This window comes from Corynebacterium sp. HMSC074A01, assembly GCF_001831515.1.
Lineage (GTDB): Bacteria > Actinomycetota > Actinomycetes > Mycobacteriales > Mycobacteriaceae > Corynebacterium.
The window spans coordinates 154586-205710 of sequence record NZ_KV825628.1; the positions used below are offsets into that span (position 1 = coordinate 154586).

A 51125-nucleotide genomic window follows, 5' to 3' on the forward strand; every position below is an offset into this window, starting at 1 on the left:
ACCGGTGCTTGGACGATGTGGCGGTTGTTGACTAACCAGTCGATCGGATCAATCGGTTTGCCGTCTTCGCCGGGGGTCTCAAACGTGGTGACAAGGTCCTGTAAGTCGTTGGTAGGGCCGGTGAGCCGAATGATGAACTTGTCGTGCATCTCGCTGCGCTGGATGCGCACCCCGTCTTGCGGCGGGCGTGGTGGCAGGTAGTCTTTGCGCAGCCGGGTGGCCTTTTTGCTGATGGTGGTGGTATCACCCTCGGTGGCGCATAGCTGCGCGGTGTACTCCCAGCGCTTCGTGGGATTCGTGATCCGTCGTGCGGTGCGCTCAATCAGCTCGAGCGTTTCGATGCAGTGGCGGTTAGCTTCTGCCGCAGTACGTGCTTCGAGTTGGTAGCGCGAGTGGCTGGTAGGCCGGAAAAACCGGCGGGCAAGGCGCACGAGCGTGTCTGCGTAGTCGTCGGCCGCGCCCATGCCGACAAGCGCATCGCTGTCGAGGCCTGCCTCGTAGACAAGCCGGAGTGCGCCGATTCCCCCTGCTTTGAAGGCCAAAAAGGCCCGTAATTGTTGTTGATCCCCCATAAGCCCACAACCTAGCGCAGGCCGGAAACCCCCGCAACCGCTAGGTTCAAATCGACCTCAATCCCGCCGACGCGCCCACGCGAGGTGAACTGCCACAGCTGCGGCCGCGGCATACCCAGCGGAGAAGGCCACACGCCCAGCAGCGCCGGATCGGTGACCGTGTTGTCGCCCCACTGCGCGAGCCACAGTGCTCCGAATTCGGCCGGGTTAGCTAGGCACATGTGGCGTCGCCAGTAGCGGGCATTCGTATACACCCCGGCCACGGGCACGCCGGCGGTGCGGAAGGTGGCGTGGGCGTTGCGGACGTCGGCAAGCGAAAGCCCCGCGGGAGACTCCACATCGAGCCACATCGGCAGCCGGTGCGGCCCGAGGACATCGAGCGCCGCGTCGACCTGCTCGGCGATCGTGGTGCCCTCAGACGGGCTGCGCAAAAAGTGATACGTGGCCAGCGCGCAGCCGGCGGCCGAAGCATCAGCGAGCAGCTGCGCGAAGCACGGGTCCTGGTAGGTGCCGTCGGTGGTGCGCAGGATCGCGAAGTCGAAGCCGGAAAAGTCGAGGCCGGCCTGGTACTCGGAGCAGTCGACGCCGAGCCTCACCGCTTGGAAAGCCCCATCCGCGGCGTAAACGACGCCGGGTGCCTGCGCTGCGCCGCCGCATCGGCAATGACCAGGCGCCACTTCGGGTCGGTGACAGGCATGCGCGAGATCGGGAACCAGCCGACCTCGACCGACTCGTCGTCGCCAACCACCGGCTCCGCGGCCGGATCGGACGGCTCGAGCCGCAGCTGCACCGACATGTAACTGGCCTTGTCGCCGTTCGCGTGCACGACCGGGCCGACCGAGCCAGCCCCCAGGATCGCTGCGGGCGTGGCCTCGATGCCAGTCTCCTCGCGTACCTCGCGCACCGCCGCGTCGTGCGGCTGCTCGCCGGGGTCGGCGATCCCCGTGATCGGCGTCCACTTTCCGTTGTCCGCGCGCCGCACGAGCAGCACCTCGGGCACGGCCCAGGCGGACTGGTCGGCGGAGTCGCGCAGGACAATCGCGGCGACTGCCGGCAGCCACAGCGGGTCGTGGCCGATCTTTTTGCGGATCTCCACGATAAATTCCGGAATTGGCACGGTGACATCCTTTCGCGTCGGTGTGGTCTTCGAGTCTACGTCGACTAGGCTAAGCGGCGATGCAGACCCTGAAGCGAGTACCCAAAGCAGCGTTCATCGCCGGCTACGGCGCGCTGCTCATCGCGCTCGTGGTCATGATCGCGGCGCTGACCAGCTACCGCCAGTCCGCGGAGGCCAACGCGCCCGCCGCGCCAGTGCGCGCATGGAACCCGGCGCCCGCCGATGCGGCGAATGTCACCGCCAGCATCCGTCCCGGGGTGATCGCCGATGCGCGCGTCGCCGCCACCTCAACCGGGGTCGCTGTGCAGGGCACGCTTAGCGACGCCGCGTTTACCGACCCCGACGCCACCGGCCACCTCTCCCGCCTGCTCGAGCAGAACTGCGTCGACACACTCACGCTGCGCACGACCGATAACATGCGCTTCGAGCTGCTCGGCTTCTGCTTTTCCACCGTGCCGCCGCAGACGCTCGACGAGCTGTTGCACTTCGGCGCAGACCACGGCGCGGACTCAGTGACCGTGACCAACAACCTGGAAAAGTCCGGCGGCCGGCTCGCAACACTCACGTGGCTCGACGCCGACGGAGAGGACCTGCGCCCCGCCTGGGAGGAGTTCGGGCTGCGGCCCTACCTCGACCGGGCAACCTTTGAAGCGTTTGGCCCCGAGGAGCTGACCATCATGGAGGCACGCCCCTCGCGCCCGCACACCTTCAAGCACGAGCCAACGGGCGCAGCGTTCCGCGAAAAGTGGGGCCTGTAAGGCACCTACCAGGTCTGGTGCTCCCAGACCGCGTCGGGGACGACGTGGTTGATCACCGTCATGAGCTGCTCGACGTTTGAGTAGGACATGAGCTTCGGGTCCTCCATCCCCTCCCAACAGTCCTCCTCGCTGCGGCCGGCTTCGGTGCCGGAGACGACGCCGATGATCACGGCGCGGCCGTGGATCTCGGTGAAGACGGGCCCGCCGGAGTCGCCGGCTGCCGCGCAGACGCTGGCGATGTCGCCGAAGGTTTCGCGGTCCTCGTCGGCACCCGCGTTGACGATTTGTACCCGCTGCGTGTCCACGAACTCGCCGCAGGTGTAACCGGTGGTCGCGCCCGTTTTGCAGACGCGCTCGACCGGCGGGATGTGCTCGGCAACGCCGGTGGGGATCGGGTCGCCGATGACCTCCATGTAGCGCTCCGGGTCGGTGATCTTGATGATGCCCACGTCGACCCCGTCCGCCGCCGAACCGTCACCGCTGTAGAGCCCGGAGTAGATGAAGTGGCCGACCTCGCGGGCGTAGTCGTAGGCGTGCGTGGCGTTGGTCGGCCACACGAAATCGCCGACGCGCCCGCAGTGGCCGGCGGTCACCGCGTAGTGGTCGCCGGCGGCGTCGGTAAAGCTCAGCGCCGTCGTGCACGACTGGGCGGTAAAGCTCTCCCCCGGCGCGGGCTTGTGGTCGGTGGACTGGATGCGCGTGCCGGGTGCCCATAGGGCAAACGCGGGCACGCGGACCTGGTTTTCGCTGGCGGCCGCGTCCTGCTCGCGCGGGGTCTGCACCGATTCGCGGGCGTCTTGCTCGGCGCTGCTTATCGACGGTGCCTGCGGGGTCTGCAGCCCAGCCCACACCACCGTGGCGACGAGCAGCACAGCGGCAACCACGCACAGCGCCCACGCGGCGTTGTGGCTGCGCTTCACCGGTTGCACGGGCGTGGGGAAGGTCCACTGCTCGCCGTGGGCGGGCTGGTATTTGCGGGCCTCGTTGTCGCCTGGGCCGTAGCCGCCGGCCGGGTAATGCGTCCCGGGTTGTGTGGGGTCAGTCACGCTGCTCCGAGTCGGCGCCCTCCTTGGCTTCTTCCGCCTGGATCTTGATGTCGCGCAAGAACTTCTCTGGGTCGAACTCAGTGAAGTAGTCGGGTCCTGCGAACTGTTCCTGTGACATTGGGCGCTCCTTTACTTCTCAGCGTTGTCTGCGATGTACTGCTTGACCCGCTCCGCATCGTTGGGCAGGTCGGTGACGTGGCGCGCGCCGTCCATGATGTGGGCGAAGCGCTCCGGTACCTCGGGCTCGCGACCGATCGCCTCGACGATCGTGTCGGCGAACTTCACCGGCAGCGCGGTTTCCAGCACGACGATGCGCGTGTCCACCTCGTCGGCCAGGCCGCGGGCGACGTGGACGCCGTCGGCGGTGTGCGGGTCGACCATCACCCCATACTCTTCCCACGTCTGCTTGATGGTGGCGAGACGGTCGGCGTGCGTGGAAGAGCCGGAGGCGAAGCCGAAGTCCTCGCGGATGCGCTCGAGCACCTGCTTACCGCCCATCTCGTCCAGGCCGAAGCCGCCCTCCTTGACCTTGGTGCCGAAGAGGTGGGCGGTGGTGGCGGCGTCGCGCGAGAGGGCGTCGAAAAGCATGCGCTCGAAGTTGGAGGCCTTGGAGATGTCCATCGACGGCGAGGACGTCGCCTGGGTCTCGGCCGCCGAGCGCGGGCGGTAGTTGCCGGTGCGGAAGAACTCGTCGAGCACGTCGTTTTCGTTCGTCGCCACGATCAGACGGTCGATGGGCAGGCCCATCTGCTTGACGACGTGCCCCGCGCACACATCACCGAAGTTGCCCGTCGGCACCGAAAACGAGATGCGCTCCTCGTTCGATGAAGTCACGCGCAGGTAGGTGGAGATGTAGTAGACCGTCTGCGCGAGCAGGCGCGCCCAGTTGATCGAGTTGACCGCGCCGATCGAGTACTTCGCCTTGAAAGCGGCGTCCGCGTTGACCTCTTTCACCACGTCCTGGCAGTCGTCGAAGACGCCGTCGAGGGCGATGTTGAAGATATTCGGGTCGTCCAGGCCGAACATCTGCGCCTGCTGGAAGGGCGTCATGCGGCCGGCCGGGGTGAGCATGAACACGCGGATGCCCTCGCGGCCGCGCATCGCGTACTCGGCGGACGAGCCGGTATCGCCCGAGGTCGCGCCCAGGATGGTGAGCGTTTCGCCGCGGCGGGCAAGCTCGTACTCGAAGAGCTCGCCGAGCAGCTGCATCGCCATGTCCTTAAACGCCGCGGTCGGACCCTCGGACAGGTGCGCGATCGAGAGCTTCTCGTCCAGTTCGGTGACCGGCACGATGTCCGGGTGCGCGAACTTCGGGGTGTGGTAGGCCTTGGCCGTAAGTTCCTCGATCGCGGAGTCCGGGATGTCGTCCACGAAAAGCTTCACTACCTCGGCGGCCAGGGCGGCATACCCCTTGTCGCGCAGGAGGGTCCGCCACTCGTCGAGAAGCGCGGGCGTTAGGCGCGGGTAGGTGGCGGGCATGAACAAGCCGCCGTCGGCGCTTAAGCCCCCGAGCAGGATGTCGGTGAACTTGTGCGGGGTGGCGGTCTGGTCGCGAGTCGAAATGTAATCCACGGCCGTCAAGCTTACGGGACGCACCCCCGCGGCGGGTCGAATGCGTGAATGTTAGTGTGCGGCGCATGAAGAAAACTACGGTGTCGTATCACCCGCGCGAGAAGGTCACACGCACCGCGCTCGCCGTCTGGTGGGGCGCGGTCGCCGTCTATATCGTGGCGATCTTCGGCCGGACCTCCTTTGGAGTGGCCAGCATGGACGCGATGGCGCGCTTCGAGGTCAGCGCCTCCCGCATCGCCGTGTTCACCGCAGTGCAGGTCGGCGTGTACGCCGCGGCCCAGGTGCCGACCGGCCTAGCGATCGACCGGCTCGGTCCGCGCTTCATGCTGGTCACCGGCGCGCTGGTGATGGCCGCAGGCCAGATCACCCTGGGTTTGACCACAAGTTACGGTCTCGCACTCGCCGCCCGCGCGTGCATCGGGCTTGGCGACGCCACCGCGTTCCTCTCCGTCATGCGCATCCTCCCCTACTGGTTCCCGCCGACAAAGACGCCACTGTACACGCAGCTGACCGGCGCGCTCGGCCAGCTCGGGCAGTTCCTCTCCGCAGTGCCCTTCCTCGCGCTGCTCGGTGCGCGCGGCTGGACGGTCGCGTTCGTCTCGCTCGGCGCGCTCGGCGTGCTCGTGGCGCTGGTGGCCGCGGTGGTGGTGTCGGATTCGCCGGAGTGGTCGGCGATGACGCGCGAGCAGCGTCGAGAAGTGCACGCGCAGAAACGGGCCCAGCGTGTGCCGCTCGCGTTTACGTTGCGCACGGTGGTGCGCTCGCCTATCGCGTGGGAGGCCTTTTTCATTCACGGCTGGGGGATCTTCTGGATGTTCTCCTTCTCCCTGCTGTGGGGCGTGCCGCTGATGACCCAGGGGATGGGGCTTTCCGAGGCGCAGGCCGGCACCGCCCTGATCCTGTTTAGCGTGGGCAACGTGATCGCCGCCCCGCTCATGGGCGTGGTCTCGGCGCGCCTCGGGGTGCGCCGCGATCTCGCCGCGCTGTGGATCGGCGCGATCGTGCCAGTGGCGTTCGCGGTGTTCTTCGCGTCTGCCGAACCGCGCGGGTTTACCGCCGCGCTAGTGGTGACGTCGCTGCTCGGCCTGTGTATGCCCGCGGGCAACTTCGGTTTCGACACCCTGCGCGAGTACCTGCCCGCCGAGATGGTGGCCACCGGCACAGGCCTGGCGAACATGGGCGGGTTCATCGCCTGCATGGTCGGCTCGCAGCTCGTCGGGGTGCTACTGGATGGCACAGCGTTTACGTGGGCTGATTTCCGCTTCGCCTGGCTCGCCTTCTTCGGCACGGCAGCGGTGTGCCTGACCGGGCTGCTCGCTTCTCGACGCCGCGCCACACGCATCACCCGCCACGTCCCCATCGTCGCCCGCACATAATTGCGCATAACGCCGCGCCGGGGATTAGCATAGGCTGCCATGGCAAATGTTCACCCTCGCGAGCAGATCACATCCAAGGCGCTTTTTGTGTGGTTTGGGGCGGTCGCGGTGTACGCCGTCGCCATCTTGGGGCGCACGTCGTTTGGCGTGGCCAGCGTGGAGGCGATCGACCGTTTCGGCGTCGACGCTTCCCGCATCGCCGTGTTCACCGCGGTGCAGGTCGGCGTGTACGCCGCGGCGCAGATCCCGACCGGCTTGCTCATCGACAAGCTGGGCCCGCGGTTCATGCTGGTCGTCGGCGCGATCGTGATGGCGGTCGGCCAGATCACGCTCGGCCTGACCACAAGCTACGGGGTCGCGCTCGCCGCGCGCGTGCTCATCGGCGCGGGCGACGCCACCGCGTTCTTATCCGCCATGCGTATTTTGCCTTACTGGTTCCCGCCAAGGAAAACTCCGCTGTTTACCCAGCTGACCGCCGCAGTCGGCCAGGTCGGCCAGTTCCTTTCCGCCGTGCCGTTCTTCGCGCTGCTGTCCGCGAAGGGCTGGACGGTGGCGTTCGTCTCGCTGGGTGCGCTCGGCCTGCTCATTGCCATCCTCGCCGCGATCGCGGTGGCGGACACCCCCGAGTGGGCGGAGATGACGCCCGGCCAGCGCCGCGAGATCAAGCAGCAGAAGCAGGAGTCCTCGACCGCGATGCCGCTGTCTCAGATCCTGGGCACGGTCGTGCGCTCCCCGGTGACGTGGGAGGCGTTCTTCATCCACGGCTGGTGCATCTTCTGGATGTTCAGCTTCACCCTGCTATGGGGTGTACCACTGATGACGCTCGGCATGGGCCTTTCCGAAGCCCAGGCGGGCACCGTGCTCATTGCGTTCACCGTGGTCAACGTGGTCGCCGCCCCGCCGATCGGCGCGCTGTCGGCGCGCATGGGAGCCAACCGCGACCTCGCCGCGCTCATCTTAGGCGCGGTCACGCCAGTGGCCTGGATGGTGTTTTTCGCCTCCGATGCCCCACGCGGTTTCGGCGCGATCCTCGTGGTCGCGGTGCTCATGGGCCTGTGCGTGCCGACATCGAACTTCGGCTTCGACGCGGTGCGCGAGCACCTGCCCGCCAGCATGGTTGCCACCGGCACGGGCCTGGCGAACATGGGTGGGTTCGTCTCCTGCATGATCGCCGCGCAGTCGGTCGGCGTGCTGCTCGACCACTCGGCGCACGGCCAGACCTACCAGTGGGCCGACTTCCAGCACGCGTGGATCGCCTTCTATGTCACGGCGGCGGTGTTGCTGGTGGGTCTGCTCGTGTCGCGTCGAAAAGCGAAGCGGGTCATGCGCCCGGCCGTCAAGATCGTCAGCGTGGAGGCTCCTGACGCCCGGTAAGGATGTCCACGACCGAGCGGATCGCTGCGTCCCCCAGCTGCGGCAGCTGGGTCTCCGTCCGCGTGGTGGCGGCGCGGCGGGTGTCGGGCTCGACCTCGAGCGTAAGCGTGGTGTCCTCGAGCTCGAGCCGGGCATGCTTGTCGACGCCCGCCACACGCGCCCCCTCCACCAGCGCCACCAAGTCCGCAAACGTCGCGTCGTTTAAATCGATTGAAAAGTGCACAGCCATGTCCCCCACTCTAGGCTCAATCGAACTCGCGGGTGGGCGGCTCTCCCCAGAACACCTCCTCGATGACTTGGTGCGCCCGGCGCGTGATGCGCAGGTAGTCCTCTAGGAACTGCTGCTGCTGGTCCGGGTCGTAGCCGGCGGAGCCCGCCACCTGCGCGAGCTGCGGGCCCGGCGCGGGCAGCTGGTCGGTGCGCTTGCCCGAGACCAACACGAGCGCGCTGCGGGCGCGGGTGGCCGTGAGCCACGCGGTGCGCAGGATCTCCGCCTGCTCTGCAGGCAGCACGGCCGGGTCGTCGAGCTCAGCGAGGAAGTCGAGCGCGTCCAGGGTGGAGGTCGTGTGCAGGCCCTGGTGTTTGTGGGCGTGCATCATGGTGAGCAGTTGGACAGTCCACTCGACGTCGGCGAGCGCGCCGCGGCCCAGCTTGGTGTGGGTGGCGCGGTCGGCGCCGCGCGGGAGGCGCTCGTTGTCCACGCGGGCCTTGATGCGGCGGATCTCGCGGATGTCCGCCCGGCTGGCCCCGCCTGCGGGGTAGCGGAACTGGTCGATCATGTGGAGGAAGGCCTCGCCGGTTGCCGTGTGTCCCGCGACCACGGTGGCGCGCTGCAGCGCCTGCTTCTCCCAGACTTCGCCCCACTCGCTGTAGTAGCGCTCGTAGGAAGCGATCGTGCGCGCCACCGCCCCGGAGCGGCCCTCCGGGCGCAGGCCGAGGTCCACCTCGAGCGGCGGGTCGTCGGAAGGCTTGGCCAGGCGTTTGCGCATCTGGTCGACGATGCGGGCGGCCCAGGCGGTGGCGTCGGCTTCCGTCGTCTCCCCCACTGGCTCCGCCACGACCATCACGTCGGCGTCCGAGCCGTAGCCCAGCTCCGCGCCGCCGAGTCGGCCCATGCCAATAAACGCGATGCGGGCGGGTTGCGCGCTCAGGCCCTGTTCCACAAGGTCGGCGTGGATCTCGGACTCGAGCGCAGCCTGCAGCACCGCCTCCCACACGATGGTCAGCTCGGTGCAGACCTGGCGCACGTCCATCATGCCGAGCAGGTCGGCCGAGGCGATGCGCGCCAGCTCCGCGCGGCGCAGCGAGCGCGCCACGGCGACCGCCTTGTCCGGGTTGTCGCGGTGCCTATTGGCCGAGTTGATGATCGCCTTGTGCACCTGGTCGGGCGCGGGCTCGAGCAGGCGCGGACCGCTGGAGCCGTCGCCGAGCAGCTTGACCACATCGGGGGCGGAGATGATCAGGTCGGAGGTGTACGGCGAGTTGCCGAGGATGTGCATGAGGCGCATGCCGACGACGCCCTCGTCGCGAAGCATGCGGAGGAACCAGCTGCGGTCGATGGCGGCGTCGGAGAGCTTGCGGTAGTTGAGCAGGCCCGCGCCGGGGTCCGCGGTACCGGCGAGCCAGTGCATGAGGGTGGGCAGGAGGATCGCTTGCAGCTTCGCTTTGCGCGAGGTGCCCTTGACCAGGGCGTTGAGGTGGTCGTAGGCGCGCGTTGGGTGGCGGTAGCCGAGCGCGGCGAGCTGCGCTTTGACGGCGTCGGCGGAGAAGGTGGCCTCGCCGATCGACAGGTCGACGACGGCCTCGAGCAGCGGGCGGTAGAAGAGGCGCTCGTGCAGGTTCGCCACCACCCGGCGCAGCTGTGAAAGTGCACGCTGCATCTCCTCGACGGCGGTGTGGCGCGCCGTGGCCTGGAAGCCGGCGGTGCGGGCGAGCCAGCGCAGGCGCTTGACGTCGTCGGCGGCGGGCAGCTGGTGGGTGCGCTTGAAGCGCTGCAGCTGGAGGCGGTGCTCGAGCAGGCGGAGGAACTCGTAGGCGCGGATGAGTTTGTCGGTGTCCTCGCGGCCGACGTAGCCGCCAACCATAAGCGAAGTCAGGGCCTCGACCGTGTTCGGCTCGCGCAGACTCTCGTCGATGCGGCCGTGGACGAGCTGCAGCAGTTGCACGGCGAACTCGACGTCGCGCAAGCCGCCCTCGCCGAGTTTGAGCTCGCGCTGGCGCAGCGATTCGGGCACGTTGTCCAGCACGCGCCGGCGCATCGCCTGCACGTCCTCGACGAAGGATTCGCGCTGGGAGGCCTCCCACACCAAAGACGCAAGCTTTTCGACGTAAGCCTCCCCCAGCGAGAGCGCGCCGGTCAGCGGGCGGGCCTTGAGCAGCGCCTGGAACTCCCAGGTCTCCGCCCAGCGCTTGTAGTAGGTCACGTGGCTGTCCAGCGTGCGCACGAGCGCGCCCGCCTTGCCCTCGGGGCGCAGATTCGCGTCCACTTCGAAGAAGCAGGCAGTGCCCAGCTGCATGAACTCGCTGGCGGTACGCGTGGCTTTGGCGGTGGCGTCCTCGGCGACGAAGATGACGTCGACGTCCGAGATGTAGTTCAGCTCGCGAGCGCCGCACTTGCCCAGCGCCAGCACGGCAAGCGCGGTGTCGGGGTCGTCGTCGCCGTAGACCTGGCGGATGGCGACGGCGAGGGCTGCGGTCAGGGCGGCGTCGGCAAGCGCGGTGAGCAGTGCGGTGGTGCGCGAATACCCCAAAGGCGAAGTGCCGCCGTGGCCCTTGAGCGGGGTGAACGTGCCCGCGAGGTCGGCGGCGGCAATGCGCATCATGAGGGTGCGGTAGGTCTCGCGCAGCGCGTCCTTGGCGGCGTGCTTGTCGGAAAAGCGCGCGCCCGCGCGGTAGGTTGCCTCCTCGATGTGCTCGGCCTCCACCGCGCGAAGCATCGCCTCGCGCATCTCCTCCTCGGTCGGCAGCGGGGCGGCGAGCTCGCGCCACAGGTGCGGGTTGGCCACGAGGTGGTCCGAGAGCGCCGTCGAGCCGCCGAGCAGCGCGAAGAAGCGGGTGCAGAACGCCGGGTCGGCCGCGAGCGCCGCGCGGACTTCGCCCCATTCGGACGGCAGCGCGCCGGCAAACCGGTGCGCGGTATTGAGGGCGAGGTCGGGGTCGCCGGCGCCGGCAAGGGTCCAAAGCAGTGCGGCGTCGTCAAGCGAAAGCTCCTCGATGTCTTGCGCGGCGCGCGGCGAAGCGAGCCCGAGTTTGGCCGGGGTGGGAAGCGCCATTTACAGATCCATCCCGCTGTCGAGCTCCCAGGGCGTGACCTGGCTGGTGTAGTCGTGCCACTCGTCCCATTTGGCGCGCAGGAAGTACTCGAAGACCTGCTCGCCGAGCACCTCCGCCATGAACTCGGACTGCTCGAGGTAGCGCAGCGCCTGGTCGAGCGAGTTCGGCAAGTCGCGGTACCCCATCGCGCGGCGCTCGCGGCGGGTGAGCGCAAAGACGTCGTCGCGGGCCGGCTCGTCGAGCTCGTAGCCCTCGGAAATCCCGCGCAGGCCGGCGGCGAGCACGGCGGCATACGCCAGGTACGGGTTGGCGGCCGAGTCGAGGGAGCGGACCTCGATGCGGCGCGACTCCGCCTTGTGCAGCCGGTAGGTGGGCACGCGCACCATCGCGGACCGGTTCGACACGCCCCAGGTCGCGGCGGTGGGCGCCTCGGAGCCGAACTGCAGGCGCTTATACGAGTTGACGTACTGATTGGTCAGCGCGGAGATCTCGTTGGCATGCTCGATGATGCCGGCGATGAACTGGCGGCCGGTGCGAGACAGGCTGATCTCATCGTCCGGGTCGTGGAAGGCGTTTTCGTCGCCTTCGAACAGGGAGAAGTGCGTGTGCATCGCCGAGCCGTCCTTGTGCGGAAACGGCTTGGGCATGAACGTGGCATGTACGCCGTTGGCCTCCGCGACCGTTTTCACGATGTAGCGGAAGGTCAGCACGTTGTCGGCCATGGTCAGCGCGTCGGTGTGCCGGAGGTCGATCTCCTGCTGGCCGGCGCTGGCCTCGTGGTGGGAAAACTCGGTGACAATACCCATGTATTCCAGCGCGGCAATCGCCTGGCGACGCAGCTTCGGAGCCTCGTTGCGCTTGGCCTGGTCGAAGTAGCCGCCCAGGTCGGCGGGCCGGGGGCGCTCGCCGGGTTCGAAGGGTTTGACCACGTAGAACTCGATCTCGGGGCTGGCCACGAACTCAAATCCCATGTCGCGGGCGTTTTCGATCTGGCGCCGCAGCACCTGGCGCGGGTCACTGTAGAGCGGCTCGCCGTCGGGCATTGTAATGTCGCAGAACATGCGCCCGGTCTGCAGCCCGGAATCCTCGTCGAAAGGCAGCGCCTGATACGTCGACGGGTCGGGTTTGAGCAGGGTGTCGGACTCGGAGATGCGGGTAAAGCCCTCGATCGACGAGCCGTCGAAGCCCGCCCCCTCCTCGAAGGCGGATTCCAGCTCGGCGGGCGACATCATCACGGTCTTCAGCGAGCCGAAGATGTCGGTGAACCACAGCCGCAAAAAGGCGATGTCCTGTTGTTCGACCTTGCGCAGCACGTCTTCCTGTTGAGTGTTCATACCCCCACTGTAGCGGCGCTAGGCTTGGAGTTGAGTCGATGTGAGGAGAGGAATTATGCCGCAGGAAGTTTTGGAAGTTGAGGTCAAGTTCGCCGTCGAGGAGGGGGTCAAGCCGCCGGGCCCCCCGCTTGTCGACGCCACGCTGTCCATCACCTCCACCACCACCCACAACCTCTCCGCCACCTACTTCGACACCGAAGACCTGCGGCTCACGCACGCAAAAACCGTGCTGCGTCGCCGCACCGGCGGCACCGACGACGGCTGGCACGTCAAGTTTCCGGGCGAAGGCGGCGCGCGCCGCGAGCTGCAGGTGCCGCTGGCGGATGCTTCCGATGCAGAGGTCCCGGCTGAGCTCCTCGACGCGGTCTCATCGGTGATTGGTGATGCGCCGCTGGTGAAGATCGCGCAGGTGGACAACCGCCGCGTCGAATCGGTGCTGAGCAAGGATGGCATCGCGTATGCCGAGTTCTGCGACGACCACGTCACTTCCGAGTCCTTCCTGCCCGGCGGCCAGAAGCAGTCCTGGCGCGAGTGGGAGCTGGAGCTGACCGAGGCGGTCGCAGGTACCGAGGCCGGAGAGACGCTGCTCAACAACGCCTCCGAGGCGATGCTGGCGGCGGGCGCGCGCCCGGCGGATGCGCCGTCGAAGCTGGTCAAAGCACTCGGAGACAGCCTGCCGGCCGGGCCGGTTGACGCGGCGCTTCGCGAGACACGAGACAGGATCGTCGACTACGCCCCGCGCGTGCGCGCCGACGAGGAGGACGCCGTGCACCAGATGCGCGTGTCCACCCGCACGATGCGCTCGCTGCTGGAGACCTTCGAAGGTGCCTACAGCGGCACCGACGTCGCCCACCTGGAAGCCGAACTCAAGCACGCGGCCGCGGTGCTGGGCGTCGCGCGGGACGCGGAAGTCGTCGAGCAGCGCATCCGCGACCTGGTCGCCACCGACGAGACCGGCACCATCGATGCCGCCACCGCGGCGAACCTCAACCGCGATATGCGCGAGGTCTACGCGGCGGCGCACGCCGAGATTGTGCAGATGTTGGACTCGGAGCGGTTTGGGGGGTTGCTGGTGGACGTCGATAAGCTGCAGCGGGCCGGCGAGCAGACCGACGCTGAGCTCTACGCGCAGCTGCGCGGTGCCTACAAGAAGCTGAAGAAGCGCCACGCGAAGATGGAAAAGTACGCCGACGACGCCTCACTGCCGCTGGCCGAGCGCGAGGCGTACGTGCACGCCGTGCGCAAGGCGGCGAAGAAGCTGCGCTACGCTGCGGTCGCCGCATCCGATTCCGGGCTGAAGACGAAGCCGCTGGTCAAAGCGTGCGTGAACCTGCAGTCGGTGCTTGGGGACTTCCAGGACTCGGTCACCACGCGCGAGCACCTCGTGCGCCTAGCGCATGCCGCGCACGCCCGCGGCGAGGACACCTTTGCCTACGGGGTGCTCTACCAGCGGGAACTCGAGCTCGGCCGGGCCGCGCTCGCCGGCTACCCGAAGGCGATGAAGAAGGTGAAGAAGGCGTTGAAGAAGCTCTAGTCTTCCCAGGCCTCATCCGCCTCGTCGGCGGCTTTGTTGCGTTGGGCTGCGATCTCGAGGGCGTGCGCGGCCTCCTCGCGGGTGTCGTAGGGGCCCATGCGGTTATCCCAGGAGGCGACCTTGCCCTGGGTGACCTCGCCGGTGGTGGGGTTGAAGTAGAACTTGTCGTCAGCCATTGCTGCTCCTTTGCTTCAGGGGTTTTCGCCCCACCCTACCCGCCGCGCGCGGTTGGTAGTCTGGGGTTTCACGCCAACCGACTGGAGAGAACGCCGTATGTCTTTGTGGACCGACCCGACCGCCCAGCACGCCACCCCGGTGGCGGATCGCGCACGTGAAGCGCATAAAAAGCGCACCGGCGGCGCGCCCGAACACGTGGCGAGCGCCCCGGCGACGTGGATTTTGGCCGGCGAGAACGTCGACCACTTCGGCGGCACCACGCTGATCGGCCTGTCCAGCCTGCGCGCGGCGGTGGCGGTCAGCCCGCGCGATGACAACCAGCTCGTCTTCGCCGCATCCGCACCCGCCTCCGAGGACGTCGTGGCCACCGCCCCGCTCGGCGAGCCCGCCGACGCCGACCACCCGCTGGCCAAGCGCTGGGGCGGGCTGGTCCACCAGCTCATCCAGCGCCAGGTGCTCTCCCGCGACACCGCGGGCCTGGACGTCACGGTTGTCTCCGACATTCCACTGGGCGCCGGCCTCGGCGCGCTGTGGGCGGCCGATGCGGCAATGTGCCTCGCGCTTGCAGCCGGCCACGCAGAGATCGACGACGCACCCTTCCGCGCCCGCCTGGCCGACATCGCCTCCCAGGCCGTCGACTCCTACTCCTCGCTCACCGGCCTGCGCTCGCGCCACACCGCGGCCCTGCGCGCAAGCGGCACCGGCATCGCGGTGATCGACTACGCCGACGGCTCGCTCACCGAGGCGCCGCACCCCGGCCGCGAGGGCGTGCGCATCTTCTCGGTGGCGGAGAAGTTCGGCGAGGCAGACGACGGCGAGGTCGCCCGCATCGCCGAGCACCGCGCGTTTATCGACGCCGCGTGCGCCAACTTCGGCGTCACCTCGCTACGCAAGCTTCCCGACGCCATCGAGCGCGTCGTCGAGTGGGTCACCGCGCGCCGCACCGTCGGCGACGAGACCGCGCCGACGCCGGAGAAGGCGCGCGCCTGGGTGCACTTCTGCGAGGCGGAGACGCTGCGCAGCATGGCCGTGGCCAAGGCGCTGCGCTCGCGGCACACGAACGACCTGTTTACCCTGGTCAACTCCCCGACCGAGATGCGCGGCATCGCATTGCCGGACGCGCTGGTGCAGCTGTGTAAGACGCGCGGGGCGCTCGCGGCGCGGCCGGCGGCCACCGGTACCTCGAAGGCAGTGCTCGCCCTGGTATCGGTGCGCGATGCCGACGATTTCGCGCGCACGATGGCGAAGGACTTCGACATCGTGGAGATTACGCCGGGGCGCACCGCCGGTCTCGAGGACTAGTCGGCCGGCCAGGCGAAGGCCACCTCGCGCGCGGCGGCGTCGGCGCGCACGAGCGAGAACTTCGTCTCGGTGCCCTCCCCCGGCGCGCCGTGCGAGGGCGCAAGCACCGGCGGGTCGGCGATGAAGATGCGGGCTTCGTCGGCGTCGTTGACCTGCAGGGTAACCCCGTTGAAGTTGTGGCCGACCCAGGGTGCGAGCACGGTCGCCTCGGTGAGGTTGAGGCAGGCTTTATCCACGGTGTGCGCCAGTTGCGAGGTCCGTCCCATCGTTTTCAGCACCCGCGGGGCGTCTGCGTACACCCACTCGGGTATGTCTGTCCCGGCGCAAATCGCCAGGCAGACCTCGGTGGCGTAGCGGTCGATCAGCCGACGCAGCGGGGCGGTGACGTGGCTGTAGTAGCCGCCGATCCCGGCGTGGACCTCCGCATCCTTCTCCGCCAGGTCGACGTAGCCCGCCCCGCGCAGCAGCTTTTGGGCCTCGCGCATCATGGCCATGCCGCGTGGCGTGTCCGCGTCGATGCCCGCGAGGAACTCGCCGATCTCGCCTGTGACCTCGTAGCCCAAGTTCGCGGCCTCGCGCCGAAACTCCGCCTCCGCCTCACGCGTCGCGGGCCCGAGCGTGCGCAGGAAGCCGACGCCGGCCTCGACCATCATCCGGCCTGCAACCATGCCCGTCAGCAGTGAAACTTCCGAGTTGTAGTCCATCACCGGGTGCCGCGGCTCGATGAACAGCTCAAAGGCGTCCTCATCGCCGCCCACGCGCACGCTAGGCAGCCGCAGGTTGATCGCTTTTCGACGCAACGAACTCCCCTGCCGCAGCCGCCCCACCTCCGGCAACAGCGCAATCGACGGGTGCGGCGTGCCCGCCTCGAAATCGGCGTGGACCCCCTCGTAGTCCAGGCGCGCCACCGAGTGCACCAGTGCACGCTCGACGTGGGCGTGCTCAACTTCGCCGCGCTGGTCGAGTTCGAAGGTCCACAAAACGGCGGGGCGGTCGACGTCGGGAAGCAGCGAAGCGGTGTCTTCACTTAAGCTCGGCGGGTGCAGGCGCGCGGGTTCGTCGGGCAGGTAGATCGTCTGCCCGCGGTTCAGCGACTCGTCCTTGACCGCGCCCGCGGGCTCGACGAAGGCTGCGACATCCGCGATCGCGTAGGTGACGGTGTAACCGGCACCGCGCGCGGCGATGTGTACGGCCTGGTCCAGGTCGCGTGAGCCGGGCGGGTCGATGGTGACAAGGGGGATCGAGCGGGCGTCGATACGCGCGGCGGCAAATTGGTCTTTCAGCTGCGCCGCTTCCTCGAGCACCGGTGGCGCGAAATCGGTGGGGACGGAAAATTCGCGCGCGATGGCGCGAAAGTTCAGCGGCGCGGCATACAGTTTCATACCCCGCCATCGTGCCAGACGCGCACGCAGCGCGCTGTACAAAAGGCGAATGAGCCGGCCTATGAGCCGGATTCTGTACCCTTTAAGGGCGGTGACCATCCATCTGGGCCACCCATCGCTGGGCGCCTCAAGCAGCTACCTTCGGACATGGGCGGGCAGCCTCATCGCGTCCGACGATCCCCGCTTTAAACAGCGCGGATTCTTGCCTTGCTCCCGGTGGGGTTTACCTGGCCGCCGATGTCACCATCAGCGCCGGTGCGCTCTTACCGCACCCTTTCACCCTGACCCGGCGTGCGCCGGGCGGTCTACTTTCTGTTGCACTTTCCCGCGGATCGCTCCGGGTTGCTGTTAGCAACCACCGTGCCCTGTGGAGTCCGGACTTTCCTCGGCCGCCCGCCAGCCCGCATGCGCGGCGGTACGGGCAGCCGCGGTCACCCGGCCGACTCATTCGCAAGGCGTCACTATACCCTACCGGTGGTGCGCAACGTCGTTGACGCAGCGCACGACGCCAAAATCGGCCCAGAAATCCACCACGGAAATGCTGGCCAGGTCGAGGAAGCTGTGCGTGAACACCTCCGCGCCGGAGCCGAGGCCCTGCCGGATCACGGATTTGATCGGCATCATGTGGGTCACCACCAGGATCGTCTGCCCCTCGCGCTGCTCCTGCAGCTTCAGCCGCGCACGGGTCACCCGCCGATGCAGCGCGGTGATCGATTCGCCGTTCGGAGGGGCTTTGCTTATCGACGCCTCCCAGGCCCCAAACGCCTCCCCATCCTTTTCCTGCGCCTCTTTGCGGGTCAGCCCCTCGAAGTCGCCGAAGTTGATCTCGCGGAAACCGTCGACGGTCTCGAAGCTGTCGAAGCCGAGCGCGTCGGCCGCCGCCTGTGCCGTCTGCTGGGCGCGGGTCTGCGGGGAGGCCACGATCGCGTCGATCGGTCCGAAGCTACGCAGTGCTTCGGCGGCCCGGCGCGCCTGCTCGCGTCCCAGCTCGGTCAGCTCCGGGTTGGAGACGCCGGACAGGCGGTGCTCGGCGGAGTGCTCGGTCTGGCCGTGGCGCAGCAGGATGAAGCGGGTGCGCGGGGTGTCGGTTGCGCCGTGGACGAGCGCGGCAGCGTGCGGGGCTTCGGCTTTCTTCGCCGCGGCGGCGCTGCCAGTTTCAACGATGCGCGGGGTGCCGTCCTTTTCGGCGGCGTCCATCGCGAGGTTGGACAGCTCGTCGGCTTTCTTGTTCTTCGCGCGCGGCACCCAGGTGTAGGTGACGCGCTCGAAGGAGCCAGCAAGTTTGCGGGCCTGCATGGCCAGCTTTTGCATGTCGGGGTGCTTGATCTTCCAGCGCCCGTTCATCTGCTCGACGACGAGCTTGGAGTCCATGGACACCGCGACCTCGGTCGCGCCCAGCTCGGCGGCGGCCTCGAGCCCGCGCAGCAGGCCGTGGTACTCGGCGACGTTGTTGGAGGATTTCGCCCCCACAACGTAGACGATTTCGGCGAGGGTTGCGCCGGACTCGTCGTAAAGCACAGCGCCGGAGCCGGCGACGCCGGGGTTGCCGCGCGAGCCGCCGTCGGTAAAGACTGCGACCTTCATCTACGCCTCCGGGTTCGGCTTGACGCGTACGAGCAGGGTGTCGCAGTTCGGGCAGTGCGGCACGGTGTCCGGATCCGCGCTCATCACCTCGGCGCGCTCGGTGGCGGGCAGCTGGATGAAGCAGCCGTTGCAGGTGCGGCCGTTGAAGGCGGCGGCGCCGACCGAGTCGTAGGCCTCGAGGACGTCTGCGGGCAGCTTGGCCCGCAGGGCACCCGTGTCCACCTCTTCGCGCACTGGCAGCGCCTCGACGGCGCGGCGGGCGGCCTCGACCTTGCGGTCGATCTCGTCCAAGCGCGCACCGTGGTTGTCGCGGTTGTTGCGCAGTGCGGCGATCTCGTTGTGGGCCTCTTTAAGCTCGGAAAGCAGGTCGGCGATGCGCGACTTGGCGGCGTAGCGGTCGTGCTCCAAGTCCTTGCGGCGCTCCGGGTTCGTCTCGGCGCTGAGTTGGCGCTTGTCGTCGAGCTCGCGCTTCTTCAGCTTGCGCTCGTCTTCCTGGATGCGCAGGATCTCCAGCTCCATGTCGTCCACGGCCATCTGTGCGGCCGCGGAGGCGGCCTGCAGGTCCTTGCGCTGCTTCAGCAGCTTCTCCAGCTCTTGTTCCTCGGGGCGTGCGGAATCCGGGTGCGCGGCCACGCGGTCGGCCTGCGCCAGCTCCAGTAGCACCGGCTGCTCGGTAGCGGAAAGCTTCACGGTTGCTCCTTACCTCTTTCTAGTTCTTAGCGTTCGGGTGTGCGGACACCGTCCACGGGTCGGTGCGGATATCCAGCACCTGGGTTTCAACGCCTAGCGGCTCAACGATACTCGCCGCCTGCTGCGTCCACGGAAACTCGCTCGCCCAGTGCGCCGTATCGATCACCGCGGGCCCACCCGCGCGCAGGTGCTCGTCGACGGGGTGGTGGCGCAGGTCCGAGGTGACGTACACGTCCACGCCGAGCTTCGCGGCATCGGCAAGGAAGCTATCGCCCGAGCCGGAGGAGACCGCCACCTTCTGCACCATTTGGTCCGGGTCGCCGGCGGCGCGTACGCCCCAGACGGTCTCGGGCAGGGCGTCGGCGACCTGCTGGGTGAACTCGCGCAGCGTCATCGGTGTGTCCAGCTCGCCGACGCGGCCTAGGCCGTAGGCGGTTTCCAGGTCGCGGGTGCCTTCCGGCTCGGCGAGCTGGACGATGTCGAAGGCGGGGTCTTCGTAGGGGGGGGCGGTGCGCAGGGCGTCGATAAGCTTTGCGCGCAGCTTCGTGGGGGCGACGAACTCGACGCGGACCTCGCGCGCGGTGTAGTGCTTGCCCACCTGGCCATCGGTGGGGTCGGCGCCCTCGACGGGGGTGAATTCGCCGGTGCCCTCGTGGCTGAACGCGCACTCGCGGTAGTTGCCGATCGCGCCAGCGCCGGCGTGGAAGAGCTCGCGCTTGAGCCCGTCCGCATCCTTCGGCGGGACGTGCACGCCCCACTTGTCGGTGCCGTTCAAGAAAATCGGCTTGATCGGGCGGCCGGGGCGCACGCCGATGAGCTCGGCGAGCACGTCGGAGACACCCGGGCGGGCGGAGTCGGCGTTCGTGTGCGCGGCGAACAGGGCGCAGCCGCCGGAAATCAGGGTGTGGACGACCTTGCCCTTCGGCGTGTTCGCCGCCACCGAGGTCACCCCGCGCATGAGCAGCGGGTGGTGCACAACCAGCATCTGCGCGCCGGCGGCGACCGCGGCCTCAGCGACCTCCTGGGTGCAATCGAGAGCGAAGGCGACCTTTTCCACCTCGGCGTCCGGGTCGCCGCAGATCAGCCCCACTGCATCCCAGCTCTCGGCAAGCTGCGGCGGGTAGGCGGTCTCGAGTGCGCGAACAACATCAGCTACGACAGTCATGGCAACCAGCCTACAAATTTGCCATGCTGGGGGCCGTGAAGGATACGCAATTAACAGTGCTTCTCGACGTCGACGGCACCATCATCGACTCCTACCCCGGCATCCGCGAGGGCTTCCTCCGAGGCATCGACGCCGTCGGGGCCGAGCGCCCCAGTGAGGAATTCATCCGCCGCATCCCCGGCCCGCCGATGCGCGACTCCATGGCCGCCGCAGGCCTTTCGCCTGCGCAAGTGGATCAGGCGATGGAAGCGTACTCGGCCTACATGTCCGGCGAGGGCTGGCAGCGCTTCGAAGTCTTCGACGGCATGGCCGAGCTGATCGCTCGGTGGAAGGGGCAAGGTGTTGGGGTGTGTACGGCGACGTCGAAAAGCGAGCGCTTTGCGCGACTCGCACTCGAGCGCACCGGCATTTTGAAGCACATCGATTTTCTGGGCGCGGCGAACCACGACGTCGGGCGCAGCACCAAGGTCGAGGTGCTCGATTACGTGATGACGCAGCACGCGCCCGCGCGGGCCGTGATGGTGGGCGATCGCACCCACGATTTTGGTGGCGCCGCCGAGTTCGGGCTGCCGTCGGTGGCCGTGACCTGGGGCTACGGCACGGAAGAGGAATGGGCGCAAGCCACGCACACCGCGCATTCTGCGCGCGAATTGGAGGAGATTGTCAATGAATACCGCTAAACCGCTCCACATCGATTTTGTCTGCACCGGCAACATCTGCCGCTCGCCGATGGCCGAGGTGATCATCCGCGACAAGCTCACAGAAGCCGGGCTGGGCGAGCGCGTGCGCGTGACGTCCTCAGGCATCGGCGGCTGGCACGTCGGCGGCCCGGCCGATTCGCGGGCGCGCGAAGAGCTGGCCGCGCACGGCTACGACGGATCGCAGCACGTCGCCGCCCAATTCGGTGGGGACCGGTACGATGCCGACCTGATCGTCGCGCTGGATACCAACCACGTCTCCGAGCTTGTCGCCCGCGGTGTGGACGAGGATCGTGTGCGGCTCATCCGCTCCTTCGACCCGGCCGCCCCCGCGGGTGCCGGGGTTGCCGACCCGTACTACGGCGGCACGGACGGGTTTACCACCACCCGCGAACAGATCGAGGCGGCCGCCGACGGCATTATCGTCTGGGTGAACGACCAGCTAGACTAGGCAGGCGTGAAGGGCAAACAGGGTAAGACAGGCGGCACCAAGCGCGGGTGGAAGACGTTGCTCAACCCCGGCTGGATTATCGCCGCCATCCTGATCGCCCTGTTTTCCTACTACGCCTTTACCTTCCTTGCGCCCTGGCAGCTGGGCAAGAACGAGGCGCTCGAGCAGCGCAACGAGCACATCACCGAGGCCTTCGACCACGATCCGGTCCCGCTTTCCGAAGTGCTCGACGGCTTCGGGCCGGACGACGAGTGGTCGCGCGTGGTCGCCACCGGGCGCTACGTGGACGAGGACGTGCTGCTGCGCCTGCGGCCAGTCGACCGCAACCCCGCCTTCCAGGTCCTGCGCCCCTTTGAGCTGGAGAGCGGCGAGACCATCCTGGTCAACCGCGGCTGGGTGCCCGCGGAGAACTCCACGGACGTTCCCGAGATCGCGCCTGCGCCGACAGGCGACGTCACCATCACCGCCATGCTGCTGGCCGGCGAGCCGGAGCACACCAAGGCGCCGATGCACGACCAGGGCTACGACATGGTCTACTCCATCAACCCCAGCCAAGTCGGCGAGCTGACCGGCACCGAACTTACGCAGCCTTACCTGCAGCTGCTCTCCGGTGAGCCCGGCGTGCTCACCGCCATCCCGCTGCCCATGCTGGAGACCGGCAACCACCTCTCCTACGGCCTGCAGTGGATCGCCTTTGGCATCATGGCCCCGGCCGGGCTGATCTACTTCATTTTTGCCGAGGCCCGCGAACGCCGCCGCTTCCGCGAAGAGCAGGAAGAACTCGGTACTACTCCTGCCGTCGAGGAGGCCGCCGCCGCACCCCCGCGCGAGCGCTACGGGCAAAGCCGGCGCAACCCGTGGCAACGGGCCTACGATAGGCAGGAGGAACGCTAACTTTTCAGGCGAAGGAAGGATCCCGATGCCACCGCAACTGACCGTCACCGACCGCGACATCCTGGCCGCCCACCTCGACCTCTTCGACCGCGCCGGGCTGCGTTTGAGTCCCGGCATCGAGCCGGCCGATGTGGAAGACGGCGTGTGCGATGACCTCGAGTGCTTCCGCCTCGCGCCCGCGACGACGGTGCTCTCGCTTATCGACGCCGACGCCCACCCCTTCTTCACCAACATCACCTTCCCCGACAACACCGGCATCTACCCCACCACGCACGCGCAGCTGCCCGCCTACATCCGCGCCGTGTGTGCGCCCGCGGGCACGGATCTGCGCGACGTCACGGTGGTTCCCGACCCGGGTGCTTTGCACACCGGGACTGCGCGCCTGCAGTTCGGCGAGTGGGACGTGGTGGACGTCTCCTACGATCTTTCTGCGGGCGGGTGGGAGCCGGATCGTGTCAACGGCTCGCACGGGCTGATCCCCGACCTGATCGCCGCGGCGATCCCCAACGGTGGCGAGGCCGGGATCTTCAGCACCGCCGACGGGGAAACCGCAGTGGTCTACCTCAGTGAAATCGATGCCGGTGCGACGCGGACTGCAGTGGTCCACGGCCGCCCCGCCCCGCACACCGCACCGGACGCGAAGAAGCCGGTTACGGCCGCGGCGGCGCGCGCAGCGGCCCGCAACGCCGCGATTGACAACCTGTTTACCGTCCTGTTCGCGGAGGCGGAGAGCTAGCTGCGGCGAAACCAGGCGATAATCGCCACGATCCCCGAGATCACCGTGCTCACACCTGCGCCGAGGAACACCAGCGCGGTGAGAATGGACAGCGGATCCTCGCCCTCCGCATCAAAGGCGCCAACCAGGATCATCATGAACACAAAGGACGCGACCACCGTAATCGCCGACCACTTGCACACCTGCGCCGCGCGGTTCTTCTTCGGCGTTTCCGGTGCTAGGACAGCGAATGGATCCTCGTACTGCGGCACGGGTGTGGAGAGCGGCTTGTTCGCCTCCCGCATGAGCTCCTCCGGCGTCGGGTACACCCAGTCGGTGGCGTCCTTCGGCTTGGTGGGCGCGGGTTCCTCGTAGGGTGAAGCCTTTTGCTGCTCGGGTTCCGGCGCGACTCTCTCAGCTGGCTCGGCGGCACCGTCAGCGGCAAGCTCCACCACGAGTTCCACGAGCTTCAGCTGCCGCTTCTCCCCCACCCCGTGGAGTTTGCGCAGGTCGGCAGCGCTGGCCTCAAGCATCTGCGGAAAGTGCTCGCCCCACAGCTCGAGATACTTATCAATCCCGGTCCCCGTCGCCTCCGGCGCATCCCCGGGACGCAGCTGCGGTGCCAGCTCGTGCAGCGGGCGGTCCGCGCGCTCGGCGATCCACGCTGCGGCGAGGCGGACAGGTGAGGTTTCGGCTGCGGGGGCGTCGATAAGCGAAGCGGAGGTTCCCATGGTCGCGATGAGGTGCGCGAACTGCGTCTCCCCGATGATCGGCACGCCGTACTCGCGGGCCTTGCGCGCCTTGCCGCTCATGGTGTCGGGGTTGGCGGCGACAAGTACCGCGCACTTCTTGGTCACGCCGCCGACGTCGAGGCCCGCGGCGGTGGCGCGGGCGGTCCACTCCTCGCGCGGCATGGCGAGCGTGCCGGTCAGCGCCACCCGGTCACCCGGCGAGAGCGTGACGTCGGTAGGCAGGGGCCTGATGAGGCGCGCGACCAGCGCTTGGTCCACCCCGAGCGCGTCGGCGATGGCGAGCAATTCGGCGCGCTCAGCGTCCGTGACCACGCCGTCGGCCCAGGCCTGAACGACAAGCTGGCGGATGAACTCCTCGTTGATCGCCTCGACGTCCTCGTGCGCCAGACCAGTCGCGGCGGCCTCGAGCTCGTGGGCCTCCTCGCGCGTGATCTGCTTGTCGCGCAGCGCGTTCGCGAGCCTGTCGCGGTAGGCGTCCTCGGCGCGCGCCCCGCTCGCCGGCAGGTGGTGTGTCAGCTGGCCGATCCTGGAGTGCCACCCGTGTGCGCTGTGGAAGTAGCGTAAGAGCTCGGCGGTGGCGGCGGCGTCGCCAAGCGCAGAGTGCGCCCGCTCGTTGCGGATGCCCGCGAACTTACACGCTTCGCTCAGCTTGCCGACGCCCACATACTCCCGCGCCAACTTCATCGTGTCCACCCACTGCTCCGGCAGCGTGTCGGGCAGGTTGGCCCGGTCGAACTCGGCGGCAAGGAAGCGCTTCTCAAAGGGCGCGTTGTGGGCAACCGGCGTGCGGCTGCCCACAACCGCGCGGAACTCCTCGGCGACCTTATCGAAGGTGGGCGCGTCCACCAGGTCGGTCGCGGTGATGCCGTGGATCTCGGAGTTGGGGATGTCGCGCATCGGCTGGACCAGCGTGCGCCACCGGTCCTCCTCATTCAGGTCCGGGCCGAGCAGCACCACGCCAATCTCCACGATCCGGTCGTACTTGCCAAAGCCGGTGGTCTCGAGGTCAATGACCGCATACCCGTTGCGCTGATCCACTGCCGCATTCTCCTAGGTGCCGCGTAAAGCTTGCAGAACCCTGTAGTTTACAGCCGTTCCTCTGACACGCTGAAGGCCCCTCTCCGCAGCACAGCCGGGCGAAGTGACCCATGTGGGTGTATGACATTCATGGCAAACCCAGCAGAATTACTCCTCGAAATCTTCAGCAAATGGAATAGCGCACGTGATAGTCGCGACCACCGTCTTGCAATCGGCTACTTAAACCAAATTGATGAGTAGCTCAAAGCGATGGACATGGCCGGCAAACGGGTGTTCCTGTAAAGGCGAGGTAGATACTGACCGCATGGACACGCTGAGCGACCAACAAGACAAGTTAGCCTCACACCGTTCGAACAACGACGCAGGCGATGTTCGGGGTAACTCTTAATATGGCGTCTGGGAGTTCCACTACGGTTCGCCCGACTACGCTACCGGCGGTAGTCCCGACGAGACCACAAAGAGACTGAGACGAGGTACAGGTCCCTTGACTAGCCCAGACCAAGTCGCCATCTACACCACACCCGATGGCGCGGCACACGTACGCCTCCAAATCAAAGACGGGTCCGCATGGCTCAAAACCGCGCAAATGGCCGAGCTCTTTAACGTTGGCGTGCCAGCGATCAACCACCACATTCGCGAAATACTGAGGGCCGGCGAGTTATCGGAAAGCGAATGTAAAAAACTTTTACAACAGCCAGGTCAAGATAGACGTACGAACCACTACAACCTGGATATGATCCTTGCTGTCGGTTACCGCGTACGCGGACCACGAGGCGCTCAATTCAGGAAATGGGCTACGGAAGTCCTCCGCGAGTACCTCACAAAAGGCTTTGCCCTCGATGACCAACGTCTCAAAAACGACGGCAAGGACACTCACTTCGAAGAACTGCTCGAGCGTATCCGCGAGATCCGTGTATCAGAACGTCAGTTCTTCCGAAAGATCTGTGACGTCATCTCCGCAACCAGTGCCGACTACGAGGAGACCAAGTCGTTCAACTCCGTTCGCCAATTCTTCGCAGGGATCCAAAATCGGCTCCACTTCGCTACTCATGGACGAACCGCCGCCGAACTCATCTGGGAACGCGCCGACCGTGAAAAACCCAACGCGGGGCTTACCACCTGGCAAGGCGAACAACCCCACAAAGGAGACATGGAGATAGCTAAAAACTTTCTCACGGAGGACGAGGCGCGCCGAATGCGACGCCTCACCACGATGTTCTTGGATTACGCCGAGGACCAGTCCGAAATGGGAAAAACACTTCTACTCAAGGACTGGATGGAAAAGACGGATGCCTGGTTGGTGTTCAACGAGCGCGAGGTGTTGAAGGGATATGGCAAACGCCAGCACAAACAGGCAGTGGAGAAGGCCAAGATCGAATGGGGTGAGTACCAACGCCGACTCGACGCAGAGGTCAATGCCAAGGATATGGCGCAAATTGAGCGAGAAGTGAAAGCGTTGAGGCGAGGTGAGGACACGGCTGATTGATGCGCGCGTGTCGTGGAAATGTCGTGGCGAAGTGAAAAGGCCCCTTCCCGGTTTAACGGAAAGAGGCCTTGCCTTGGTGCGCCATGACGGGCTCGAACCGCCGACCTACTGGGTGTAAACCAGTTGCTCTTCCAGCTGAGCTAACGGCGCGCTAGCGGTAAACAGTAGCAGAACCACCGCTTGACCGCCTAACCTGCAGGTCAGGGCACAGACTACTTCTTGGTGCCTGCGGCGGTCAGGCAGGATCCCTGCCACTCGCCGAAGCGGTCCGCCTTCGTCTGCATCAGGCCCGCGAGCTGGGCGGACTCGGAGATCTCGCCCGGGTGGACGCCGCCAGGTTTGGAGGCACCGGGGGTCATGAGCCAGACGCGGCCGTTGTCGCCCAGGTTGCGGATGGCGTCCATGAGCGCGTCGACGAGGTCGCCGTCGTCGGAGCGGAACCAGAGCAGCACGACGTCACAGAGCTCGTCGGTCATCTCGTCTAGGAGCTGCTCACCGATTGCGTCCTCGATGGCTTCCGAGATGGAAGAGTCGGCGTCTTCGTCCCAGCCGATCTCCTGTACAACGTCGTCGGCGTGAATATTCAGCCGGTCTGCATACGTGTTGACACCTGCGGCGCCCAAAGTTTTGTTTCCTCCATGTAGATGATTCAACGACAGTGCAATAGAGCTTACATCTGTTGTGGGAGTTGTGGCGGGAAAGTGGGTGAATGTGGCGTCGATAAGCGGTGGCCCATAAATGCCGGAAAACCCGAAACGAAGTAGGGTGGTGGGGAACGATTGCCCCAAAACAAAGGGAGGTTTTCTCGTGGCAGAGAAAGACCAGGCCAAAGAGTCGAACATCGAGCTGATTCGCGACGGTGTAGCGTCCTACCTGCACGACAGCGACCCGGAGGAAACCCAGGAATGGATGGATTCCTTCGACGGGCTGCTCGAAGAGTCTGATCCGGAGCGCGCACGCTACCTCTTGCTGCGCCTGCTGGAGCGCGCGAACGCGAAGCGCGTGCAGCTGCCAGCGCTGTCCTCCACGGACTTCGTCAACACTATCCCCACCTCCCTGGAGCCGGAGTTCCCGGGCGATGAGCAGATTGAGAAGCGCTACCGCCGCTGGATGCGCTGGAACGCCGCCATCATGGTCCACCGCGCGCAGCGCCCGGGCGTGAAGGTCGGCGGCCACATCTCCACCTACGCTTCCGCAGCTGCGCTCTACGAGGTCGGCTTCAACCACTTCTTCCAGGGTAAGGACGCCGAGCACGGCGGCGACCAGGTCTTCTTCCAGGGGCACGCCTCCCCCGGTATGTACGCTCGCGCCTTCCTCGAGGGCCGCCTGAGCGAGGACGACCTCGACGGCTTCCGTCAGGAGCACTCCCGCCCGCAGGGTGGTATCCCGTCCTACCCGCACCCGCACGGCATGCGCGACTTCTGGGAGTTCCCCACCGTGTCCATGGGTCTGGGCCCGATGAACGCGATCTACCAGGCACGCTTTAACAAGTACCTGCAGGACCGCGGCATCAAGGACACCGAGAACCAGCACGTCTGGGCCTTCCTTGGCGACGGCGAGATGGACGAGCCGGAATCCCGCGGCCTGCTCCAGATGGCTTCGCTCTACGAGCTGGACAACCTCACCTTCGTGATCAACTGCAACCTGCAGCGTCTCGACGGTCCGGTGCGCGGCAACGGCCAGATCATCCAGGAGCTGGAGACCTTCTTCATCGGTGCCGGCTGGAACGTGATCAAGGTGGTCTGGGGCCGCGAGTGGGATGAGCTGCTGGAGAAGGACGAAGACGGTGCCCTGGTCAACATCATGAACACGACCAAGGACGGCGACTACCAGACGTTCAAGGCCAACGACGGTGCCTACGTCCGCGAGCACTTCTTCGGCCGCGACGAGCGCACCAAGAAGCTCGTCGAGGACATGAGCGACGAGGAGATCTGGGCGCTGCGCCGCGGCGGCCACGACTACCGCAAGGTCTACGCTGCCTACAAGCGCGCGCTGGAGACCAAGGGCAAGCCGACCGTCATCCTCGCGCACACCATTAAGGGCTACGGCCTCGGCCACAACTTCGAGGGCCGCAACGCCACCCACCAGATGAAGAACCTGACCCTGGAGGACCTCAAGCTCTTCCGCGACAAGCAGGAAATCCCGATCTCCGACGAGGAGCTGGAGAAGGATCCGTACCTGCCGCCCTACTACCACCCGGGCGAGGACGCCGAGGAGATCAAGTACCTCAAGGCGCGTCGTGAGGAGCTCGGCGGCTACCTGCCGGAGCGCCGCGAGACCTACACGGCACTTGAGCAGCCGGACTTTGAGAAGACCTACAAGGCGCTGTTCAAGGACTCGGGCAAGCAGGAAGTCGCCACCACGATGGCGCTCGTGCGCACCTTCAAGGCCATGATGCGCGACAAGGAGCTTGGCAAGCGCGTCGTGCCGATCATCCCGGACGAGGCCCGCACCTTCGGCCTGGACTCCTGGTTCCCGGTGCAGAAGATCTACAACCCGAAGGGTCAGAACTACGTCCCGGTCGACCACGACCTGCAGCTGTCCTACCGCGAGGCGTCGGACGGCCAGATCCTGCACGAGGGCATCAACGAGGACGGCTCGTCCGCCTCCTTCATCGCCGCCGGTACGTCGTACGCGACCCACGGCGAGCCGATGATCCCGATGTACATCTTCTACTCCATGTTCGGCTTCCAGCGCACCGGCGATAACTTCTGGGCCGCTGGCGACCAGATGGCGCGCGGCTTCATCATCGGCGCGACCGCCGGCCGCACCACGCTCACCGGCGAGGGCCTGCAGCACATGGACGGACACTCCCCTGTCCTGGCGTCCACCAACCCGGCCGTGATCACCTACGATCCGGCGTTCGCCTACGAGATGCCGTATTTGGTGTCCAAGGGCATCGAGCGCATGTACGGCAGCGGCTCCGGCGAGGACGAGGACGTGATGTACTACATCACCGTCTACAACGAGCCGACCCACCAGCCGGCCCGCCCGGAGAACCTGGACGTCGAGGGCCTGCACAAGGGCATCTACCTTTACGACGAGGGCGAGAAGAAGGAGCACAACGTCTCCCTGCTCGCTTCCGGTATCGGTATGCAGCAGGCACTGCGCGCCCAGAAGATCCTGCAGGACGAGTACAACGTCGGTGCAGCGATCTACTCGGTGACCTCCTGGGTCGAGCTGGCTCGCGACGGCGCGCGCGTGGCCAACGAGCAGCTGCGCAACCCGGGCGAGGAGCCGGCCGAGCCGTTTGCCACCAAGCAGCTGAAGCAGACCGAGGGCCCGTACATCGCCACCTCGGACTTTGCCACCAGCCTGCAGGAGCAGATCCGCGCCTACGTGCCGGGCCAGTACATCGTGCTGGGCGCGGACGGCTTCGGCTTCGCCGACACCCGCGAGGCCGCCCGCCGCTACTTCAACATCGATGCGGAATCCATGGCAGTCGCCGCCCTGCTCGGCCTGGCCAACGAGGGCAAGATCGACCGCGATGTGGTCAGCAAGGCCGCCAAGGACATGCACATCGACGACCCGACGCACCCCAACCCGAACGGCGGCGCTGAAGACTAAGCCGTTCGCGTGAGCAGCGCCCCCTTTCCGGTTTGTTGCCGGGAAGGGGGCGTTTTGCGTGGGTTGGGCTGGTTTGCGCGTGGCCGCGTGGCCGCGTGAAAAATTCTGCAACCCGGCGCCCGTTCGCCCAGGTCGCCGAAAAATTATGGCGTGATTTCTCACGCGGACTCCGCTCGACCGGCAGACTCAGCTTGTCTCCGGCTACCGGAACTCGAACTCGAGCTCTGCTTCCGGGTCGACGGCGTGGATGATGCCATCGTAAAAGGTCTGAGTCTGTTCCTTCAGGAGGTCAAGGTTCAGCTGGATGTGCTCGGCGCGCTTCTCCTCATTCAACACCGCGTTGATGCCCTCCGCGGTATCAATGTCTGCCGTGACGAAGCTCAGCACCTCGCCATGCTGGTGCACGGTTTTGAATTCCGGGTCAGAGAAGCCAATGAACTTAAAAGGCGGAATGATGAGCTTGAAGTGGCCGGGCGCTACCTCCTCGACTTTTACTTCCTTGCCGTCGAGGCCCAGTTTGGTGGTGAACTTGTACTGCAGGATGTTCGTCTTTTGGCTTCCGGGGACGCCCCATTTGAAGAGTCTCGCAGTGTTCTGCGTGGTGTAGAGCCCCTGAGTGGAGGTGGAGAGCAGCACGATTTCTTCGCGACGTTGCACCGCGTGGATGATCTCCGAGTTATCCGTCTCTGTGACGGTTTCTACTGGAGCGCTGAGGAAGTCCGACTTCCCAACGAGAAACCCGCCACCCAGCAGAGCAACAACCAGGATGAGCGCACCGGCGACGGACAGGATTTTCTTGGTCATAATCCAGTAACTATATATTCGCTTTCCAGCAAAACAGATTCACAACGAACGTAGAGCACCAGTCACACTAAAGGCCGGCGAACGCGTGAAAAATTCTACACCCCGCCGCGCGTTCGCCCAGGTCGCGAAAAAATTATGGGGGAATTTATCACGCGCATCCCGCTAGACCGGCAGGTGCAGCCCGTCCCCGAAGGTTCTGGCCAGCTGCGGCAGCAGGAACGCGACGGCGCCACCAATTGCGGCGATCAGGCCGATCACCAGCGCAGCGATCTGTGCGCCGGAGGATCCGGACTTGGCCGCAGGAGGAACAGATGGCTTGTCGGTGGTACCTTTGCCGGTGTTGGCGATGGTGAAGCGCGCCTCGTCGGTGGTGTCGTCGGCGTAGTGCACTGTCACCGTGAATTCGGAACCCGCACGGGAGTCTTGAGGAACGGTAGTGGTCACAACGCCCTGCTCGTCGATGTTCGCAGCCCAGCGCGCGTGCGAGGTCACTGACCAGGACGCGTCGGCAGGCAGCTGCAGCGGGTTCGCGTTGAACTCCCGGTAGTTGCCGTTTTTGGGGCGGATGGTTACCTGCTGGCCGGGGTTGGCGCGCTGGGGCTCGTAGGTGAGGTCGTAAAGAAAGCTCTGCTCGGGCACGAGCTGCGGGTGCATCTGAACGAGCTCGGTGGAGTTGTCCGGGTAGCAGATGCGGATGTCCAGCTTGTCGGTGGTGTTAGGGCCGGGCTGGATGGATGGGTGCGGCGCGCCTTCTTTGCGCAGGTTGTGCTGGAGGAAGAGCTCGAGCTGCTCGCCGCGGCGCTGCACCTTGATTGGTGCGGTGAGGTTGTCCTGCGTGGCGATCGCCCAGGTTGCGCCCTTGGGCATGTCTTTGAGGTCGTAGAGGGCGGGGGTGCTGACGTAGTAACCCGGTACCTTTCCCACGGTGTGCGGGGTGGTGTCGATGTAGGGCTCGTGCTTGTCCTTCATCTGGGTGCCATCTGACACGCCGTTGTCGACGCGCGCGGTGCATTCCGTCGCCGCCACTGCCCCGCCAGGCACAAGCACGCCCGCGGCCAGGCAGGCGGCGACGAGGCTCGCGATCACAATCCGCTTCATGGCTCGACTCCTTCGATCAGCCGCACGATGGCGGTGGTGACGGCACCCGGCGCGTCGAGCGGCGGCATGTGCCCGGATTCCGGCAGCACTTGCATGTACGCGCGCGGCCAGATGCGGTACAGCGCCTCCGATTGCGACACGGGGGTGACGTTATCTCGGTCACCAACCAGGATATATCCAGGAAGCTCAGCAAGTACAGTGCCGGCGTCCAGCTCGGAGTGATCCAGCAGGTCCTGGAAGTAGCCGGCGTAGGTTTCCAGCGGGGTTTCGCGGATCATGGCGGCGTGGAAGTCGACGATGTCGTACGGCATCGGGCGGAAGTAAAAGCCCAGCGCGAGCACCGGCGCGATCGTGTCGGTGACGATTTCGCGCACGCCTTCGGCAAAGCGCGGCGTGGCGCGGGTGACGGTTTCCAGCATGCGCCCGATCGGCCCGGCGAGGATCTGCGGCAGCCCCTGCACGGTAAACGGCTCCACTGCGCTGGAGATCTGCACGCTGCCCGCCCAGTCGAACTCGGAGGCGTAGCGCCGCATCATGGACAAAGACACCGGCCCGCCGAGTGAGTGTCCCACCACGATCACGGGGCCGCTCGCGCCGCGGGCACGCAGGACGGCGGCGCAGGCGTCGGCGGCGGCGTCGATGGTCAGTGCCGCCGGGTCGGGCGTCGGGTTCTGCCCGTGCCCGGGCAGGTCCAGCAGGATCTGGCGCACCCCGGGTGCAAGCTTCTCGACGCCACGCACCTGCATATAAAACGTCTCCGCCGAAATATTGAAGCCGTGGACGTACACCACGGTCGTCGCATCCGCGTCCTCCGGCCCGGTCTCGTAGAAGTGGACTTCGCGGCCGCCCACGTCGACGGTGCCGGTGCGGGTGTAGGTCAGGCCGATGGCGCCGTTGGCGTCGTGAAGCAGGGCGCGGGTGCGCAACAGGTTGCGGCGCGCGGCGGGCGTGAGCGTGCGCGCGTAGGCGAGGGGGCGAAGCATGCCATCCACCTTATTATTGGGTGTATGGAACTCTCCCAACGCCTCAACCTCGGCGACTTCAGCAAGCTTCTCGACGCCGACGAGCCCCAAAACGACGCCCCCGCCGACACCTTCTCGCGCCTGGCCGCGCTGATCGAGCGCGTCACCGGCGAAGAGGACAGCGTTTCCCCGTCGACGGCGCTGAACGACACGGGCATCAGCTCGCTGGACCGCATCGAGCTGGCCATCCGCATCGAGGATGAGTTCGGCGCACCGATCACCGAGCGCGTCTACGATGAGTGCGAGACAGTCGGCGAACTCGCGAGTTTCTTGGAGGATGAGCAGTGAGCATCGCGTACTTGACGGACATGGACGGCGTGTTGCACCGCGAGGGCGACATGATCCCGGGCGCAGACGAGTTCATCTCACGGCTGCGCGCGGAGGATATTCCGTTTATGGTGCTGACGAACAACTCGATGCAGACCCCGCGCGATCTTTCCGCCAAGCTCACCCGCATGGGGCTGCATATTGAGCCGGAGCGCATCTGGACTTCCGCCACCGCGACGGCGAAGTTCCTCTCCCAGCAGGCCGGCGAGGCCTCCGCGTACGTGATCGGCGAGGCCGGCCTGACGACCGCGCTGCACGAGATGGGCTGGATCCTGACCGATTCGGACCCGGACTTCGTTGTGCTCGGCGAGACCCGCACCTACTCCTTCGAGGCGCTGACCACGGCCTGCAACCTCATCCTGCGCGGCTCGCGCTTCATCGCCACCAACCCGGACCTGACGGGCCCGGGCCCCAACGGCGTGATCCCCGCGACCGGGTCGGTGGCGGCCATGATCACCGCGGTCACCGGCCGCGACCCCTACTACGTGGGCAAGCCCAACCCGGTGATGATGCGCTCGGCGCTGAATACCTTAGGCGTGCACTCGGAGAACACGGTGATGATCGGCGACCGCATGGATACCGACATCAAGGCCGGCATGGAGGCGGGCATGCGCACCGTGCTCGTGCGCACCGGGATTAGCGACGATGCGGAGATCGCCCGCTACCCCTACCGCCCCACCGCGATCGTGGACTCCGTCGCGGATTTGGTCGAGCGCATCGAGGCGCCTTTCGGCGACTAGTCGGCGACGTAGTAGCGCTGCTTGTTCACAAACTCGTCCATGCCGAGCGTGCCGAGCTCGCGGCCGAAGCCGGAGTTCTTCACGCCGCCAAAGGGCAGCTCCGGCCCGCGCGCCTGCGGGATGTTCACGTGAATCATGCCGGTGACCACGCGGTTGGCCACCTTCTTGGCGCGCTCCTCGTCCTGGGAGAAGACAGCACCACCCAGGCCGTAGTTGCAGTTATTCGCCAGCTCGATGGCTTCCTCGTCGCTTGCGACCTTGTAGATCTCGGCGACGGGCCCGAAGAACTCGGCCGCGTAGGACTCGGAGCCGACGGGGACGTCGGTAAGCACGGCGGGCGTGAAGTACGCGCCTTCGCCGGTCAGCTCGCCGCCGACGTGCAGCGTGGCGCCTTCTTCGACGGCCTTGCGCACCTGGTCGCGCAGGGTTTCTGCCGCACCGCGCGAGGACAGCGGGTAGAAATGGCCCTTCTGCGGGTTGAAAGGATCGCCCTGGGTGAAGTCCTTCGCGCGGCGAACCATGGCGTCGACGAAGTCGTCGTAGATGTCATCCATGACGATGATGCGCTTGTTCGACGTACACGCCTGGCCGGTGTTGGCCAGGCGCTTGCCCCACGCGGTATCGGCGGCGGCCTCGACGTCGTCGGTGTCCAGCACGATGTAGGCGTCGGTGCCGCCGAGCTCGAGCAGCGCCTTCTTCAGGTTCTGGCCGGCGGTTGCGGCAACGGCGCGACCGGCGCGCTCGGAGCCGGTAAGCGACACCCCCTGGACGCGGATGTCGGCGAGAAGTCCGGCCACCTGGTCGTGGGTGGCGCGGATGTTGGTAAACACTCCGGTCGGAGCGCCGGTTTTCGCGCACGCCTCGTCGACAATCGCCTGGATGGCTTCAGCGGAGCGGGGGCAGATTTCGGCGTGCTTGAGCAGCACGGTGTTGCCCGCCATGATGGTCGGCGCGATGAAGCGCGCGACCTGGTAGTACGGGAAGTTCCACGGCATGACACCGACGATGACGCCAATGGGCACCTTGCGGATGACGGCCTCGCCGCCGGTGTGCTCGATCGGCTCGTCGGCGCTCAGCTCCGCGCCGTGGTCGGCGTAATAGTTGAAGATGCCGACGACGTCGTCGAGTTCTCCTTCGCCCTGGTCGAGCGGCTTGCCCATTTCTTCGGCGATGATGCGGGTAAGTTCGGGGCGCTTGGCGTCGAAAAGCTGCGCGATTTCGCGCAAAAGCTTCGCGCGATCGTCGAAGCTCACCTCGCGCCACTGGGTAAAGGCTTCGTCGGCGCGGTCGAGGGCGGCGGCGAGCTCGGCGTCGGTGATGAAGTCGAAGGTCTCGACGACCTCGTTGGTTGCCGGGTTCTGTACACGGTATTGATCAGACATGCGCTCCATCGTACGACCGCGGCGTGACACGCGCTACAAAGCCGTGCGTTTTGGCGTATGCGTCCAAGCGCTCGGCGAAAGTGGCCAGGGCCTCGGCGGGCGCGCGCAGCGTTTCGCGGCAGCAGTACGTGCCGTCGGCTTCGCGCTGCCAGCGGGTAAACCAGATCGCGTCCTCGTCATCCGTGGTGGGTGCGTCGGGCAGCTCGCAGAGCAGCTTCTCGACGCCACGCCGACACCCCCGCCCCATCCCGGACACCACCAACGTAGCGGCGGCAGTGGGCGCGTGTGTAGCTGGCGCGGTTGTGGCGCGCGTGAACGTCGCCGTCGAGGCGTACGGCGCGACCAAAGTCGTAGTCATGAGTTGGGGACCTTCCGTATCGTGCTTCGCGGTGCCGCATCCGTGTGTGCGCTGTGGCGTGACTAGCGCCTTGCGCAGGCCCGCATGCGGCGGTGGACACCCCACACCCGGTGACTAGGCGGGTTTGCGGCCGCGGTGACTAGGCGCGGCGGCGGAGTGTAAGACGAGAGGTTCGTCTTCCCCAACGACCTCTTGTATCTCGCGACCAATCTTGCGCCACACGAGTTGACCCCGGCAACCCTCAACCGCAGGTTGATCCCCCTATTTGCTCAAGTTGAGGTAGAGGGTGACATGCCGTTCGCGGCAGCCACATTTGGAATTGATTGTGGCGCACACCTCAGATCCGCGTGTAATGTGTCGCCCAACACCCCTAACTGATGGAAAGGCAATTCCATGACCGAGACCACCGCACAGCAATGGCTCAACGACCTCGAGGCCGCGACCGCGCAGTCCGATCCCGCCGCCGCAGGTGAAGCCGCCGCAGCGCTCTTTGAGCCCGAGGGGTTCTGGCGCGACCTGACTGCCATGACGTGGAACCTATACACCGCCGAGGGCCGCGAGGAGATCGCCCGCATGGTTGCCGACACGCACCCAGATAGCACGATCACCAACACCAAGCTCACGGAGGTCGCCGACGAGGGCGAAGGGGTAACGAGGATCCAGTTCACCTGCGAGACCGGCAACTTCGCCTGCCGCGGCATCGCCAGGCTTCGCGACGGCAAAGCGTGGACGCTGCTCATCTCCGGCCGCGAACTGAAGGACTTCCCCGAAAAGCGCGGGCGCAACCGCGAGCTCGGCGCGCAGCACGGCCCGAAGCAGGACCCGGAGAACTGGGCGGATCGCCGCGAGAAGCGCCGCGCCACCTTGGGCGTTACGGAGCAGCCCTACGTACTGATTATCGGCGGCGGTCAGGGTGGTATCGCGCTCGGCGCGAGGTTGAAGCGTCAGGGGGTGCCAGCGTTGATCGTCGATAAGGCGGACCGCCCCGGTGACCAGTGGCGCGGCCGCTACCACTCCCTGTGCCTGCACGACCCGGTGTGGTACGACCACATGCCCTACCTGCCGTTCCCGGACGACTGGCCGGTCTTTACGCCGAAGGACAAGATGGGCGATTGGCTTGAGCACTACGTGGGCATCATGGACCTGGACTACTGGACCAACGCGGAGGTCACCAACGCCGAGTTCGACGAAGAGAACAAGCGCTGGAACGTCTCGCTGACCCGCGACGGCAAGGAGCTCACCCTGCACCCGACCCAGCTCGTCTTCGCCACCGGCATGTCGGGCGTGCCGAACCGCCCGCAACTCAAGGGCCAGGAGAACTTCGCCGGCGAGATCCGGCATTCCTCCGAGCACCCCGGCGGCGAGGGCGACAGGGACAAGGACGTGGTGATCCTGGGTGCGAACAACTCCGCCCACGATATCGCCGCGGACCTGGTGCACAACGGGGCGCGCCCGGTGATGATCCAGCGCTCGTCCACGCACGTCTCGCAGTCGGACTCGCTGATGAAGCACGTCTTCGGCCCGCTGTACTCGGAAGACGCGGTAGAAGCCGGGATCGATACCGACACCGCCGACCTGCTCTTCGCCTCCTGGCCGTACAAGGTGCTGCCCGACGCGCAGCGGCCCGCCTTCGACCAGATCCGTAAGGAGGATGCCGAGTTCTACCAGGCGCTCGCCGACCGCGGGTTCATGGTGGACTTCGGCGACGACGACTCCGGGCTCTTCCTCAAGTACCTGCGCCGCGGCTCCGGCTACTACATCAACGTCGGCGCCTCGGAGCTGGTTGCCGACGGCTCGATCCCCGTCCACTCCCCCACCTCTATCGCCGAGGTCAAGGAGCACTCGGTCGTGCTTGACGACGGCACCGAGCTCCCCGCCGACGTCATCGTGCTCGCCACCGGCTACGGCTCAATGAACGGCTGGGTCGAGCACCTCATCGACAAGGAGACCGCCGATAAGGTCGGCCGTGTGTGGGGCTTGGGCTCAGACACCACGAAGGACCCGGGTCCATGGGAGCGCGAGCTGCGCAACATGTGGAAGCCGACTCAGGTGGACCAGCTGTGGTTCCACGGCGGCAACCTGCACCAGTCACGCCACTACTCGCGCTACCTCTCCCTCCAGCTCAAGGCGCGCTACGAGGGGATGGACACGCCGGTCTACGAGCTGGCCGAGGTCCACCACACCTCTTAGAGCAGGCGCACCGCCAGCACGCCGGCGAAGATCAGCACCAGCCCGGCCGCGCGGGTGGCGTTGATCCTGCGCTTGCGGGCACCGAAAGCGCCGACCGACTCCATGACCTGGCCGCCCGCGATCGTGCCCGCGTTAAACGCGATCACGGTCGTGGCCGTGCCGAGGATGGGTACCAAGGTGGCACCACCGATGACGAAGGTCGCGCCGACGACACCGCCCAGCCACATCCACCACGGCCCCGCCGTCGATTTGCGGGTGAGCTGACGCGGGCTGGTCACCAGTACCGCAATGAGCAGGAGCAGCGCGCCGACCGCCAGGTTGATCTCGGCTGCGTGCAGCGAGGAACCCGCGATCGCACCCAGGTAACCGTTGACCGCGGCCTGGGTCGCTGAGCCCATGCCGACTGCGACACCAAGCAGCCGGTAGAGCCACAGCCCGGCTCCGTCGGCGTCGCCACTCGCGGCATTCCTTCGCACCCCAAGCACCACCGCAATACCGACGAGCACCACCGCGGCACCAAGGACGCGCAGCAGGCTCACCGGCTGCTGCGGCGAGTGGAACAGGCCGAAGTAATCGATGGTCAGCCCCATGATGACCTGGCCCAAAATCGGCAGCACCACGGTCTGCACCGCGCCAAGTTTGGGGAAAAGCAGGATGTTGCCCAGCACGAAGACTGCGCCCATGAACCCGCCGAGCCAGATCCACCAGGGCGCGTGCGTGCCCGGCGCGAACTGCGGCAAAGGGTTGCCCACCAGCACGGCCGTGGCCAGGATGGACAGCAAAAGCGCGACGCTAAATGAAAGTAGCGCTGAGACCACCGGCTGGTTGCCCACGCTTACACGCAGGCGGGAGTTCGCGGCGGTCTGGATGGGGATCAGCGCGCCGATGGCAAGCGCGATGGGAAGGTGCAACATAGCTAGGAATGCTAACGCTTACCCCGCAGCATTCCCTACCCCAGGCGCTCGGCCGCGTCGACCACCATGTCCCAGAACTTGTCCACGTCCAGCTCGGTGGCCGCAAACGTGGTGCAGTCGGCAGGCGCGGGCGCGCGGAAGTCGGCGACCGTGCGGCCGGTAGTGAGCGCGCCGGAGAGTTCGACGTCGATAGGCACCGGCACGGTTGTTACCACCGACGGGTCGATGAGGTAAGCCACGCAGCAGGGGTCGTGGACCGGCGGGTTGTCAAAGCCCTGGTTGTCCTTGTAATTGGTGCGGAAGGCGTCGAACAGCCCGACCACCAGGTCGCCCACGTCAGTGCCGAGTGCTGCGAAGCGCTGCTCCACCTCGGGCGTGGCCAGGGCCTGGTGGGTCAGATCCAGGCCGACCATGACTACCGGCCAGGACTCGTTGAAGACGATGTGGGCGGCTTCCGGATCGACGACGATGTTGAACTCGGCCGACGCGGTCCAGTTGCCGGTGGCGTACGCCCCGCCCATGAGCACGACCTCGCGGACGCGCTCCACGATGCGCGGCTCCAGGCGTGCCGCCAGCGCAATGTTGGTCAACGGCCCGGTGGGCACGAGCGTCACGGTGCCGGGTTCTTCCGCCATGATGGTGTCGATGATCGCGCGCACCGCGTGGGTCTCGCTGATCTCGCATTCCGGTTCCGGCAGCTCGAAGCCGTGGATCTCCATGCCGGTATCGCCGTGGACAGCCTCGGCGGTCTCTACCTCGCGCACCAGCGGGCGGTGCGCGCCGCGGTAGATCGGCACGTCGGTGCGTCCGGCGACGGTCAGCACCTGGGCCGCGTTGCGGGTGACCTTGTCGATGGTGTGGTTGCCGCCCACCGTTGTTACGCAAAGCAGGTCAATCGACGGGTCGCCGAGCGCGAGCAGTATGGCCACCGCATCGTCGTGGCCGGGGTCACAGTCAAGAATAATTTTACGCATGGTTGGCCTCCTCAGCGGCGATGGTGTCGGGCAGATCCTGCGGGCGCGGGATCAGGAAAGACGTGCAGAACGCGGCGATGAGCAGCACCAGGCCCGCGATCATACCGGCGCGGTAGCCGCCGCCCTGGTCCGCGAACGAGGTGACCACCGCGAAGATGACGGTAAACGAGATGCCAGCGCCGAGGTTGAACGCGCCCGCGTTCAGGCCCGGCAGGTAGCCCTGGTTGTACTTCGGGGCGAGCGTGACGTGCAGCGAGCCAAGCATGATGTTGGCAATGCCCGCGTACGTGATACCCGCGGCGATCGACAGCAGGAGCAGAAGCACCGGCGTTGGGTTATCCACGATGAAAATACCCATGAGCACCGACAGGGCCGCCCCACCGATGCCGATCTTCAGCACCAGGTTATAGCCCAGCCGGCCGGCGAGGAAGCCTGCAAAGGGACCGACAACAAGGCCGGCGATGGCGTACGGCGTAAGCGTCCAGAAGGAGACGGTGCCGGCCGACAAGCCGGGGCCGTGCACCTGGTCCTGGGCCAGGTTGGGCACCAGGCCGTTCATCACGGCGAAGATACCGGTCATGGTGAGCGTGGTGGTGGTCAACAGCGCCCAGGTACGGCGCTGCTTGATTAGGTCGGGCTGCACCAGCGGGTGGCGGGTGGAGTTCTCGGCGCGCCAGAAGACCACGAGCGCGGCCGCGCCGATGGCCAGCAGGATGATCACCATGAACCAGTTGGCCTCGGCGAGCGCGCCGGCCTCGTTGAAGGCGGTAAGGATCGTGCCGATCGCCACGACGAGCCAGGCCACACCCTTCCAGTCCATCGGCTGCAGCTCGTTGGACTTCGTCTCCGCCACCCCGTAGCGGATGGTAAAGACCGCGGCGAGTGCGAACGCGCCGATCACCCAGAACAGGGAGCGGAACCCGAAAGCGGCGGTGAGCCAGCCGCCGAGGATGGCGTCCACGCCCGCGATGCCGCCGTTAATGGAGGTCAAAATGCCCACCAGGAACGCGAACTGCTTCTCATCGCGCACCGCCTGCCGCAGCATCACCGAGGTCAGCGCCACCGTCGGCCCTGAGACGCCCTGCACCACGCGCCCGATAAAGAGCATGGTCACGTTCACCGACAGCGCGGCGATGATCGAGCCGACAACGGTGACGGCCATCATGCCCACGAGCACCTTCCGACGCCCGATCAGATCACCCCACCGCGGCATAAACAGCGAGAACAACGCGGCCGCGGTGAAGAACGCCGTCTGCGTCATGCCGATCTGGCTCGCGGTGGCGTCCAGCTCCACCTGCATCGTGGCCAGCGCGGGCGCAAGCATGGAGGCGTTGAGCTGGAACGCGAAAACAGCGGTGAGTAGGGCCAACATGAGCGGCCACACTTGTGAGGACGGGAGTTTCTGCCCGGGCGCGGGAACCTGGGCGCTATCGATGCCACTTGTCATGCGCCACAGTTTATTGCAAAAACGGCCGCATCACACGGGTGGAAAATGGATTTTCTACGCCGTAGATGCGGACTGGACGGCACTGTAGAAGTCTTGCATGACTTCTTCATTGATCGTGCTCGTGGACGGCTCGCCGTCAGCGATGCCCTCTCGTGCTTCCCGCCAAGGCCGCTCGCTGTGCGCGAGGTCGCTCAACTGCTGGCCACTGAGGTGCCCGTACGCTTCTAGGACCACATCGATGGTTTCTTTCTCAGCGTCAGTGAGGTTGCTGGAGTCACCGGGGAACATCGCAAGCTCCGCAGTGAATTTCCCGCGGTGCTGATCGTAAAGCTCCCGCACGATTGGCCCGTTGGCCCAAGCTTCAATACACGCGTGAAATAACGGTTTTTCATCCCACACCAAGCTCCACGCTTGAGCGTAATAAACCAACTTCTGCAACTTCATGGTGCTGACACTCCCCGATTGCCGTTCGAGGATGTAGCGCGCAACGTCATTTACTTGGCGCACACCGCCTCCCACACGGAAGTATTTGTCTCCTGCCACAGCGGCTTCGCCCAGTCGCCGAACTCGCGATCCGTCAGTGCCACCATCGCCTGCCCGTCGGCCACCCACAGATACGTACCCGCCATACCGAAGTGCCCGACCGTATCCGCGGGCATCCCATCGCCCGTCCAGTGCGGCGCCTTCTCCCCCTTAATCTCAAAGCCAAGACCCCACGGGCACGGTTTCTGCATGCCGTAGCCTGGCACAACACCGCGCAGGTCCCCGAATTGGTTCGCAAACGCCTCGCGCAGCGTCTCCGTCGCCAGAAGCTTCGGCTCCAGCAGCTCCTGTGCGAACAGCGCCAGGTCGCTTATCGACGCCCGCCCGCCATGACCCGCCGACCCATACACTTCAGCCGTACGCATCCCCAGCGGCGCAAAGACCCCCTCACGCAAGTAGTCGCCGAAGCCGATCCCGGTTTCCTCCTCCAAAAAGTCCGCCAGAATCTCGTAGCCAGCCGAGGAATAGATGCGCCGCTCGCCCACCGGTTTTTGCAACTCGCGCGTATCAAAGCCAACACCACCCGCGTGCGCGAGCAAGTGCCGCACGGTCGCACCTTCGGGCCCGCAGGGTGTGTCCAGCTCGAAGGCACCCTCCTCCACCGCGAGCAGGATGCCGTAGGCCGAGAGCAGCTTGGTCACGCTGGCCAGCTCGTAGACGCGCTCCTCATCGCCGTACGAGCCAGTGTGCGTGCCAATCAGCGCGGCGCTGACGTTGTCCGCGGGCCAGGAATCCAGAAACGGGGCTAAATCGACGTGCATGAGCCTCAACCCTACCAATGTGTACACGACACCTGGTTTGTGTAAGCTGGCTTACACCTGTGCGCCGGAAGGGCTACGGGTCACCGGCCGAACGGCCTTCATAACTGCACGCAGCCTGCACTTTCCACAGAAAGCGCGGGCCCCAACGAGCACGAGAGGGAGAATCGATGACCGGTTCCTCTAAAGTCCCGCCCGGTAATACGGGCACGAAAGAAAAGGCCAAGGGCCACGAAGACAGCCACGAGCACGAAGACGGCGAGGGCGCAGGCTTCCTCGGCTTCATCGAAAGGGTCGGCAACAAGCTGCCGGATCCTTTCTGGCTCTTCGTCATCCTCGCCGGCGTTGTCGCCGTGACCTCCTGGATTGGCCACAAGGTTGGCATGAGCGCGGTCGACCCCGGCACGGGCGAGACTATCGAGGTCGAGTCGCTGCTCACCGGAGAGAACATCTCGCGCATGGTCACCGACGCGGTGGAGAACTTCATCGCCTTCCCGCCGCTGGGCGTCGTGCTCTCGGTGATGCTGGGCGTGGCCGTGGCGGAGCAGACCGGTTTCCTCGGCGCGCTGGTGCGCGCGATGGTAGCCAAGGTTGGCCCGCGCATGCTCACCTTCATGGTGGCACTGGCCGGTGTGACCGGCTCCGTGGCTTCCGACGCGATCTACGTGATCATCATCCCGCTGGGCGCGCTCGCCTTCCACGCGGTGGGGCGCTCGCCGATCGTGGGTGCGATGGTGGCGTTCGCTGCGTCGTCGGCAGGCTTTAATGCCTCGCTGATCCTCAACATCACCGACCTGCTGCTGGCCGGCATTTCTACCTCGGCGGCCAACATTGTTGACGAGGCCTACGAGGTCTCCCCGCTGGCCAACATCTACTTCGTCATCCCGTCGGCAGTCGTGCTCGCGCTGGTGATCACTGCGGTGACTGAGTTCTTCGTGGACAAAAAGGCGCAGGCGCTGGTCAACCACGATCACATCGAGACCAAGGAACTCGCTTTTGACAAGATCGAAAGCCGCGAGCACGCCAAGGCCCTCAAAGAGGCCGACTCCGGCGACCCGCTGGTAGAGGAAGCCGCTGGCAAACCTAAGGAGACTCCGGAGCCGGAGTACGAGCGCCAAGAGGGCGAGCTGACCGAGGAGCAGCTCAAACTCTCCCCCATCGAGTGGAAGGGCATGCTGTGGTCCACCGTGGCGCTCGTGCTGTTCCTCATCGCCTACTTCGTTCTGCTCTTCGTCCCGGCCTCGCCGTTCGCGCGTCCGGAGGAGGGCTTCATGGAGTCCCCGCTCATCCGCGCGATTGCCATGCCGATCGCCCTGGCATTCTTCCTCATGGGCCTGGTCTACGGCCTGATCGTCGGCACGATCACCTCCGCCGCGGACATCCCGGCGTTCATGGCGCGCGGCCTGCAGACGCTGCTGCCGATGCTGGTGCTCTTCTTCGCCGTCTCCCAGTTTTTGGCATGGTTCACCTGGTCCAACCTGGGTTCCTGGACCGCGATTAATGGCGCGGAGCTTTTGCAGCGCTGGAACCTGCCAAACGTGCTGCTCTTCTTGGGCTTTGTCGTCATGGTGGCACTGGTCAACCTATTCATCACTTCCGGCTCCGCGCAGTGGGCGCTCATGGCCCCGGTGGTGGTCCCGATGATGATGTACGTGGGGATTGCGCCCGAGGTCACCCAGATGCTCTACCGCATCGGCGACTCCCCGTCGAACATCATCACCCCGATGTCGCCGTACTTCGCGCTCGCGCTGACTTTCCTGCAGCGCTACTACAAGAAGGCCGGCGTGGGCACGCTCATGTCGCTCGCGCTGCCGTACACCATCGCGATGATGGCGGGCTGGTTCATCTTCTTCCTCATCTGGTACTACGCAGGCATCCCGCTCGGCCCGGGCTCGCCGATGGACTACCAGGTGGGCTAGTTCCCGCTTATCGACGCCCCGTTCACCCCGGCCCCGCCTCCTCCCCCAAGGAGCGCGGGGCCGGGTTTTGGGCAGGCCTGCTCCGCCGAACTGCGTTTTAAAATGTTGCACAGGTGTCATGCAGACGTTTTAATTGGAGAGTCCAGTTTCTCGTCATTTTGAAAGATTTCCATGAATAACTTCAAAGACATCAACAAGCTCCTCGGCAACGTTGAAGCCCTCATCCCCCAGATCGTCGGCGCAATTGTGGCACTGACCGCGCTGATCGGCACCGTCGCTGGCCTTGCTGAGAACGGCAGCAGCATCAACCCGGGCAAGGGTGACTCTGGCGTCGTCGCGCCCTCCGACCCGAAGCAGGCACAGGAAAAGCTGCTGATCCCGGGCAGCAGGGACGGCATCACCTACAACCACGTCGACTACGGCGTCGAGGTCAAGGTTGGCGACAAGGTCTACACCGATTCTGCCCGAAACGGCAAGTGCAATTTCAACAACCACTGCTACGTGGAGCGCAAGCTGAACAGCGAATTCCGAAAGGCCACCTTCACGGCGGTGTGGGATGAGAACATCATCAACGACGAAGTTGAAGAGGGCAAGGTCGAGGTGTATGTCAATGGCAACCTCACCCAGAGCAAGATCGTAAAGAAGGGCACCGCAGTTAACTTCGACGTGCCGGTCAGCAAGGTTGACACCCTGAAAATCAAGCTCCCCACGCGCACAGGACAGGGTCTCTCGATCATCAACGGTGTGCTGTCCCGCTAAAATCAAACAGCACCAATGAAGTGGGCGAGGTCTGGAAAACCAGACCCCGCCCACTTTTTGTTTGCGCTAACCGCTACCACTCACCAGCGTCTATGTCCTCATCGACCGGCTCGTCGAACACCTCGACAGCCTCCTGCTCCGCAATCATCGCCTCTTGCGCCGGCCACATCTGCGACGCACACTGCTGCGTCCAACCCGACGTACCGTCAGTGAAGAACGTCGTCCCCGTTTCGTGAATACTCGGGTCGCCACACGATGCGATCTGCTTCTCCATCACCTGCGGCGCTTCCTGGCCGGGCGCCCCGGTAAAGCCGATCACGGGCTCCGCCTCCGCCAGGTAGATCTTTTGTTAGGGGGCCACCAACAGCGAATGTCCCGAAGCGGATCATCCACAGGCGAGTGCGCCAGACCTGTGCATACATCCTGTTCACGTGGCTGCGCTATCAACGTCTCATTCTGGAATTGGCGCATAGGTTAAGGTCGTTAGTGCCCACCCGACAGGAGAACACCCCGCATGTATCAACTCTTCATTGACGAGTCCTACCAGAAAGGTCACTATTACGTGGCGGGCGTCCTCGTCGACGAAAAGCAAAGTGAGGCCTTGGTGACGCGGCTCGACGAACTTGCCGACGGTCTGCGAGAGCGCAATAGCTGGCTTGCTTCACCTGAGTTTCATGGCCATGCCCTGATGAATGGGTTAGACGACTGGAAAAGCCTCACCGGTAAGTTTGGAGCGCGCGTGTCCATTTACCAGAAGGTGCTGCACGCAATACAGAACTCGGGTGCCCGAGTCTACCTCGAAGGCGTTGATGTTAACCGGCTTAATGCGCGATACAAGTACCCGGATAGTCCTCACGAGGTGGCGCTCCGCCACACGCTAGAGCGCGTCAATGAGTATTGCGCATTCAACGGGAAGATGTGCAAGGTCATTGCCGACATGGTGCCGCAGCAAGATGATTTTAACGAGGCAATCCAAGGATTTACCCGTGTCAGCACTCCGGGCTACCGCAGCCAAAAACTACTTTGCGTTGACGGCGACATCGAGTTTGTTGACTCTAGGGAAAGTAGGGGTGTGCAGGCAGCAGACATGTCCGTCTATGTGCTGCGCCGCCACCGAGAAGAGACAACCGCTAGTAAGTCGGCACGCAGGGCGACCGCGCGACTAGTAAAGGCACTCGGTCCCGCTCTCGTCCACGAGCGGAAGTGGCTTCCTTAGCTCAGAAAAAGCTCTGGAGCCTACGCGGCTCCAGGCGACAACGTTCCGGTATCCGGCTCGTCGTAGCCTTAATTTAACCCATTTTGGCGCTTTTGGTCAAGATTTTGCACAGCTGAAATTGCGCCCCTCGTACACGAAGAAACCCCGAGGCATATCAATTCCCGCTCACCGCTCCGGAAACAGCGCAATCCCCCACACACCCACTACCACGGCAACCGCCACGAGCAGCCACCACGCCACCCCACGCGGCCGCGTAAGCCAGATGTCCGCCACCAGCCACACCAGACTCGGCACGCCGAGTGCCAGCCCGAGAAACGTCAGCGCCCGCCAGTCCGGCAGCTGCCCGGCGCTGAGCAGCATCACCACGCCCAGCCCAAGCAGTCCCCCGGCGAGCGCGCGCGGGCGGGGCCATCCAACGGGAATTATCATGCGCCCGATGCTACCGGCCCGGCCGCGCACGATACGCTTATGCATCATGACCGGCAGCTACTTGGACACTTACGACGCCGCCTGCAACCGCGCAGCCGCGCAGGTCATGGCGCACTACTCCACCAGCTTCTCACTGTCCACCAAGCTGCTGCCGCAGCCGATGCGCACCGACATCCGCAACCTCTACGCCGTAGTCCGCATCGCCGACGAGATTGTCGACGGCACCACCTCCCAAGCCAACACCTGCCCCGCCACCGCCCTCAACGCCTACGAGAACGCCGTCCTCCACGCACCCGCGCACCGCTTCCACACCGACCCGGTCCTGCACGCCTACGCCACCACCGCCCGAGCCTGCCGCTTCCCCGACGACGAGGTCCGCGCCTTCTTCGCCTCCATGCGCTCAGACCTACCCGACCAGCCGGACCTGCCGCTTTCCACATACATCTACGGCTCCGCCGAGGTCATCGGCCTGCTCTGCCTGCGCGTGTTCTTCCGAGGCAACGACGCCGCGCTCACCCCGCAACTGATCGACGGTGCCCGCGCACTCGGCTCCGCCTTCCAAAAGATCAACTTCCTGCGCGACCAAGCCGAAGACTCAGCCCTCGGCCGCCGCTACACCAAGCACTCGCTTATCGACGCCCCCGTCCACCCCTTCATCCCCGAAATCCGCACCGAACTCGCCCAGGCCAAACAACAGATCCCCAACCTGCCGCCACGGGTTCGCCCGGCGGTGCGGGCAGCCACCGCGATCTTTGAAGACCTCACCGACCGCATCGAGGCCACCCCACCAGACACGCTTCGCACTACCCGCATCCGCGTGCCTAACCACCGCAAACTCGCGCTTGCAGCCCGGGCCCTGCGCTAACAGGTCTGCAGCTTGTCGGTGAACTGCTTCGGCGCGCCCTGCCCCCGCAGCGTTGCCGTGTTGTAGCACTTGAACCCGGTGTTCGTCTCCCCATCCGGCTTCACCACTGCCCACTTGTCACCATTCGCCCGAAACGCGACGATCCAGTCGGTCTGCTTCGCACCGGCGACAGCCCACTTGCCGTCGCAGTACTGCACCGTCGTTCCCGTCGGCGCAGGCCAACCCGGCACGATCGCGTCAAAGGCACCCGGCTGGCACGATGCGTTCTTCTCCTGCTTGCCCGCGCTCAGCGCCGGGATCGCCAGCCCCGCAGCACCGGCAAGCGCGCCGAGCTCGCCCAGCCCCGGCACCTGCGGCAGCTCGAGCCCGGGTACGTCAATCAGCCCCTGGGAGACAGCAAAGTAACTGCCAGCACCTACGAGCGCCAGCACGCCGAGGCTAATGCCCACAATCGCGCCAGTGCTTAGCGACGACCCCGCGTCCCCCTCCTGGCCTTCATCCCCAGCCGAGCTACCAGAGCTGGATTCCTGCTCAGCGACAGGGGCATCCGGCACCTCCTGGGCGTAGGCGGGCGTAACGGTGGTACAGGCGACGGCAGCGGCGACGCCCAGCGGCAGCAGTGTCTTCTTCATGCCCACTACCCTACCCCCGGTTTTCGCTCTACGCGTCTGCTGCGGCGGCGATCGCTTCGGCAGTGGCAAGATCCTGCCACGGCATGCCGACGGTCTTGCACACCACACGACGATCGCGTGCGAGCTCCACCTCGCCGCGCACGACCTGCGCCATGGTGACCAGGTCCTCGCGTGCAACGGTGCCTTCCTCGGTAGCAAGCACGACGTCTCCTGCCTCCCGGTAGGCCACCGTGGGGTCTTCGACGATCACCTGCGCGCCCTCGAAGACATCGGCGGCAAGCTCGCGAGTATCGGCCGTGTGAGCGCCCACCGCCAGCACGATCGCGCGCTCGCCAAGATCTGCAGCGTGCAGGATCGGGGCGGGGGCTGTCGTCGCGGTAATGACGAGCTCAGCATTCTTGACCGCGTCCTTGGCTGCATCCGTGCCGGACTCTACCCAGTCGTAGGAGAAGTCCGCCGGCTCAGTAAGCGAGACAAAAGTAATGCGCAGCTCACGGACGCCATCGAGCACGCTTTCCAGCGTGGCCGCATGACCGAGCCCCTGTGCGCCGGTGCCAAAGATAACGACGTCGAGCGGTTCCTCGGAGGCCGTCAGCAGCTCAACCACCGGCGCGATGGAGGCGGCCGGAGTGCGCAGCGCGGTCAGCGACGTGGCATCAATAAGCGTGTGCGGCGTGAGCGTCTTCGCGCCCATCAGCAGGTACGAGCCTTGCACGAGCGGAACGTCTTCGGTGGAGTCGGAAGGCTGGATGCCGAGGATCTTCACTCCAACCGCGCTGTCTGTAGCCGAAGGCATGAGGTGCATCTCGCCGTGTGGGAGCTGGACTTTCTCCCGCAGGGGGTCCGTTGCGGGATCAAACCCTTCGGCAAGCGTGTCGCGCAAAGCGGCGACCGCCGCAGCCGGGGTAAGTGTGGCAAAAACCTGGTCGTGGCTAATAAAACGCATAGGCCCCACCCTACGTGGTGTAGGACAGGGCCGAGGTAAAGGAAGAAATCTCGCGTTTACCTACGGTGCTGCTGGGCTGGCGAAGGAATGACGCCGGGCAGCGGGTTCGGGATCATGCCCTGAAGCACCATGTAGTACCAGGTGGAGCCGACGGCAAAGGAGCCCAAAAGGGCGGTCATGATGATGTCGAAACGGCTAGCGTGCTTGACCACTTCAGTGAAGCCGCCTGCGGCAACTGCGTCGTCGAAGCTGGAGCCGGCGGCGCGCTCGTAGCTGTTCTTGACAGAGCTCATGTCGTTCACCACGACAGTCGCGTCGCGTTGGAACGCTTCAACGTTGGAATATGGACTTGCGGCGTGTGCGCTAACTGGAGAAAAAGCGGCGCTGGCCACGGCTAATGCGGTGGCGGCGGAGAGGGTACGATTCTGCATGACACACACAGTAACACTTTTTTGTATCGTTTGTCCTATTTGGCCTACCTGACCTGCCGATTTGTTTCTTTTTAGAAGATAAGACAGAATAAGTACTCGTTGCACAGAGCGCAGCGGGAACGCAGCAGGACGGCAACAAAGTGAATATTCCTCCATAGCTCAGTTGGCAGAGCATTCGACTGTTAATCGAAGGGTCACTGGTTCGAGCCCAGTTGGAGGAGCTGTACTTGTAAGGCCCCGCGCCCGACTGAAATGACCGGTCGGACGCGGGGTTTCACGTTTGGTCGGGCATGCTTTCGCAAGTTCCATTCCTTCCTGAACCCTTAACATAAACCAGCACCCCCGAGGTTCACTAAGTCCTCACCCATTACACCCCCAACCCACAGGCAGACAGTTTTGCCGGAAAACAAGTTGCGGCGCTCCCTCGCACCCTATAACCTTCTAGATGTAAGCCAGGCGTTGAGCTTTTGCAAGAATACCCCGGGCAACAACTCCGAGGACCTCGCCATTGCGAGGTCCTCGCGCCATTTATTCTATCGACCCGGGGGCAGAATGCTACTGGCATATATCGACGAAATTGGATCGCCTGGGGCTCTTGTTCACCCCTCGCACTCTCGATTCGCCGACAGCCCCGCTTTCGGGTACGGAGGTTTCATTCTTCCCGAGGATAATGCTCGACAATTTGGGGCTCACTTCGCGCATAAAAAGAGGCAGTTCTTCCAAAACGATATTCCGGATGGTCGTGACCCCGGCAGGTGGGAGCGAAAAGGCGCAGATTTGCTTTTTGCTCGAGCTGCGGAGGATCGACCTCAGAACCTTAGGCTTCTGGGAAGCCTAATATCAAAGCTCCGCAGTCTCGATGGGCAACTCTTTTATTATGCGGAAGAAAAACCAATCGGTACTCCAAAAGAAACCAACTGCTCTTCTCGTGAGTTCCTGGAACGCGAACAAACCTCCATGCGAGAAACGCTTAACCGCATCGCCCGCCACGCAGATTCTCTAGACCAATCAGTGCTAGTCATGATGGACCAAATTAACGAAAAGTCCCGCAAGCAACGGCTGCCGCAAATGTACGCGCATATTTTTGGACGAGCATCTGACTTTCCGGAAATGCGCAGAATTGTCGAGCCACCAATGCATATCGATAGTGAACTATCTTCGAATATCCAATTCGCCGACTGGTTATGTGCCCTCTACAAGCGGGCGATCGAATACCAACTTGTGCATGACTCACGCTACCCCTGGGTCCCCAGAGCAAAGCAATTTTACGCAGCGCGTGGGGCTTTTACCCATGATTCAAAGCTGCATCTTTTCCAAAGGGCACTAGAAGATCTCCACCACTCTGAAATTATCTACCCGAAAAGGCCCGTGATTGACAGCAACAAAACCTCGAGGATGAATCAACTGAAACTCGAGGCGATCCGAAAAGCGACCTTCAAGGAGTGAATCATGCGGCCGACCGTTGAGTAGCGGTGTCGAGACTGGACCTGACCCCCGTTAGGTAGACACCTGAT

49 protein-coding genes, 2 tRNA genes, 1 other RNA gene and 1 pseudogene are annotated in these 51125 nt (G+C 65.3%); 20 read left to right on the plus strand and 33 right to left on the minus strand.

Features of this window, described 5'->3' with window-relative positions; translation table 11 throughout:
- The 3 genes and pseudogenes from HMPREF2550_RS12355 to HMPREF2550_RS09460 form a co-directional block, all read right to left on the minus strand.
- A pseudogene (locus tag HMPREF2550_RS12355) lies at positions 1-572 on the minus strand (hypothetical protein); the annotation flags it as partial.
- An 11-nt stretch (positions 573-583) separates the two neighbouring features.
- Positions 584-1168: a glycoside hydrolase family 25 protein gene (locus HMPREF2550_RS09455; RefSeq protein WP_070790818.1), complete on the minus strand. Its 585-nt coding sequence runs from the start codon at positions 1166-1168 to the stop codon at positions 584-586.
- Positions 1165-1689, minus strand: a complete 525-nt coding sequence (locus tag HMPREF2550_RS09460) for an NUDIX hydrolase (RefSeq protein WP_070790819.1) — start codon at positions 1687-1689, stop codon at positions 1165-1167. Before HMPREF2550_RS09460 ends, HMPREF2550_RS09455 begins: the two co-directional genes overlap by 4 nt.
- Positions 1690-1748: 59 nt before the next feature.
- Between HMPREF2550_RS09460 and HMPREF2550_RS09465 the strand changes: the two genes are divergently transcribed.
- The gene (locus HMPREF2550_RS09465; RefSeq protein WP_070790820.1) at positions 1749-2447 is read left to right on the plus strand and encodes a hypothetical protein; all 699 of its coding nucleotides are present in this window, start codon (positions 1749-1751) and stop codon (positions 2445-2447) included.
- A gap of 5 nt (positions 2448-2452) precedes the next feature.
- On the opposite strand, the gene HMPREF2550_RS09470 is transcribed toward HMPREF2550_RS09465, so the two are convergent.
- The 3 genes from HMPREF2550_RS09470 to thrC are packed head-to-tail and all read right to left on the minus strand — an operon-like array spanning position 2453 to position 5065.
- A complete protein-coding gene (locus HMPREF2550_RS09470) occupies positions 2453-3493 on the minus strand; it encodes a S1 family peptidase (RefSeq protein ID WP_246819794.1) in 1041 nt (346 codons plus the stop codon).
- On the minus strand, positions 3486-3611 hold the full coding sequence (locus tag HMPREF2550_RS12550) for a hypothetical protein (RefSeq protein WP_256380818.1): 126 nt from the start codon (positions 3609-3611) through the stop codon (positions 3486-3488). Before HMPREF2550_RS12550 ends, HMPREF2550_RS09470 begins: the two co-directional genes overlap by 8 nt.
- 11 nt (positions 3612-3622) lie before the next feature.
- Positions 3623-5065: a threonine synthase gene (gene thrC, locus HMPREF2550_RS09475; RefSeq protein WP_070790821.1), complete on the minus strand. Its 1443-nt coding sequence runs from the start codon at positions 5063-5065 to the stop codon at positions 3623-3625.
- Positions 5066-5130: 65 nt separating this feature from the next.
- On the opposite strand from thrC, the gene HMPREF2550_RS09480 reads away from it, so the two are divergent.
- Positions 5131-6441: an MFS transporter gene (locus HMPREF2550_RS09480; protein WP_070790822.1), complete on the plus strand. Its 1311-nt coding sequence runs from the start codon at positions 5131-5133 to the stop codon at positions 6439-6441.
- Between the two features lie 39 nt (positions 6442-6480).
- Positions 6481-7815 carry an MFS transporter gene (locus HMPREF2550_RS09485; RefSeq protein ID WP_070790823.1) on the plus strand — a complete coding sequence of 445 codons (1335 nt, stop codon included), beginning with the start codon at positions 6481-6483 and terminating at the stop codon, positions 7813-7815.
- Here HMPREF2550_RS09485 and HMPREF2550_RS09490 read toward each other — a convergent pair.
- The 3 genes from HMPREF2550_RS09490 to HMPREF2550_RS09500 are packed head-to-tail and all read right to left on the minus strand — an operon-like array spanning position 7787 to position 12422.
- Positions 7787-8044, minus strand: coding sequence for a hypothetical protein (locus HMPREF2550_RS09490; protein ID WP_070790824.1), 258 nt, complete (start codon positions 8042-8044; stop codon positions 7787-7789). The genes HMPREF2550_RS09485 and HMPREF2550_RS09490 overlap by 29 nt on opposite strands.
- A gap of 16 nt (positions 8045-8060) precedes the next feature.
- Positions 8061-11087: a bifunctional [glutamine synthetase] adenylyltransferase/[glutamine synthetase]-adenylyl-L-tyrosine phosphorylase gene (locus HMPREF2550_RS09495; RefSeq protein ID WP_070790825.1), complete on the minus strand. Its 3027-nt coding sequence runs from the start codon at positions 11085-11087 to the stop codon at positions 8061-8063.
- Positions 11088-12422, minus strand: a complete 1335-nt coding sequence (locus HMPREF2550_RS09500) for a glutamine synthetase family protein (RefSeq protein WP_070790826.1) — start codon at positions 12420-12422, stop codon at positions 11088-11090.
- A 55-nt stretch (positions 12423-12477) separates the two neighbouring features.
- Between HMPREF2550_RS09500 and HMPREF2550_RS09505 the strand changes: the two genes are divergently transcribed.
- A complete protein-coding gene (locus HMPREF2550_RS09505) occupies positions 12478-13956 on the plus strand; it encodes a CYTH and CHAD domain-containing protein (protein WP_083319879.1) in 1479 nt (492 codons plus the stop codon).
- Here the strand turns inward: HMPREF2550_RS09505 and HMPREF2550_RS09510 are convergent.
- Positions 13953-14132, minus strand: coding sequence for a hypothetical protein (locus HMPREF2550_RS09510; protein WP_070790827.1), 180 nt, complete (start codon positions 14130-14132; stop codon positions 13953-13955). The two genes, HMPREF2550_RS09505 and HMPREF2550_RS09510, sit on opposite strands and share 4 nt — an antisense overlap.
- A 97-nt stretch (positions 14133-14229) precedes the next feature.
- Between HMPREF2550_RS09510 and HMPREF2550_RS09515 the strand changes: the two genes are divergently transcribed.
- The gene (locus HMPREF2550_RS09515) at positions 14230-15435 is read left to right on the plus strand and encodes a galactokinase family protein (protein WP_070790828.1); all 1206 of its coding nucleotides are present in this window, start codon (positions 14230-14232) and stop codon (positions 15433-15435) included.
- Here the strand turns inward: HMPREF2550_RS09515 and HMPREF2550_RS09520 are convergent.
- The 5 genes from HMPREF2550_RS09520 to HMPREF2550_RS09540 form a co-directional block, all read right to left on the minus strand.
- Positions 15432-16817 (minus strand): RNB domain-containing ribonuclease, encoded by a 1386-nt coding sequence (locus HMPREF2550_RS09520; protein WP_070790829.1) that lies wholly within the window; start codon positions 16815-16817, stop codon positions 15432-15434. The genes HMPREF2550_RS09515 and HMPREF2550_RS09520 overlap by 4 nt on opposite strands.
- A gap of 46 nt (positions 16818-16863) precedes the next feature.
- Positions 16864-17264, minus strand: an RNA gene (rnpB, locus tag HMPREF2550_RS09525) — RNase P RNA component class A.
- Positions 17265-17285: 21 nt separating this feature from the next.
- Positions 17286-18401 (minus strand): bifunctional RNase H/acid phosphatase, encoded by a 1116-nt coding sequence (locus HMPREF2550_RS09530; protein ID WP_070790830.1) that lies wholly within the window; start codon positions 18399-18401, stop codon positions 17286-17288.
- The gene (locus HMPREF2550_RS09535) at positions 18402-19091 is read right to left on the minus strand and encodes a zinc ribbon domain-containing protein (RefSeq protein WP_070764150.1); all 690 of its coding nucleotides are present in this window, start codon (positions 19089-19091) and stop codon (positions 18402-18404) included.
- Between the two features lie 19 nt (positions 19092-19110).
- A complete protein-coding gene (locus tag HMPREF2550_RS09540) occupies positions 19111-20256 on the minus strand; it encodes a Nif3-like dinuclear metal center hexameric protein (RefSeq protein ID WP_070790831.1) in 1146 nt (381 codons plus the stop codon).
- Positions 20257-20291: 35 nt separating this feature from the next.
- On the opposite strand from HMPREF2550_RS09540, the gene HMPREF2550_RS09545 reads away from it, so the two are divergent.
- Genes HMPREF2550_RS09545 through HMPREF2550_RS09560 form a run of 4 tightly spaced genes read left to right on the plus strand, consistent with a single transcriptional unit; the run spans position 20292 to position 23035 of the window.
- Complete coding sequence (locus HMPREF2550_RS09545; protein ID WP_246819795.1) at positions 20292-20936, plus strand: HAD hydrolase-like protein; 645 nt, start codon at positions 20292-20294, stop codon at positions 20934-20936.
- A complete protein-coding gene (locus tag HMPREF2550_RS09550; RefSeq protein WP_070790833.1) occupies positions 20923-21405 on the plus strand; it encodes a low molecular weight protein-tyrosine-phosphatase in 483 nt (160 codons plus the stop codon). Before HMPREF2550_RS09545 ends, HMPREF2550_RS09550 begins: the two co-directional genes overlap by 14 nt.
- A 6-nt stretch (positions 21406-21411) precedes the next feature.
- Positions 21412-22299 carry an SURF1 family cytochrome oxidase biogenesis protein gene (locus tag HMPREF2550_RS09555; protein WP_070790834.1) on the plus strand — a complete coding sequence of 296 codons (888 nt, stop codon included), beginning with the start codon at positions 21412-21414 and terminating at the stop codon, positions 22297-22299.
- Between the two features lie 25 nt (positions 22300-22324).
- The gene (locus HMPREF2550_RS09560) at positions 22325-23035 is read left to right on the plus strand and encodes a hypothetical protein (RefSeq protein WP_070790835.1); all 711 of its coding nucleotides are present in this window, start codon (positions 22325-22327) and stop codon (positions 23033-23035) included.
- Here HMPREF2550_RS09560 and HMPREF2550_RS09565 read toward each other — a convergent pair.
- Complete coding sequence (locus HMPREF2550_RS09565) at positions 23032-24804, minus strand: exonuclease domain-containing protein (protein ID WP_070790836.1); 1773 nt, start codon at positions 24802-24804, stop codon at positions 23032-23034. The genes HMPREF2550_RS09560 and HMPREF2550_RS09565 overlap by 4 nt on opposite strands.
- A 484-nt stretch (positions 24805-25288) precedes the next feature.
- Between HMPREF2550_RS09565 and rhuM the strand changes: the two genes are divergently transcribed.
- Entirely contained in the window at positions 25289-26290 is a 1002-nt protein-coding gene (gene rhuM, locus HMPREF2550_RS09570; RefSeq protein WP_070790837.1) for a RhuM family protein, read from the plus strand.
- Positions 26291-26364: 74 nt separating this feature from the next.
- Here rhuM and HMPREF2550_RS09575 read toward each other — a convergent pair.
- Positions 26365-26440, minus strand: a tRNA-Val gene (locus HMPREF2550_RS09575).
- A gap of 62 nt (positions 26441-26502) precedes the next feature.
- Positions 26503-26913, minus strand: coding sequence for a DUF3052 domain-containing protein (locus tag HMPREF2550_RS09580; protein ID WP_070764075.1), 411 nt, complete (start codon positions 26911-26913; stop codon positions 26503-26505).
- Positions 26914-27028: 115 nt separating this feature from the next.
- Here HMPREF2550_RS09580 and aceE point away from each other — a divergent pair, with 115 nt between their 5' ends.
- A complete protein-coding gene (gene aceE / locus HMPREF2550_RS09585) occupies positions 27029-29857 on the plus strand; it encodes a pyruvate dehydrogenase (acetyl-transferring), homodimeric type (RefSeq protein WP_371441180.1) in 2829 nt (942 codons plus the stop codon).
- Between the two features lie 201 nt (positions 29858-30058).
- Here the strand turns inward: aceE and HMPREF2550_RS09590 are convergent, their stop codons facing one another.
- From HMPREF2550_RS09590 to HMPREF2550_RS09600, 3 genes are all read right to left on the minus strand, one after another.
- Positions 30059-30661, minus strand: a complete 603-nt coding sequence (locus HMPREF2550_RS09590) for a hypothetical protein (protein WP_070790839.1) — start codon at positions 30659-30661, stop codon at positions 30059-30061.
- A 162-nt stretch (positions 30662-30823) separates the two neighbouring features.
- On the minus strand, positions 30824-31759 hold the full coding sequence (locus tag HMPREF2550_RS09595) for a Rib/alpha-like domain-containing protein (protein ID WP_070790840.1): 936 nt from the start codon (positions 31757-31759) through the stop codon (positions 30824-30826).
- On the minus strand, positions 31756-32742 hold the full coding sequence (locus tag HMPREF2550_RS09600; protein ID WP_070790841.1) for an alpha/beta fold hydrolase: 987 nt from the start codon (positions 32740-32742) through the stop codon (positions 31756-31758). Before HMPREF2550_RS09600 ends, HMPREF2550_RS09595 begins: the two co-directional genes overlap by 4 nt.
- A gap of 24 nt (positions 32743-32766) precedes the next feature.
- Between HMPREF2550_RS09600 and HMPREF2550_RS09605 the strand changes: the two genes are divergently transcribed.
- Positions 32767-33069 (plus strand): acyl carrier protein, encoded by a 303-nt coding sequence (locus HMPREF2550_RS09605; protein ID WP_070790842.1) that lies wholly within the window; start codon positions 32767-32769, stop codon positions 33067-33069.
- A 20-nt stretch (positions 33070-33089) separates the two neighbouring features.
- The gene (locus HMPREF2550_RS09610; protein WP_070790869.1) at positions 33090-33848 is read left to right on the plus strand and encodes an HAD-IIA family hydrolase; all 759 of its coding nucleotides are present in this window, start codon (positions 33090-33092) and stop codon (positions 33846-33848) included.
- Here the strand turns inward: HMPREF2550_RS09610 and HMPREF2550_RS09615 are convergent.
- Both HMPREF2550_RS09615 and HMPREF2550_RS09620 read right to left on the minus strand, forming a co-directional pair.
- A complete protein-coding gene (locus HMPREF2550_RS09615) occupies positions 33845-35230 on the minus strand; it encodes an NAD-dependent succinate-semialdehyde dehydrogenase (protein ID WP_070790843.1) in 1386 nt (461 codons plus the stop codon). The two genes, HMPREF2550_RS09610 and HMPREF2550_RS09615, sit on opposite strands and share 4 nt — an antisense overlap.
- Positions 35223-35588 (minus strand): hypothetical protein, encoded by a 366-nt coding sequence (locus HMPREF2550_RS09620; RefSeq protein WP_083319881.1) that lies wholly within the window; start codon positions 35586-35588, stop codon positions 35223-35225. The genes HMPREF2550_RS09615 and HMPREF2550_RS09620 overlap by 8 nt, the downstream gene beginning before the upstream one ends.
- A gap of 393 nt (positions 35589-35981) precedes the next feature.
- Between HMPREF2550_RS09620 and HMPREF2550_RS09625 the strand changes: the two genes are divergently transcribed.
- Positions 35982-37778, plus strand: a complete 1797-nt coding sequence (locus HMPREF2550_RS09625) for a flavin-containing monooxygenase (protein ID WP_070790844.1) — start codon at positions 35982-35984, stop codon at positions 37776-37778.
- Here HMPREF2550_RS09625 and HMPREF2550_RS09630 read toward each other — a convergent pair.
- Genes HMPREF2550_RS09630 through HMPREF2550_RS09650 form a run of 5 tightly spaced genes read right to left on the minus strand, consistent with a single transcriptional unit; the run spans position 37775 to position 42417 of the window.
- Positions 37775-38692: a DMT family transporter gene (locus HMPREF2550_RS09630; RefSeq protein ID WP_070790845.1), complete on the minus strand. Its 918-nt coding sequence runs from the start codon at positions 38690-38692 to the stop codon at positions 37775-37777. The two genes, HMPREF2550_RS09625 and HMPREF2550_RS09630, sit on opposite strands and share 4 nt — an antisense overlap.
- Positions 38693-38727: 35 nt before the next feature.
- Positions 38728-39666 (minus strand): uridine-preferring nucleoside hydrolase UriH, encoded by a 939-nt coding sequence (locus HMPREF2550_RS09635; protein ID WP_070790846.1) that lies wholly within the window; start codon positions 39664-39666, stop codon positions 38728-38730.
- Complete coding sequence (locus HMPREF2550_RS09640) at positions 39659-41113, minus strand: uridine transporter UriT (RefSeq protein ID WP_070790847.1); 1455 nt, start codon at positions 41111-41113, stop codon at positions 39659-39661. The genes HMPREF2550_RS09635 and HMPREF2550_RS09640 overlap by 8 nt, the downstream gene beginning before the upstream one ends.
- Positions 41114-41167: 54 nt before the next feature.
- A complete protein-coding gene (locus tag HMPREF2550_RS09645) occupies positions 41168-41557 on the minus strand; it encodes a Panacea domain-containing protein (protein WP_083319888.1) in 390 nt (129 codons plus the stop codon).
- Between the two features lie 50 nt (positions 41558-41607).
- Positions 41608-42417, minus strand: coding sequence for a serine hydrolase domain-containing protein (locus tag HMPREF2550_RS09650; protein WP_070790849.1), 810 nt, complete (start codon positions 42415-42417; stop codon positions 41608-41610).
- 167 nt (positions 42418-42584) lie between these two features.
- Here HMPREF2550_RS09650 and HMPREF2550_RS09655 point away from each other — a divergent pair, with 167 nt between their 5' ends.
- Both HMPREF2550_RS09655 and HMPREF2550_RS09660 read left to right on the plus strand, forming a co-directional pair.
- Complete coding sequence (locus HMPREF2550_RS09655; RefSeq protein ID WP_070790850.1) at positions 42585-44333, plus strand: AbgT family transporter; 1749 nt, start codon at positions 42585-42587, stop codon at positions 44331-44333.
- Positions 44334-44504: 171 nt separating this feature from the next.
- Positions 44505-45092, plus strand: a complete 588-nt coding sequence (locus HMPREF2550_RS09660) for a hypothetical protein (RefSeq protein ID WP_070790851.1) — start codon at positions 44505-44507, stop codon at positions 45090-45092.
- 73 nt (positions 45093-45165) lie between these two features.
- On the opposite strand, the gene HMPREF2550_RS09665 is transcribed toward HMPREF2550_RS09660, so the two are convergent.
- Complete coding sequence (locus HMPREF2550_RS09665; protein WP_070790852.1) at positions 45166-45411, minus strand: hypothetical protein; 246 nt, start codon at positions 45409-45411, stop codon at positions 45166-45168.
- Between the two features lie 195 nt (positions 45412-45606).
- Between HMPREF2550_RS09665 and HMPREF2550_RS09670 the strand changes: the two genes are divergently transcribed.
- Entirely contained in the window at positions 45607-46308 is a 702-nt protein-coding gene (locus HMPREF2550_RS09670) for a DUF3800 domain-containing protein (RefSeq protein WP_070790853.1), read from the plus strand.
- A gap of 165 nt (positions 46309-46473) precedes the next feature.
- On the opposite strand, the gene HMPREF2550_RS09675 is transcribed toward HMPREF2550_RS09670, so the two are convergent.
- Positions 46474-46737: a hypothetical protein gene (locus HMPREF2550_RS09675; protein ID WP_141760582.1), complete on the minus strand. Its 264-nt coding sequence runs from the start codon at positions 46735-46737 to the stop codon at positions 46474-46476.
- Positions 46738-46783: 46 nt separating this feature from the next.
- Here HMPREF2550_RS09675 and HMPREF2550_RS09680 point away from each other — a divergent pair, with 46 nt between their 5' ends.
- Positions 46784-47602: a phytoene/squalene synthase family protein gene (locus tag HMPREF2550_RS09680; RefSeq protein WP_070790855.1), complete on the plus strand. Its 819-nt coding sequence runs from the start codon at positions 46784-46786 to the stop codon at positions 47600-47602.
- Here the strand turns inward: HMPREF2550_RS09680 and HMPREF2550_RS09685 are convergent.
- The 3 genes from HMPREF2550_RS09685 to HMPREF2550_RS12150 are packed head-to-tail and all read right to left on the minus strand — an operon-like array spanning position 47599 to position 49611.
- The gene (locus HMPREF2550_RS09685; RefSeq protein WP_070790856.1) at positions 47599-48234 is read right to left on the minus strand and encodes a hypothetical protein; all 636 of its coding nucleotides are present in this window, start codon (positions 48232-48234) and stop codon (positions 47599-47601) included. The genes HMPREF2550_RS09680 and HMPREF2550_RS09685 overlap by 4 nt on opposite strands.
- Before the next feature lie 28 nt (positions 48235-48262).
- The gene (locus tag HMPREF2550_RS09690) at positions 48263-49180 is read right to left on the minus strand and encodes an ornithine cyclodeaminase family protein (RefSeq protein ID WP_070790857.1); all 918 of its coding nucleotides are present in this window, start codon (positions 49178-49180) and stop codon (positions 48263-48265) included.
- Positions 49181-49236: 56 nt separating this feature from the next.
- Entirely contained in the window at positions 49237-49611 is a 375-nt protein-coding gene (locus HMPREF2550_RS12150; protein WP_141760583.1) for a hypothetical protein, read from the minus strand.
- A 148-nt stretch (positions 49612-49759) separates the two neighbouring features.
- Between HMPREF2550_RS12150 and HMPREF2550_RS09700 the strand changes: the two genes are divergently transcribed.
- Together HMPREF2550_RS09700 and HMPREF2550_RS09705 are read left to right on the plus strand one after the other, a co-directional pair.
- A tRNA-Asn gene (locus HMPREF2550_RS09700) sits at positions 49760-49832 on the plus strand.
- Between the two features lie 331 nt (positions 49833-50163).
- A complete protein-coding gene (locus HMPREF2550_RS09705) occupies positions 50164-51057 on the plus strand; it encodes a DUF3800 domain-containing protein (protein WP_070790871.1) in 894 nt (297 codons plus the stop codon).
- The last annotated feature ends 68 nt before the right edge of the window (positions 51058-51125 follow it).

What these genes read in the sequence shown, in the direction of transcription:
- HMPREF2550_RS09625 (WP_070790844.1), top strand. Translation starts at nt 35,982, where the DNA reads ATGACCGAGACCACCGCACAGCAATGGCTCAACGACCTCGAGGCCGCG.
- HMPREF2550_RS09630 (WP_070790845.1), bottom strand. Translation starts at nt 38,692, where the DNA reads ATGTTGCACCTTCCCATCGCGCTTGCCATCGGCGCGCTGATCCCCATC.
- HMPREF2550_RS09520 (WP_070790829.1), bottom strand. Translation starts at nt 16,817, where the DNA reads ATGAAACTGTATGCCGCGCCGCTGAACTTTCGCGCCATCGCGCGCGAA.
- HMPREF2550_RS09500 (WP_070790826.1), bottom strand. Translation starts at nt 12,422, where the DNA reads ATGAACACTCAACAGGAAGACGTGCTGCGCAAGGTCGAACAACAGGAC.
- HMPREF2550_RS09505 (WP_083319879.1), top strand. Translation starts at nt 12,478, where the DNA reads ATGCCGCAGGAAGTTTTGGAAGTTGAGGTCAAGTTCGCCGTCGAGGAG.
- HMPREF2550_RS09510 (WP_070790827.1), bottom strand. Translation starts at nt 14,132, where the DNA reads ATGGCTGACGACAAGTTCTACTTCAACCCCACCACCGGCGAGGTCACC.
- HMPREF2550_RS09550 (WP_070790833.1), top strand. Translation starts at nt 20,923, where the DNA reads ATGAATACCGCTAAACCGCTCCACATCGATTTTGTCTGCACCGGCAAC.
- HMPREF2550_RS09670 (WP_070790853.1), top strand. Translation starts at nt 45,607, where the DNA reads ATGTATCAACTCTTCATTGACGAGTCCTACCAGAAAGGTCACTATTAC.
- HMPREF2550_RS09635 (WP_070790846.1), bottom strand. Translation starts at nt 39,666, where the DNA reads ATGCGTAAAATTATTCTTGACTGTGACCCCGGCCACGACGATGCGGTG.
- HMPREF2550_RS09485 (WP_070790823.1), top strand. Translation starts at nt 6,481, where the DNA reads ATGGCAAATGTTCACCCTCGCGAGCAGATCACATCCAAGGCGCTTTTT.
- HMPREF2550_RS09660 (WP_070790851.1), top strand. Translation starts at nt 44,505, where the DNA reads ATGAATAACTTCAAAGACATCAACAAGCTCCTCGGCAACGTTGAAGCC.
- HMPREF2550_RS09615 (WP_070790843.1), bottom strand. Translation starts at nt 35,230, where the DNA reads ATGTCTGATCAATACCGTGTACAGAACCCGGCAACCAACGAGGTCGTC.
- HMPREF2550_RS09480 (WP_070790822.1), top strand. Translation starts at nt 5,131, where the DNA reads ATGAAGAAAACTACGGTGTCGTATCACCCGCGCGAGAAGGTCACACGC.
- HMPREF2550_RS09600 (WP_070790841.1), bottom strand. Translation starts at nt 32,742, where the DNA reads ATGCTTCGCCCCCTCGCCTACGCGCGCACGCTCACGCCCGCCGCGCGC.
- HMPREF2550_RS09650 (WP_070790849.1), bottom strand. Translation starts at nt 42,417, where the DNA reads ATGCACGTCGATTTAGCCCCGTTTCTGGATTCCTGGCCCGCGGACAAC.
- HMPREF2550_RS12150 (WP_141760583.1), bottom strand. Translation starts at nt 49,611, where the DNA reads ATGCAGAATCGTACCCTCTCCGCCGCCACCGCATTAGCCGTGGCCAGC.
- HMPREF2550_RS09490 (WP_070790824.1), bottom strand. Translation starts at nt 8,044, where the DNA reads ATGGCTGTGCACTTTTCAATCGATTTAAACGACGCGACGTTTGCGGAC.
- HMPREF2550_RS09515 (WP_070790828.1), top strand. Translation starts at nt 14,230, where the DNA reads ATGTCTTTGTGGACCGACCCGACCGCCCAGCACGCCACCCCGGTGGCG.
- HMPREF2550_RS09495 (WP_070790825.1), bottom strand. Translation starts at nt 11,087, where the DNA reads ATGGCGCTTCCCACCCCGGCCAAACTCGGGCTCGCTTCGCCGCGCGCC.
- HMPREF2550_RS09675 (WP_141760582.1), bottom strand. Translation starts at nt 46,737, where the DNA reads ATGATAATTCCCGTTGGATGGCCCCGCCCGCGCGCGCTCGCCGGGGGA.
- HMPREF2550_RS09645 (WP_083319888.1), bottom strand. Translation starts at nt 41,557, where the DNA reads ATGAAGTTGCAGAAGTTGGTTTATTACGCTCAAGCGTGGAGCTTGGTG.
- HMPREF2550_RS09590 (WP_070790839.1), bottom strand. Translation starts at nt 30,661, where the DNA reads ATGACCAAGAAAATCCTGTCCGTCGCCGGTGCGCTCATCCTGGTTGTT.
- HMPREF2550_RS09680 (WP_070790855.1), top strand. Translation starts at nt 46,784, where the DNA reads ATGACCGGCAGCTACTTGGACACTTACGACGCCGCCTGCAACCGCGCA.
- HMPREF2550_RS09640 (WP_070790847.1), bottom strand. Translation starts at nt 41,113, where the DNA reads ATGACAAGTGGCATCGATAGCGCCCAGGTTCCCGCGCCCGGGCAGAAA.
- aceE (WP_371441180.1), top strand. Translation starts at nt 27,029, where the DNA reads ATGCCGGAAAACCCGAAACGAAGTAGGGTGGTGGGGAACGATTGCCCC.
- HMPREF2550_RS09595 (WP_070790840.1), bottom strand. Translation starts at nt 31,759, where the DNA reads ATGAAGCGGATTGTGATCGCGAGCCTCGTCGCCGCCTGCCTGGCCGCG.
- HMPREF2550_RS12550 (WP_256380818.1), bottom strand. Translation starts at nt 3,611, where the DNA reads ATGTCACAGGAACAGTTCGCAGGACCCGACTACTTCACTGAGTTCGAC.
- HMPREF2550_RS09605 (WP_070790842.1), top strand. Translation starts at nt 32,767, where the DNA reads ATGGAACTCTCCCAACGCCTCAACCTCGGCGACTTCAGCAAGCTTCTC.
- HMPREF2550_RS09560 (WP_070790835.1), top strand. Translation starts at nt 22,325, where the DNA reads ATGCCACCGCAACTGACCGTCACCGACCGCGACATCCTGGCCGCCCAC.
- HMPREF2550_RS09530 (WP_070790830.1), bottom strand. Translation starts at nt 18,401, where the DNA reads ATGAAGGTCGCAGTCTTTACCGACGGCGGCTCGCGCGGCAACCCCGGC.
- HMPREF2550_RS09690 (WP_070790857.1), bottom strand. Translation starts at nt 49,180, where the DNA reads ATGCGTTTTATTAGCCACGACCAGGTTTTTGCCACACTTACCCCGGCT.
- HMPREF2550_RS09610 (WP_070790869.1), top strand. Translation starts at nt 33,090, where the DNA reads ATGGACGGCGTGTTGCACCGCGAGGGCGACATGATCCCGGGCGCAGAC.
- HMPREF2550_RS09620 (WP_083319881.1), bottom strand. Translation starts at nt 35,588, where the DNA reads ATGACTACGACTTTGGTCGCGCCGTACGCCTCGACGGCGACGTTCACG.
- HMPREF2550_RS09540 (WP_070790831.1), bottom strand. Translation starts at nt 20,256, where the DNA reads ATGACTGTCGTAGCTGATGTTGTTCGCGCACTCGAGACCGCCTACCCG.
- HMPREF2550_RS09705 (WP_070790871.1), top strand. Translation starts at nt 50,164, where the DNA reads ATGCTACTGGCATATATCGACGAAATTGGATCGCCTGGGGCTCTTGTT.
- HMPREF2550_RS09685 (WP_070790856.1), bottom strand. Translation starts at nt 48,234, where the DNA reads ATGAAGAAGACACTGCTGCCGCTGGGCGTCGCCGCTGCCGTCGCCTGT.
- HMPREF2550_RS09655 (WP_070790850.1), top strand. Translation starts at nt 42,585, where the DNA reads ATGACCGGTTCCTCTAAAGTCCCGCCCGGTAATACGGGCACGAAAGAA.
- HMPREF2550_RS09465 (WP_070790820.1), top strand. Translation starts at nt 1,749, where the DNA reads ATGCAGACCCTGAAGCGAGTACCCAAAGCAGCGTTCATCGCCGGCTAC.